Genomic DNA, 57,671 nt, shown 5'->3' on the forward strand with positions numbered 1-57,671 from the left:
AGTCCAGTTAAAATAAGATATCGGGAAATGGATTTCATCGTTTTTGTATAAAGATATTTAAAAACAACGATACTGACAATCGTTTCACAACCTGTTAAAATAATTTTAAGCTATTTTTCCGAATTCGCAAGCTTACCATTAGAATAATCATGAAGGTTAAAATAGCCGCAATTATACATATAAAATTTGTAGAAGTTTCAACTTCTAATGCAATCGGTGCAGCATCGCCATGCAATACAAATCCTGCCCAATAAAACGGTTTTTTGAAGTTAGCATCGTCCGTATTTTTAAGATATTTAATCTTCGCTTTGCGCAAAGCATTTGTTTTGCTGTCCCCTCTTTTTAAATACGTGTAAAAGTCAATCATGATGCCTTCCGTAACTTGATCGGGAACTTCCCATAAACTCGCCAATGTTGCAGGAACACCAGCCAATGTAAATGCTCTGTTTAGGGAAACCATGCCCGTAGCAGTTTGTAAGGTTCCTTTTCCTGTGTTGCAAGCACTCAAAACAGCCAAATCTGCGTTGAGATGCAAACCGTACAATTCTTCCACATACATTTTGGTGTCTTTACCATTATTGTTGAATACCAAGTGACTCAATTCGGGTATTTCATTATCAATAGTGGCGTGCATTGCCAAATGAATAATATTGGCTTTGCGCGAATGTTCAATGAAGTTATCTTTGGTGGCTAAGACAGATTCAAAAAGTGTCGATGGAAAAATAGCTGCCAACGATTTTGATTCACTTTCAGCACCAATTAAACGTGTGTTGGTATTGCGTAATGCGATTTCATCCGAATTTGAAACTTCCGTATCATAACTTGGCGTAAACACAATAATTTCATCATTTTTTTCTACTTGATTGCTGTAGGTTGTATGATTGACAAATACTAAATGTGTGGCATAATTAATTGTTGCTTCTTCAATTAAATATCGTTTTCGGTTGGTAATTAAGGTCTCAAAAGGCAAATAATGAAGTGCGTGATCGGGAATGATCGTAAAATCAGTAAACGATTTCGTTTCAAAAGGAAATAATGCGATGTGCAAGCCTTTAGCAACAAGTTCATTTTCTTCCTGATTGCTAAGTTGATTGTAATACTGTTGAACGGTTCCTAGTATTTTTTCGGAAGCTTCCAATTCGTAAAAACCTATATTGTTTTTGGTGATTTGAAACGCAAATAGTTGATTGTCCACTTTTTTATACTTCACAATTACTTTTGAAGCGGGCATTGCTTTTTGAATGGTTTCAATATCAAAGTTTTCAAAGGCAAACGTGGCAATCTCAGGAAACGTTTCTTTTAAATTTGCTAAAAGTTGCGTCAACTGTTTTTGATATTCAAAAATTGCGGTGGAATCTTTTCTGCGTTTTGCAGCAACCAATGCTTTGCGAATATTTTGTTCTTCTTGTAAAAGTGTGCTTGAAATATGCGCTTTATTCAACAAGCGACTTTGCAGAAATTTATTCCAAGCCAAGCGATTTTCAATCATTTCCATGTGATTGAGTAGTTTTTTCAGAGGCAACTCATGATGACTGTATCCTAATTTTTTCAACTTTAAAATTCCGCCAATGGCTTTGTGGTAATACCGTGTGAGTTTTTCATTAAAAAGTTCTTCGCGATAGCAATTTTCAAATTGTAACAAACCGAGTCGATACATGTCTGCGCCAAGCGAAAGTACTGTAGTATCATTCGGATATTTTTGAATGATTTCAGCTGCCATTTCTACCAACAAACCAGTTTCATTCAACTCGTAACTAGGCACAAAATTGGAATAGTCTTTTTTCAGTGCAGTTTCTCCTTTGTGAATGTGTGCAATAGATTTTTGCAGCGCAATAACGGCATCTTCTTTCCGATCTAACGCAAGTAGAATAGACGCTTTTTCCGCTTCAAAATAGGAGCGACGTGCATCATTTTCTGGCAAATCGTTCAATAAAGAAGTTAATAGGTAGAATGCTTTAATGTGCTTATTTTCAAAAGTAAATGCTTTTACCTTGTTAAATTTAAATTGATCTACATGCGCATTACGATATGATTTTGGCAAGTTTTGCAAAGCTTTGTCCAAATACGAATGTGCCAATTTGCAATCTACAGCAGTGACCGAATCTTTTCGCAAATAAAAATCACCCAACATATTCAGAGCGACAGCGTACATGCGTTTTTCAGGTGCGTTGAGTCGTTTTGTACGATTTATTTTTTTTAGTTGTTTCAAATTCGCTGCGGCGGAAGCAATATCTTTTTCCGTTACAACGGTTTTAGTATTTGCAATTTCAACCGCTTTATAGGCAAAAAGCACAGGTTTTGAAACTTCTTTCGGATCAACAATGATCTTGTTTTTATGTTTTTGATAGATGGATTTTGCTTTCGCGAGATGATTTTTTGCGTCTTCCATAAAACCCAAACTCGCGGCTGTACCTGCAATATCTGCGTATATGGAAATTAAGTAATCGTAATTTGGATTCGCAACGTTTTCCATCAACAAGGCCGCTTTTTTCGAACTTTCATACGCCGCAGGATAGTTTCCCAATTCATATTCTGAAAATGCGCGTTCGTAATGCAATTCCGCTTTATAATTCAGTCCAGCATCCGAAGTTGGACACAATGAAATGGCTTTGTTATAGGAAGTTATGGAACGATCAAATTGTTGCACATAATATTCAGAAGCGCCTTTGTAAAAGTACACTTGTGCGCTTTGTAAACTGTCTAATTGTGAAGTGTCGGTTTGTAAAAGTGCAATGGTTTTTTCAGCGGACGCTAACGAAGCTTTGTAATTTCCTTCGTTGTATATCGTTTCTGTGGTAGTAAGCAACGTTTGAGGTGTTTCTTGCGCAAGCATATATTGCCACGAAGAAAAAAGACATGAAATAATAATACAGCGTAAAATTGTGTTCACTTACTGGGTTATTTTTAGGGAATCTCCTCTAATTTACAGAATGTTAGGTAATAAATCCTATTAATTATACGAGATTGCACTTTTGGTGTGTGAATGGTGTCAATTTTTATATGAACGGTAAATGAATCAAGGATGAATGATTCACAACCGTCCATATAAGTAACAACAGGAAACGTAAAAATCCGACATTGTTAGTTTTTCAGTAGTTTGAACGTTTTTGATTGCGTATTCATCGTAATTTCCACTACATACATGCCCGCAGCAATGGCAGAAACATCAATAGATTTTTCTGCATTTTGTAAATTTCCTTGTTGAATGAGACTTCCCAATGTGTTGTAAATACGGTAATTGGAAGCGTTTGAAATGTTGGTAAAATGTATATGATGTGAAGCAGGATTTGGATACATAGCAATGGTTTCCGTTGTAAATGTTGCAGTACTCAACACGCTGGCATCTTCCAAACTTGTCAATTCATTTCCATTGCCTGATTTATTGCCGTCAAACCAAAGTTTATTTTGATACTTGACAAGCGAACTTGTGGAAATCAGTAAAATTTCTTCGGAGTTTCCTGTCAACGCTGTTGTTCCTGAAGGCGTTCCGTCGGTAACCCACAATTGTTGCGAATCAAAATAAAATAGTTTTCCTGCATAATTAATTGCTTTGGTAAATTCAATAGATTCGCCTGTATCTGTTGCACTCACCACTTTTACAGTGCCGCTTTCCGTTCCGTCAGTTTTCCACAATTCAAAATCGGAAGTCGTATTGTCAGAAGCTGTAAAATATAATTCGTTGTTGTAGCTGGTAAAGTTCGGAATGTTCAATCCGCTCGCAAGGTTATCAGTATCAATATCTTTTACTAAACTTGCGGTGGTTCCGTTGGTTTTCCACAATTCTGAACCTATAATTTGTCCAGAAGTTCCGCTGTAGCTTCGCGCTTTAAAATAGAGTTCGTTGTTAAAAATGATTAAATTTGATGGATTGCTTCCAAAGCCAAACGCAGGATTGAGATTGTTGGGAAAAATATCATGCTTTACCGTAGTTCCTGCAAAGGTTCCGTCGGAAACCCACAATTCGCGCCCTTCTGCATAACTATCGTCACCTGAAACAAAATACAATTGATTGTTAAACACCATCATTTCTGCAATATTTTTTAAACTACTGCGAACAAGTTCTGTATTTGCGGTGGTTCCGTCGGTTTTCCATAACTCGCCATTTCCGTTACGATTTACATAAAAATAAAGCAATCCGTTGTAGACAGTTCCCAGTATATTTTTTCCTGCGGTCGTCATAAAAGTGGGCGCACCATTTTGGGCGTCTTCAAAGTTTTTTATGGAAATGGTTCCTGTAGGTGTTCCGTCGGTTTTCCAAAGTTCAATGGAAGAATTGGTGCTTCCGCGGAAATACAATTCATTATTATATTCCACAAATAGTTGATTGTCATCATTGGTATTAAAGTCCAATCCGCTTGACGAACCTGTGCGCACATCTTTTAGTAAAATTGTGCCTGCATCGGTTCCGTCCGTTTTGTAGAGTTCTGTGCCAATGCCCGATACAAACGCGGTAAAGTATAATTCGCCGTTCATCACATAAAGTGATTCTGGAGAATAGCCTGCGCCGCTGTTTAAATTTCCAGCCACCAATTGCGTACCTGCGGCAGTTCCGTCACTTTTATATAATTTTTTAAACGATGGCGTAATGTCAATCGACTGAAAGTACAATTCGCCATTCATTTCCGTAATATATTTAGGAGAACTTCCATTGCTTCCTGACCAAATATCTATTTGCTCAAATGTATATTGCGCGTGTATTTGAAGTGTAGTGAGTGCTAAAAGTCCGAGTAGTATGTTTTTCATTTGTTGATTTTTTGAGAGATTATTTTCTTTTGGATTCGTTCACAGAAAACGTCACTTTTACAGTCGTTTCTAGCGTTTCTTCTGAACCATCATCGTTGCGAATTTTCATGCGAAGTGTATCTTCAAAATGACCAGAAACGGTTCTTCGCTTTTTAACGATGCCTTCTTTCCAAGCGGTAACTTTTGTGATGGTTGTTGGTGTACAACCGATAAAATCGCCATCAATTTTTTTGTACGTTTGACTGTTGATGAAATCTATAAAATTCAAGCTTCCACAACCCGAAGTACTTTTTTTTGGTTGATGCATTCCAACTATGGATTCGCCCATAAAATACCGATTGATGTAATGCATTTGAAAACCGTCTTGAGTTATCAATTTAGAAGCATTTACGTTGCTTGCGCCTTTAAAAAACTCAATATTGGCTTGACTTGCGTAGTTTCCCTTTTCGGGATAAAACGTGTGTGTTCCTTGTAATGGACCGTCGTTGAATGTAATTTTTACAAAATGTTCTTTACTTTGCGAAAAAGCAGTTGTAATAGCTAAGAAACATACAATTGCGATATAGTGTATCGTTTTCATATTACATGGATGTGTATTCGTTCGCGTTGATTTTTACCTTTGCGTTGGTATCCACGTTAATTACTTTTATTGAGCCGCTTTCGTTTGCCGCTTTGTACTTGAGTTCTAATACAAAACCTTCAAAAGGACCGTTTTTTTTCATACCGAGAATTGGCACAAATTTTCCGTGAATTGGAAAATTAGTTGCTACCCACGCATGCACATTTCCACCTTCATTTTTATATACATATTCTTCACAGGTGTAGCCAAGAATCGTTTTTGTGTTGCCTGTTTTTTCTAAATCGGTGTGTTGTGGTATTTTGTCTGAATAATCTAATTGTCCTAGTTCTTCTTGAGCTACTTTCTTTTTTATTTTCATGCCTGGCATGTCCATAAACATCGTACTTGAAGTTGGTGTGATTACGGCATAGATTTTTCCTCCGGAATTGTCGCCATCGTTGTTTATTTTCATACAGATGACTTCATCATTTTTACTGTCGAACAGAAAATCGAGTTGCGCTTTTTCGTTGCCTTCTGTTTGCATTTCTAGCGTGATGCGTTGGTTGAACGAGTACGAATTGCTCGTACTGATAGCAGTTTTCTTTTTTTGTGGATTTAATACGTTGTCAAGCATTTTATCGGCAGTTTTTTCTGTTTCTTCCAATGCTTTCTGTTCTAGCTTTTGTTCCACTTTATTTTCTACTTTGTTTTGAATGCGTTTTAGTAGTTGTGCATTGGTGATTTGTGAAGCCAAGAGAAAGCTCACACACATACTTAATTTAAAAATTGGTTTCATGATTATTACGTTTCGTTTCCTCTTTATATATTTACGATGAAAAAGGTTAACATGCAGCGAAATTTATTTTTATAAAGCGGAATAAGTTCCTATAAGTTCATCGCTGAGTTCCTTCTGCCGTAAGGCTTTACAAGAAAAAGTATAGTTTTTTTCTTTTTTTGGTTAACCTTTTTATTTGATTTTAGATTGAATGGAAAAGCAACAATTAGACGTACAATCGCGACTTCGCAAAGATGATAAAAAGGCATTGGAGGAAGTGTATGTGGCGTATAAAGAAGCCTTTGTGAATTACGGATTGCGATTCAATTTGGATAGAGAAGACCTAATTGATGTGTATCAAGATAGCGTGATTGCGATGTATCAAAATTTTACGACGAAGCAAACACATATTGAGAAAAGTTCGCTCAAAACCTATTTATTTAGTATTGGAAAGCATAAAATTTACGATCGGTTGAAAGAGCGCAAACAGTTTGTCGGCGCGGTTGTGGCAGCGGATGATTTTGAAGAAATAGATTTGAACGAAACTATTTTGACCAAAGAACAACGATTGTTGCAAAAGTATTTTACGCGTTTGGGAGAAAGTTGTCAGCAGATACTGAAACTGTTTTATTACCGCAGTTTGAGCATTAAAGAAATTGTACAACAAACTCAGTATAAAGATGAAAACACCGTGAAAAGTCACAAATCGCGGTGTTTAAAAAAGTTAATCGCATTGATAAAACAAGATTGATGGAACACGAAGAATTGATTCAGAAATACATACAAGATTCGCTCAGTGAAGCCGAAAAAACACAGTTTGAAGCGTTGTTGCAGGACGATCTTACGTTTGCTAAAAAAGTAGCCGAACATGAAAATATACACAAAGCCATCAAAGCAGCTGAAAAGCAACAATTAAAGTCACATTTGCAACAATTGGAAACGACACAAAGTGAACAGAAACCCTTGCGAACACCTTTTCAAAAGAATACGCGTTTGGCAATTGCCGTTGTGTTGTTGTTATTTTTTGGTTTGATGGGAAACTATATCATTCAACAAGCGAATGTCAACGAAAACTTGTATGCAACGTATTTTGAACCGTATCCAAATGCGTTGCAACCTGTAACACGCGGACAAAATGATTCGGATTTGTTGTCAATTGCTACGCAGGCATACGAAGCGAAAAACTATGAGAAAGCTATTGAAACTTTTGATTTGATTCAGGCAGGATTCGACAATCCAAGCACAGAGATTTCATTTTACAAAGCCATGAGTTTGTTGAATTTGGGTAACGAACAAGAATCGTTGGACATTCTTAGAGAAATTAAACATCGAAAAACCCGATTTACACCACAAATTTATTGGTATGGCGCGTTGATTCACGTGAAGTTTGAAGAAAATGAAAAAGCATTGAAAGCGTTGGAGTATATGGATGAGATTCAAACTACATTTAAGTCAAAGCAACGAGCTATTATTAAAGAAAAATTGTAGTTTTAGTCTGAGTTGAAAACTCAGATTAACGTTGCAAACTCGGACCAGCTATGGAAATTTGAACACATTTAGTGAATTTCAGTCGTAATCAGTTCAAGAATTAAGTTGAGTTCTTTGAGTAAAGGTTGGTAATGCACTTCGGAAGTAGCATGACTTACCAAGTAAAACATTAAAATATTATTTTCAAATGCTACCGATTTTAAGAGGTTCAAATTGCTGATGTAATTTTCCTTCTTTAAAAAGTTGGTTTCTGAAGTTGCTGTTGAAGAAAGTTGAAAGATAGTTTTGATGCTATTTTGATCGGTTCTGAACATGTCTAACACACGATTTCGTTGTGCGCCAAGTTCTTTTTCTTGTTTCGAAATGTCTTTTAAAATAGCTTCCCAATTCGTCAAAAGTTTGCGCAAGGTATTGTTGGAAATGTCTTTTAAACTACCCGAATTGATCATTTCATTCAATAAAGAAGTGTTGGCGTTAAAATAAATATCATACGAAAATGAATGAAACAATAGTTCTGAAAAATCTTTTTCGGAAAGACTATCCGTTGGGTTATTGGTATACTTTAGAATCTTTTTTGCGCCTTCATAATTTTGTTTATTTACCTCAATAAGTTTAATGAGTTTGCGTTTGCTCGTTTCAAATTCACCTTTCAAACCTTTTAGATACGCTTGTTCTTTTGCTTCTAAAATGCTGCGCTCTTGGCTATTGTTGATGGAAACTGCAATGAGAATTCCGATGACTACCAAAATGATTTCTCCAACGGCATAGATGAGATACTTTCCAATTTTATTTTTTGAAACGGAATTTAGTCTGAATTTTCTAAAAAAACGCGCCATGACTTACTTGTGTAAATGTTTCACTTTCGTGGAAACTAAAGGTATTACTATTGCATTGGATTTCAAAACAAATTGAAATTTACAATCCAACATTTACAATTCAACATTTAGCATTTAGCATTTAAAATAACGTTTCCACTTCAGAAAGTACTTTGTATACCAAATGCGTTGGCAAACCAACAACATTGGTGTACGAACCTTCTATTCGTGCCACTTTGGTATAGCCAATCCATTCTTGAATGCCGTACGCACCTGCTTTGTCAAAGGGTTTGAAGTTGTTGACATAAAACCAAATTTCTTCATCAGATATTTCTTCAAAAGTAACTGTAGTGACTTCATGTACTACTTTTTGAGAAGTCGCGGTTGTAAAACAAACCGACGTAATAACATCATGACTTTTTCCGCTCATGGCAGCAATCATATCAAACGCTTCTTGTGCATTTTGCGGTTTTGCTAACGACGTATTTTCATGCCAAACCACCGTATCTGAAGTGACTAAAATGTCATTGTTTTGTAATTCATCTTTAAAAACGGACGCTTTTAATTTAGCAAGATAATCCGATATTTCGTGATGCTGTAAATGTTCAGGATACACTTCTTCTACAGATTTTAGACGGATTTCAAAATCGAGACCTAAATCTTTAAAAAACTGTTGTCTTCGCGGTGAGCCCGAAGCTAAAATAAGATGGTATTTGGAAGAAAGTGTGTCTAGCATAATTGTGTTATCAGAATAGAATATATTCAAAAGTTTCTAAGGATGTAAAATAATAAACAACGGTTGAAAGAATACCAAATAACATAATGAGTTTTAAAAGAAAAGACAGCATTCTGTATTCTCGTTTGGTATCGGCTTGCCAAATTTTAATGATGAAATAGAGTAGTGGTAAAAGAATCGTCACTAAAATATAAATCGTAATCACAGTTTGTCCTTGAAGATATTCGCTGATAGTATACAGGATGAAAATAATTAATATTCCTGCCAGAATCGCCACAATTTTAGTCACTCTATTTCTACCTAAAATGATCGGTAATGTATTGATTCCTGCATTGTAATCACCATTTACATCTTCAATGTCTTTGACCATTTCTCGTATCAAATTGATCAAAAAAGCAAAACTTGCATATATATATATATGGCAATGAGTGAAACTGAATTGAAAAAGTGAATATGTTTGCCCCGAACTGAACACTCTGTCTTAAAAGCAATTAAAATCAATATGCTACTCGCGACTAAGATTGAAACGATAATATTCCCCAAAATGGGAATTCCTTTCAAATAAGAACTATATAAAAATAGTAACAAAGCAATTCCGAGAAAAATGAAAGAAACCTGCCAATTATTGATCATAAAACTCACATAACTTCCCAAACCAATTCCTGTAAGATTGATTGCAATATACAGCGGAAATGCTTTTTTCTTGGATATAAATGTGCCAATAAACTGTTTGTGCGGTTTGTTGATGCGATCGGTTTGTACGTCAAAAATATCGTTGATTATATTTCCGCCAGCAGCAATAAAAACAGTAGCGAATACCACCAAAGAAAATAATTCTATAGAGATGTAATGATCAGGAAAGGGTAGAATCCAAAAAAAATAAAAAAGAAATTGCGTTAATGCAATCATGACTAAGTTAGGGAAACGAATGAGTTGTAGAAACTTTGCCATCAATAGTAGTTTTAATCGTACTTCGCATCAAAATCCTGATCCCAATTGCCTTGTACTTTCATCACTTGACGGATGACGTCTCTTGCGGCGCCTTTTCCACCATCGACATGCGAAATGTACTTGCAAATTTCCAATACCTCGTAAGCTGCATCTTGCGGACAACAAGACAAACCAACTTGCTTTAACACAGGAATATCCGGAATGTCATCGCCCATGTACAACACATGTTCTAGTTTGACGTTTTTTTGTGTCAAATATGCTTCCAATTGCACTATTTTTTGATGCGCGCCTAAGAAAATATCTGTAATGCCCAACCCTTGCAAACGCTTGCGAACACCTTCATTGGTTCCGCCAGAAATAATACACACATTATAGCCTTTGTTGACAGCCGCTTTGAGCGCGTAACCGTCTTTTATGTTCATTTTACGAAGCATTTCGCCTGATGAGGTTACGGTAACAGTTCCGTCAGTGAGTACGCCGTCTACATCAAAAATAAGCGTGGTAATGTCGTTTAAGTATACTTTATAGCTTTTCTCTTCCATAGGTTTTTGCAATTGATTGCGTGAGCAATGTATATATTTCTTTGTGAATGTCTGTATCTAATTTTGCTAAATGATCGTTAATTGTTTTTTCGTCGCCGCGTTTTGCAGGTCCCGTTTGTGCCATGTACGGCGTCAACGTATTTATTTTATTAGCAGTTTCTTGAATCAGCGGATGTAAAATGTGAAAAGGAACATGATTCGCTTCGCAAATTTCATGGGCAATTCGGTACAAATGATTGCTAAAATTATTCACAAAAACCGCAGAAACATGCAAGGCGCGACGCTGTTCAGAGCTAATTTTATACGAAGGACTTCCAATAGCTGTCGCGATGGTTTGCAAAAGTGTAAAATCGGCTTTTTCTCGTGCTTCCAAACAGAGCGGAATTGTAGAAAAATCTACTTTTTTACCTTTCGTAAAGGTTTGTAACGGATAAAATACGCCGCGACGGTTTTTTTTGTGCAACACATGCATACTGGCACTTCCTGAAGTATGTACCACCAAACGATCGGTAAATGGTAACTTATTAGAAACACTCGCAATAGCGTCATCCGACACTGCGATTATATACACAGCTGCTTCTAGCAAAGTTTTTAAGCTAGTCGTAGTTGCTACATTTTTAAAATACTGCAATGCTTTTTCTGAACGATTGTACACCTGAACTACCTTAATTTCTTCTGTAGCTTCAAACACTCTATATAAATGTTGTGCAATATTTCCAGCACCTAAAATAACCACCTTGATCATGCGGTAAAAATAACAACACTTTGTGATTTTTGAAACTTTTATACAAAATCATTCTACAGAGTTATTCACAAGAAAAATGACAAACATGAGCAATATCATATTTTAAAAAAAGAATAGTGCGCACATTTGTAAGGAATAAAAACAACAACACCATGACCTTATATACAAGATATTACGAAGAATTTCAAGATAAATACACCATGTACATTCCGCTAACCATTATTTTACAAAGTTGTTTGGGCGGCATTGCAGCGATGTACATTTTAATGAACGGATTAGATACCATTTCCAGTTTAATACAGCTAGGTTTCTGTGTCATTGTGACTTCATTTTACAATGCTTCTATTTTGGCGCAATTGAAAGGAAAATGGGTTTTCAATACGCTGATACTAAGTTTAGTGATGAGTGTCGTATTTATCTTGGTCAACGCATTATAGTTTTTAATAACACTTCATTTTCTTAGTTAATTTACAACTAGAAATACGCCAAACTCGGTCATTATAGCGGATTGAGTTTGGCTATTTTTTTACAAATCGGAAGTAAAACAAAATTTAATTCCTACCTTCCCAAGAAGTTCATTATATGAAACACGATATTCGCAATAGAGTAGATGTATACGTATTGGTAGATACATTTTACAAAAAAATCCGAAAAGATGCAGTACTCGGTCCTATCTTCAATGGTCATATTACGGATTGGAGTGAGCATTTAATTCATTTGACCGACTTTTGGGAAAGCAATTTGTTTTTTGTGAATAAATACAAAGGAAATCCATTGGAGAAACATATTGAAGTTGATGCTGCCGTGTCACATAGTATTTCGGAAAAGCACTTTGGAATATGGCTCAATCACTGGATTCAAACCTTAGATGAACTCTATGAAGGCGACAAAGTCAACATTGCTAAAAACCGCGCTCGAAAAATGGGCACTTTCATTTATGTCAAATTATTTGAAGCCAGAAAAATCACTTAAAAAACACTTCCCTTAGAATATTTGTAAATAAGCGTAAATAGAATGTTAAATAGACACTAAATTGTGTAAAATGCCGTATTTTTGCATGCAGAAATTTTGATGTAAAAGAAAACGCAACACAATGGGTAATTTCTTAAAGAAAATTCTCTTCTCTACACGATTAATGGCTCTCCTTTTTTTCGCTTATGCGTTAGCCATGGGAATAGGAACTTTTGTTGAAAGTGAATACAGTACCACAACCGCTAAAATGTGGATATACAACGCCTGGTGGTTTGAATTAATCTTATTGATGTTCATGATTAATTTTTGTGGAAATATTTTTCGGTATCGCTTGCTTCGGAAGGAAAAATGGGCAACCTTACTAATTCACTTATCTTTTATTTTTATCATTCTAGGTGCGTTTGTCACACGATATATCAGTTATGAAGGTGTGATGCCTATTCGTGAAGGCGCGACAGAAAATACCTTTCTTTCCGAAAAAACATACATTAAAGCCTTGGTAGATGGCGAAATTAATGGACAACCGAGAAGGCGAACGTTAAAAGGTGATTATCTCATTTCTACAGAAGGAATTTCACCAACAACGTGGATGCAAGAAGGTTTTCCTTGGAATAAAGACTTTAACGGACAAGAATTTACCATTGATTACAAAGGATTCATCAAAGGTGCAGAAGAAGGAATTGTACCCGATGAAAATGGTATAGAATACTTGAAAATTGTAGAATCTGGTGGTGGAAATCGCCACAATCACTTTTTGGAAGCTGGAGCCAAAGCACAAAGCATTCACAATATTTTAATGACGTACAACAATCCTGTAGATGGCGCCATTAATATTATGAGTGATGAATATGGAAATTATACCATAAAAAGTCCGTTTGAAGGGGAAAATATGATCATGCAAACGCGTCAAACGAACAAGGTACTTAAAGACAGTTTGCAACGTTTTCAAATTCGTTCGCTATACAATTTAGCAGGTTTGCAATTTGTGATTCCAGAACCTGCCGTCAAAGGAAAAATTGGTGTCGTTGAAACGTCTGAAAAACTCAAAGATCAAGCAAATGCCGTTATTTTAGAAGTTTCCTCCAACGGAGAAACCGAAGAAATTCGTGTGATGGGTGGAAAAGGATACGACATGGCGCCTATAAAAACAACGATCGGCGGACTCGATTTTTGGCTGTCGTATGGCGCAGAAAAATTAAAACTTCCGTTCAGCATCAAACTGAACGATTTTATTGCAGAACGCTATCCAGGAACTGTCGGGCAAGGCGGTTACAAATCGTTTATGAGCAAAGTGACGCTGATAGAAAATAAAGAGCCCGTATATGATTATGATATTTATATGAATCACATTATGGATCATGGCGGTTACAGATTCTTCCAAGCACAGTTTGACAGAGATGAAAAAGGAACCATTCTTTCCGTAAGTCATGATTATTGGGGAACAAACATCACGTATTTGGGCTATTTCTTACTATACTTTGCGTTGATGGCCATTTTATTTGATAAAAACACACGTTTTGGCGATTTGAAAAAACAATTGGAAAAAATTAAAAATAGAAAAGCAAAACTGTTTACGGCAATCGCATTGCTATTCAGTTTGGGAACATTTGCACAAGAAACTTCGACACAAGTAGATTCTACACAAACAAAAACTACGAAGCAAGTAGAAAAAGGACATGAAGGTCACAATCATGCGCCAGGCGAAGGACATGATCATGAAATTGTAGAACGATCGGTTTCAGCGAAGCAAATAGATTCTATCATTGTGGCAAATGCAGTTCCACAAGCACATGCGGATAAATTTGCACGTTTGGTCATTCAAGATGAAGACGGACGTATGAAGCCAATGCACACATACGCTCGAGAGTTGATTCGTAAATTAAGCAAGTCAAACACGTATCAAGGTTTATCGGCAGAACAAGTATTGATCTCTATGTTACAATATCCACAAATGTGGTACAATGCGAACATCATCAGTATAAAAAGTAGAAAACACGACAGTATTCGTAAAATTATCGGTATTGAAAAAAGTGACAAGTATGCGTCGATGTTGGACTTTTTCACCCCAAGAAACGAATACAAACTGAATGCATATACAGAAGATGCGTACAAGACCAACACGCCGAATCAGTATCAAAAAGCCATTAAAGAATACGATTTAAAACTTGGTTTGCTTAGTAGAGCGATTCAAGGAGATATCATCAAAGTTTTTCCGCTTCCAGATCATGAAAATAACAAGTGGATTTCAGATAAAAATTATGCAGACAATCCAGGTGAAGGTTTTCAACCGAAAGATTCGCTGTATGAGAAATATGTGAAAAATGCCATAAAAGTCTATGCGATTCTCTTAAACGAAGCAAATAGAACGGGCGATTATACGGAAGCTGATAAAATGGTAGAAAGCTTGCGCAACCGTCAAAAAGAATTTGGAAGTGCTGTATTGCCTGCGGATGCACAAATAGAAACTGAAATAGTCTACAATAAGGTCAATATTTTTGAACGTCTAATGATGTATTATTTGTTTGTCGGTTTCTTAATGTTTGTCTTTATCATTGTACAAATTTTCAAAGACCGAAAAGGCATTCGTGCTGCGATCAATATTTCCAAATGGCTCGTAATCGGTCTGTTTGCCTTGCATACTGCGGGACTCATAGCACGTTGGTATCTTTCCGGACATGCGCCGTGGAGTGATGCGTACGAATCTATGATTTACGTAGCTTGGGCAACGATGTTGTTTGGATTGTTATTTGGACGAAAATCTGACTTAACCATTTCAGCCACCACTTTTGTCGTTGCCATGGTTTTATGGGGCGCACACATGAATTGGCTCGATCCAGATATTGCCAACTTACAACCTGTATTAGATAGTTATTGGTTGTTGATTCACGTTGCCGTGATTGTGGCAAGTTATGGACCGTTTGCCTTAGCGATGATTTTAGGGATCGTGTCGTTATTGCTCATTATTTTAACGAATACGGAGAACAAAAAACGCATGGAACTCAACTTAAAAGAAATCACGATCATCAATGAAATGGCGATTACCGTCGGTTTGGTTATGTTGACCATTGGAAACTTCCTTGGTGGAATGTGGGCAAATGAAAGTTGGGGACGTTATTGGGGCTGGGATCCAAAAGAAACGTGGGCGTTAATTAGCATTATGGTCTATGCATTTGTATTGCACATGCGTTTGGTACCAGGATTGCGCGGACGTTGGTTTTTCAATTGGATGGCAATTGCGGCATTCGGATCAATTTTATTTACCTATTTTGGGGTGAATTTCGTTTTGAGCGGATTGCACTCGTATGCCACAGGAGACGCCGTGTTAGGTCCAAAATTTGTGATCATTGCAACCATCGTTTGGTTAGCGTATGGTGCGTTGAGTTATTGGCGATACCAAATACATTATAAGCGCAAGAAATCTATTAATTAGTGTTTAGATTCTAGTATTGAGAATTGAGCTACTAGTATTGAGTTGTTTCTATGGTTCGTTTGCGGAGCGTGACAATCTGTTCGTTTCAAAAACAATTCGCGGTATGATTTTGACAGATTACCACGTCACTATCGTTCCTCGTAAAGACGTTTCAAAGGATTAATATTTGGTGTTTCCAAGCACTTCTCAATACAAAATTTCATACTAAAATTTCACACGAAGAGACGTTTTGTTATTTGAAGATGCCTATAATTAAAGAAGCTCTCCTCCGATACGTCTTTGCGAAAATTTTAAAAAAATTTGTGGCAATCTGTTTGTTTTAAAGTCAATTTGCGGTATGATTTTGACAGATTACCACGTCACTATCGTTCCTCGTAAAGACGTTTCAAAGCATTAATATTTGGTATTTCCAAGTACTTCTCGATACAAAATTTTATACTAAAATTTCACTCGAAGAGACGGTTTGTTATTTGAAGATATGGCGTTTCTAAGGACACAGCAATTCAACATTCAACATTTAAAATTTATCATTTCCAAGTACTTCTCGATACAAAATTTCATACTAAAATTTCACTCGAAGAGACGTTTTGTTATTTGAAGATAAGGCGTTTCTAAGGACACAGCAATTCAACATTCAACATTTAAAATTTATCATTTCCAAGCACTTCTCGATACAAAATTTTATACTAAAATTTCACTCGAAGAGACGTTTTGTTATTTGAAGACGTCTATAATTTAAGAAGCTCTCCTCCGATACGTCTTTGCGAAAATTTTGAAAAAATTTGTGGCAATCTGTTCGTTTTAAAAACAATTCGCGGTATGATTTTGACAGATTACCACGTCACTATCGTTCCTCGTAAAGACGTTTCAAAGGATTAATATTTGGTATTTCCAAGTACTTCTCGATACAAAATTTTATACTAAAATTTCACTCGAAGAGACGTTTTGTTATTTGAAGATGCCTATAATTTAAGAATCTCTCCTCCGATACGTCTTTGCGAAAATTTTGAAAAAATTTGTGGCAATCTGTTCGTTTTAAAAACAATTCGCTGTATGATTTTGACAGATTACCACGTCACTATTGTTCCTCGTAAAGACGTTTCAGAGGATTAATATTTGGTATTTCCAAGTACTTCTCGATACTAAATTCTTGCAGAATTTAACTCGAAGTGACGTTTTGTAACTCGATGAAAAAAAGGTTCATAGAACGAAGCAATTCAACATTCAACATTTAAAATTTAAAATTTATCATTTAGAGTTCCCTACTGTTCCAACCATTTTCGAAAATCAGAAGTTGTAGACGAACTTGTCATGACTTTTTCCTTAATACCAGATAACTGAATGAGCAAGCGGTTTTTGAAATGACTTTCAATGTTTTCAATGTATTCAATATGTGCGATTTGACTTCGGTTGATGCGGAAAAACTTCAAAGGATTGAGCATTTGTTGAATGGTTCCTAAATTATGAGAAATCGGATGTTTTTTGCCTTTCGAATCTATCGCCATACAAAAATCGCCCGAAGCTTCTATCAAACTAATATCACTCACATTTAACAACTGAATGCCTTTTGATTTTTTGATGACAAATCGTTTTTTGTAATTGGTTTCTTCTTGTTTCAACGCCGATTTCAGCATCGTAATTGTATCGTTATGAATCGGTTGGAAACTCTCTGATTTAAAGAACGACTGAAATTTATCCAACGCTTGCCGAATGTCTTCTTGCGTATACGGTTTTAAAATATAGGCGATTCCATTGGAGCGAAACGCTTCAAATAAATATTCGTCATGTGCCGAACAGAAAATGATGGGACAGTCAATTTTTACAGTATTGAATACATCAAACGAAATTCCGTCTAATAATTGAATGTCAGACAGAATAAAGTCATACGTTTCTTGTGCTAAAAAAGTACGTGCTTTTTCCGTAGAACGCGCCCAATCATACTGAAACGCTTGGGTAAAATAACTTTCCAAATTGGTCAATAGTTTTTCGTAAGCAGGAATTTCATCTTCTAAAATTAATATGCGCATTCAAATATGATTTAAGATTCTTCACTCAGTTTTATAATAGGAATTTTGACTACAAATTTTTCTATGGTATCCGTAATTTCTGGTTTTTGATCAGATAATAATTGATAACGATATTCCAAATTCTTTAAACCAGTTCCCAACGAATTTTCATTTGGTTTTAAGATACTTTTGGTATTCTGCACGGTTAACCAATCTGCATCAATAACGATTTTTGCTTTGATGACTTTTCCATGTTGTGAACGATTGTGTTTTGCAATATTTTCCAGCAAGGTTTGAATTGCGCCCGTAGGTACAAATTTATTTTCAATGGATACGTTTTTCGTAATTGTAAAATCGTAATCGTCGCCAAAACGCGTCTTAATCAAAAAGATATAATTTTCAGCCAATTCGAGTTCTTCGCTCAATTCCATGACTTCCGCATCTTTTGTTTGAATTAAATAGCGATAAATGAGCGACAAACGATTCAAATATTCTTTCGCTTTCTCCGTATCGCTGTCAATTAAGGCATCTAGCGTGTTCAAATTATTAAATAAAAAGTGCGGACTGATTTGCGAACGCAACAATTTCAATTCGTTTTCCTTTTGTTTTTCCTTAATATTCCCAAATAAAATTTGATTTTCGTAATATTTCTTCGCGAGTAGCAAGCCAAAAGGCAACCCAATACTTTGTGCTGAATCCGAAATATAATTAAGTACTTGCTGAAATCCGTATTCAAACTTTCCCCAATCGTGACCACCACTGTAATGTCCTATGACATCTTCCCAAAATCCTGCTAATATTAACACCAACAATGTCCAAAATGTAAACTGAAAATATTTTTTATTTTTCAAGATATAGCTGGGAAGTAACCAATATAAGAAGAGGTAAATGATCAAAATATCAACAATGACAAAAGACGGAATGTCTAAAAAGAATTCAATTAGTTCATGTTTTCGGTTGGCGTACTCATAGATTGCCATGAGTACAGATACACCATAATAAATGACGAGCAGCATGTAATCCGATCTGTTGAGTTTTACGTTCATTTTCTTTAGACGTTAGGTTTTTTGTGTTGGGTTTTGGTCTTTTTTTGCTTTTGCTATTTTGTACAATTACCTTTAAAATTTATCATTTTACATTTTGAGTTTCTTAGTACTTCTCGATACAATTTTTCTTTGAAAAATCACTCGAAGTGACGTTTTGTGATTCGATGGTGTTTTTTATAAAAAACCTTTGATTCGTCATTGCGATCTACAACTTGATTGGAGCGTGGCAATCTGTTCGTTTCATAAACAATTTGCTGTATGATTTCGACAGATTACCACGTCACTATCGTTCCTCGTAAAGACGTTTCATTGACATTCAATATTCAACATTTAAAATTTATCATTTTCAAGTACTTCTCGATACTAAATTCTTGCAGAATTTAACTCGAAGTGACGTTTTGTAATTCGATGGTGTTTTTTATAAAAAACCTTTGATTCGTCATTGCGATCTCCAACTTGATTGGAGCGTGGCAATCTGTTCGTTTCATAAACAATTTGCTGTATGATTTCGACAGATTACCACGTCACTATCGTTCCTCGTAAAGACGTTTCATTGACATTCAACATTCAACATTTATCATTTCAAATTCACTGTTGCGTTTTAATACGATCTACTTCGTCGCCAGCACTGTTTTTTCTGTTTTTCTTTTTGTTGTATTTTTTTCCAAAACTATAACTCAGTTGTAAAAATACATTTCTACGTGGAAAATCACTGATAATATTGGCATTTACATTGTCGTAATTGATAGCTCCGTTGAATTTACGGTCTAAAATTTCTTCCAATTCAACGCTGACTTTCAATTGATCGTTCATAAATTTTTTGCTAAATGCGATGTCCAATCCAGCAATCCACTCAAACTCTATTTGTCCTTCAAATCCGCCCGAAGTATAGTATCCAGAAACTTCGGATTGAATTCCCCAAGGTAATTTATATTCAGCACTAGTAAACCATGTCATGTTCCACTTTTTATTGTCTAATACTGGCGTGAGTTCTTCCGACATGAATCGGTTGTAATTTACAATCACTCCAGTATATCCTTCCAAACCTTTTACAAAACTCAACGGCGCAAACAAGCTAAAACTCCAGTTTTCATTTTTTGCCAAGTTAATTACGGAACGAGACGTTTCAGAAGTAGCATCATTTTGTGAAATCAATTCGAATAGTGTATCGTCTGTTTTATTGTAGCTTACGCTGAAAAACGGCTGATTCTCATACGTTAAATTGAAACGAAAACTATTCGTCAACGCAGGTCTTAGTGTAGGATTTCCTTGTTCAAAAGTAAACGGATCGTAGTAATATACAAACGGATTTAGGGTGGAATAGGACGGACGCTGAATTCGGTAACTGTATGCTACATTTGCCGCCAATTCTTCTGTAATATTTCGTGTAATGCTCAAACTTGGAAAGAATTTTGCAATTGTTCTATTCAAAGAAGTATTTAAGTTTTGTGAAGTTCCTATAGTTTCACTTTGTTCCCAACGCAATCCGCCAGAAAATGCCCAATCTTCCAACTTTACATTCACTTTTGCGTATGCCGCCATGATGTCTTCGTCAATTAAAAAGCGATTGGTTTGGTTTGGATTGTCAACAAATTCACCAGTATTTGTTTGCACTAACGATTGTAGATCGCTGTCAGAATCTACATTAGAATATTTCAATCCAGCATGCACCGAAATATTGTCATTTACGGTACGTTTGTAATCGGCTTGATACGCATAAATAGTATAATCGGCATCTTGAAAATACCGTTGATTGTCATAATTAACCATGCTTTGTCCTGTTTGAAACAGATTGTTTTCGTTGGTCGATTTGTAATCTACATAATTAAAATCGAGTGTCAATTTGTTTACTTCATCATCAAATTCATAATACGGATTGATCACGTATAATTCCCAGTCGCGCTCAAATCTATTGTCCGTTTCTAGCATGTCCAATGTTCCATTGCTGGTAATATTAGTGATGTTGTCCGTGACACGATTAGAAGCCGTTCTTGTGTGTCGAACGCTCATTCCCGCTGTATGTTTTTTATTGATGTAATAATCCAATCCAGCATTCAAGCGTAACGTATTTGGATCAAACGGTGAACGCGAAAACTGATCGTACACATCGTCTCCAACACGACGAATAATTTGTAAATCTTCTCGCCAAGAGCCACGTGAATAACTCGCGCCAGCTTGCCAATTGATTTTTCCTTTAAAACTGGCAATCGAAGCACTTTTTCGGAAGGTAAAATCATCCACATAACCGATCATACTTTTCAACGTTCCGTAGGTTCCTAATTTTACATTTTTCTTTAAAATAATATTGATCAACGCGCCAGCACCATCCGCATCGTATTCCGCACCAGGCTGTTGAATGAGTTCTACTTTTGCAATATTATCAGCAGGCATTTCGCGCAACAGCGTTTGCATGTCCATATAATTTGTTTGTTTTCCGTTGATAAGAATGCGAATATTGCTTTGTCCGGCATAACTCAAATTATTTCCTGTAACCAAAACACCTGGAATTTTTTTTACGATATCGCGCACATTGGAATTTACCATTTCAGAATTTTCCAGATTCACCACTAATTTCTCTGCATTTTGCGTGATGACAGGTTTTTTAGCAACAACCAGCACTTCATCTAAACTTTCAGGAATGTCTTCTTTTAGGATAAAATCGAATGTAACATTCTTTGTCGTATCAATATTCAGTACAATAGAGCGTTCGGTTTTGTAGCCAAACAAAGAAGCTTCTACGACATACGTTCCGTTTTTTACATTGGAAAATGTATACGTTCCGTTTTCTTCTACAATGACCGCTTTTAGTGCGGTATTGCTGTTGTTTTCATATAACACAACATTTGAAAATGATAACGGTTGTTTGGCGTTGTCCATCACGTTTCCAGTGATTGTACTTTGTGCCATCACGCTGTAGCTTCCTAATAATAAAATAATGTGTAGTAAAGTTTTTAACATAACTGTTTGTTTTTTGCTGTTCGTTTTTTTTGATGTACAAATATGTTTCAGAATCTATATATACAAAAGGAGATTCTGTCGAATTGGGATAAAAACAGGTTGAATTGGGGATGTTTTTCGGTTGAATTTATAAAGATGTGAAAGCATAAGAATGTAGGGTTTTCTCATGTTTTCTAGCTTTTAGGAATGATTTTACAATAATTCTATTAAAAAGCAATGCCAACCTCTTTTTAAGGTTAAAACGTCGTTTTTATGAAATATGTTAAAAAATAAAAAGTCAGAATTATCATAGAATTTTTGATTACATTTATTTGCGTCAGATTTTACACTGATACATTGTTTTATTTAGTGTAATTTGTTGTGCCAAAAATTAAGAACCTATAAATGATGTAATCATGAAAAAACAAATTTTAAGTATTGGAAAAGTATTAAGTAAAAAGGAGCAGAGCGCCATAAATGGTGGAATCGTTTTGCCAACACCAATCGATTTTCCATGTGAAGAACCAGTATTACCTGCGCCACCAATTGGATGTAACTATGTAAAGATTGGACCATGCAGATACAAACTAGTATGTTTTCAGGCTACTCCATACTAAGTTGAACAGAAAGAAGCTAACTAAGAAAGTGATCATGATAGATTAAAAGAAGCAATTTGTCAAATTATTTTCTAGAGCATAACTGATAATACCAAAAATTACAAACCTTTAAATTATTAATCTTTAAATCATTAAACCATGAAAAAACAAATTTTAAGCATTGGGAAAGTGCTAAGCAAAGAAGAACAAAAAGCTATTAATGGAGGTGCAATTTCGCTTCCATTTGATGAATGTCCAATAGTACTATTAGCGGCTCCGCCAATAGGTTGTCGCTATGTAACAGTTCCAACAAAACCATGTCCTACTTACAAGTTAGTTTGTGACGATTTTACAGCGTACTAAATCTAATTTAGAAACCTGAAATAAGCCTTCTCTAGCAATGGAGAAGGTTTTTTTAGGCTTATTCTTTTCGCAGCCAACCAACAATTTTATCATTTGTAATTTTCCAGCGGTTATTTTCTTGGAGTAAATCATACGTTTCACGAGAACTAGAAAATGGTCCTGCATTTTGTTGAATGATCGTCACTGTATTTTCGGTTACTTCCATCACAATGGCAACATGTCCAAACGAATTGTACCAAGAAGTTTGAAACACCAAAAGATCGTTTACTTTCGGTTTGGAGCTGCTTCCGTTGGTATATTGGAGTAAATTTCGTTGTGTATTTTTTTGCCCATCTTTTAGTTTTGGATTAAAAAAATCTTTAGCATGTCCGTAACTATCAGGCATTTTATGTTGTAAATGTTCATAGTAATAGCGTTTAACAAATTCAACACATTGATATTGCAATCCTAAATTATAACCATCTTTGGTTACGTTTCGTTTTTCTACATTACTTACAGCACCGTTGTAATATACAATTACGTTGTTGAAAGAGTCTAATTGTTCACCAATGCTTCTAAATGGATTTAGATTTACATATTGAGACAATTTCAACAATCCAACACATAATACAAGAAATACAAATATGTAGCGTAGTTTTCGTTTCATGCTTAAAAAATAGTGAATTTCCAATCTATGGAAAGTAATTACAAAAGGAATAAAATTAGAAACGATATCAAAATATAATACGCTATTTATCCAGATTTTAGGGTTGAGTTGTAACGCTAATAAGCGTATATTTGCAGTCTTATGCAAGCAAATAAACTTTCAGATTGGTTACCAACAACGAAACGCGAAGTAAAAATTCGAGGTTGGGAAGAATTAGATGTGATTCTATTTAGTGGAGACGCGTATGTAGATCATCCTTCATTTGGCCCAGCTGTCATTGGTCGTATTTTAGAAAGTTATGGCTTAAAAGTTGCCATTGTGCCGCAACCAAGTGTACACGATGATTTGCAGGATTTTACCAAACTAGGAATTCCAAAATTGTTTTTCGGAATTACAGGCGGTTGTATGGATCCGATGGTAAGCAATTATACAGCGAGCAAAAAACGCAGAGATAAAGATGCCTACACGCCCAATGGTGACAAAGGTTTCCGTCCAGATTATGCAACTTCTGTCTATTCAAACATACTAAAAGAAAAATTTCCAGATGTTCCTGTGTTAATCGGAGGAATTGAAGCTTCTTTACGCCGTGTAACACATTACGATTATTGGAGCGATAAACTGTTGCCCACTATTTTAGAAACCTCCAAAGCTGATATGTTGGTCTACGGAATGGGAGAACAACCGTTGCGCGAAGTGGTAAAACTATTGCAAAAAGGAGTGCCTTTTTCAAGTTTAAGAACCATACAACAAACCGCTTTTTTGGTAGATAAAAATGAGCGCATTCCTAAAAATAAAAATTGGGAAGATGTCGAAATTCATTCGCATGATGTTTGTTTAAAGAATAAGAAAAAATTTGCGTCTAACTTTAAAGTGATCGAGCAAGAATCAAACAAACTGAAAGCAAGACGAATTTTTCAAGGTGTAAACGATAAAACATTGGTGATAAATCCGCCATATCCTACGATGACCGAAAAGGAGATTGATGCTTCTTTCGATTTACCGTACACGCGTTTGCCACATCCAAAATACAACAAACGTGGACCGATTCCTGCGTTTGAAATGATAAAAACGTCCATCAACATTCATCGTGGTTGTTTTGGTGGTTGTAGTTTCTGCACCATTTCTGCACATCAAGGAAAATTTATTGCAAGTCGCAGCAAAGAATCTATATTAAGAGAAGTGGATAAAGTTGCCAATATGCCCGATTTTAAAGGCTATTTGTCAGATATTGGTGGCCCATCTGCGAATATGTATCAAATGAAAGGAAAAGTACAATCTATCTGCGATAAATGTGTCGCACCTTCTTGTATTTCGCCCGTAATTTGCAGCAATTTAGATACATCTCATAAACCATTAACTGAATTATATCAAGCAGTAGACAGTCATCCGAAAGTAAAAAAATCATTCATTGGAAGCGGAATTCGTCACGACATGTTAGTGCCAGAATTCAACAAAAATGCAGATCCAAAAGAATTGGATGATTACACCGAAGAAGTGATGACAAAACACGTTTCTGGACGTTTAAAAGTAGCACCAGAACACACGTCGGATCCTGTTTTGAAGTTGATGCGAAAACCATCTTTTGAATATTTCCATAAGTTTAAAGAACGTTTTGACAGAATCAACCTAAAGAAGAAATTAAAACTTCAGTTGATTCCGTATTTTATTTCAAATCATCCAGCTTGTGAAGTCGAAGACATGGCAAATTTGGCTGCCGAAACCAAAGATATGGGCTTTCAGTTAGAGCAAGTTCAAGGGTTTACACCAACGCCCATGACGGTTGCAACGGTTATTTATTACAGCGGATATCATCCGTATACGTTGAAGCCAACCAAAACGCCAAAATCTAGAAAAGAAAAAGAAGAACAACATCGTTTTTTCTTTTGGTATAAAAAGGAAAACAAAGGTTGGATTCGCAAGACACTTGGGAAACTCGGAAGAAAAGATTTGGTAGAAGCATTGGTGCCTGAAGAAGAAACGAATACGTGGAAAAGCATCAAACCTAAAAAAGTCAATAACACGTTTGACAATGCGATTCCTGCGCATCATGCGCGTTCTAAAAAGAAGCACAAATCCAGAAAAAAACGACGTTAAATCACAAGTTCATCTTGTTTGAAAACGAAGATCAGTCATGTCTACGCTTGAAATTATACACGAAAACAACGATTATATAGTTGTCAACAAAGCTGCGGGATTGATAAGTGAGCAAAGTCCGTACGAAGCAGTTACTGTTGAAAATCAGGTTTTTAATCATATTTTGCAACGCAAGCGAAAACCGTATGTGGGCGTTATTCATCGTTTGGATCGTGTGACGAGTGGCGTTCTAATTTTTGCCAAGAAAAAAAGTGTTTTGGTCATGTTCAATACATTATTCAGTAGTCGTAAAGTTCAAAAAACATACTTGGCAATTGTAAAAAACAAACCTGCAAAAAACAAAGGAAACTTAGTCAACTTTCTCAGAAAAAATACGAAAGAAAAAAGAGCGGAAATTGTTTCGTCTAAGTCAAAAGATACACAAAGTTGCATGCTTTCGTATGAAGTCATTGGCAAAAATGAGATTGGATATGTGTTAGCAATACAACCAAAAACGGGCAGATTTCATCAAATTCGTGCTCAATTGGCACACATCGGACTTCCTATTGTGGGCGATTCAAAATACGGATCGGATGTAAGTTATACGTCACTTTCTATTTGTCTCCATGCGTGGAAATTAACCTTTGAAGCATCGGATTCTAAAGAACTCATCACGTATGAAGCGCCGTTGCCTGCGCATGATTTTTGGGTGTTTGATACTGTTTAAAAGGATCAATCAATATTTCTCAACGATTTGTTAGCATTGCTTAAAAAAAGGAAAAGCATTCTCCGCGTAAGCGAATACTTTCGTATTTTTACAAAAAACTAAAAACCTCATGAGAATATTTATGTTACTACTTATAGTTTGTGCTGTAAGTTGTACTTCAAAACCGAAAGAAAAAGAAACAAAAGCTGCTACTACAGCAGAAGTTATTACAAAAACTACTACCGAGAAAACTATGGAAAAAGAAACAATTCATCAATTCACCGTCAAAGATATTTCTGGAAACGATTTTAAATTGGCCGATTTAAAAGGTAAAAAAGTAATGATCGTCAACACGGCTTCCGAATGTGGATTAACGCCACAATACGAGCAATTACAAGACGTATACGAAACCTTTAAAGACAAAAATTTCACAATCGTAGGTTTTCCTGCAAACAACTTTGGCGCACAAGAACCTGGAAGCGATCAACAAATTGCAACGTTTTGTAAAGTAAACTATGGTGTCACATTTCCGATGATGAGTAAAATTTCAGTAAAAGGAAGCGATATGCATGAAGTATATCAATTCTTAACGCAAAAATCACAAAACGGATTGCAGGATTCGGACGTAGCATGGAATTTTCAAAAGTATTTACTCAACGAAAAAGGAGAATTAGAAAAAGTAATTTCACCGCAAACCTTACCTAACGACGAAGCTGTTATTTCTTGGATTGAAGGGAAGTAATTTTATCAAGCCACAGCTCACAACGAGATGAGTTGTACATACACTAGATTGTAATTATACTCTAAAAGCAAAACTGTATTATAATTTCCTTACGTTGGGAAATACAAATACAGTTTTGCTTTTTGTTTTCCCGAAGTACGGAATTAAAGAAACGCTTTTGTTTTTTGTTTTCCGCAGTTGCGGAAATAAGCATACACTTTTGTTTTTAACTTTCCTCAAGTGAGGAACCTTGTAAACACTATAGTTTTTAGTGTTCCGCGTTTCAAAAAACCTTAAAACAACGATGAAATCAGTTTATTTTGAGTTGCAAAATTCAAAAAAATGGCGATATTTGTAGCCTTATGGAACTGTAGATCATTTATATTCGGAACCCGTCGATCACTTTTCGACTCTTTTTATGTAGCGCAACTTCATGTGACTACACTTTTCTAATATATATTTATACATCATGTCTCAGGACCAAACATTATCAATTAAAAAATTATATACTTCTTTTAAAGAAGCTTTAAAAGGCACACAAAACGATTTCACCACAGGAAGCATTCGCAAGGCAATATTTATGCTGTCCATTCCCATGATTCTGGAAATGTTGATGGAATCCATTTTTGCGATTGTCGATATCGCCTTCGTTTCACAAGTCAGCACGAATGCCGTCGCTACGATCGGACTCACAGAATCGGTCGTTACTTTAGTATACGCAGTGGCTATTGGTGTCAGTATGGCGGCAACTGCTTTGGTAGCGCGTAGAATTGGCGAAAAAGATCCAGAAGGTGCTTCCAAAGTGGCTGTACAAGCAATTTTTTTAGGAGTTTTTATCGCCAGTATCATCAGCGTGATCGGAATTATATTTCCCAAAGAAATTCTAGGTTTAATGGGTGGCGAAGTCGATCTGATAGCAGAAGGGTACGGGTATACGCAAATTCTGTTAGGTGGAAATATGACCATCATGTTGCTCTTTTTAATCAATGCCATTTTTAGAGGTGCAGGAAATGCTTCGGTTGCCATGAAAGCACTCATTTTATCAAATACACTCAATATTATCCTCGATCCATTATTTATTTTTGGTTTCGGACCAATTCCTGCATTTGGTGTAGAAGGTGCAGCCATTGCCACTACGATTGGTCGCGGAAGTGCCGTGATTTTTCAGTTGGGAATCTTATTTTATGGAGGAAGCGTCATTAAAATCAAGTGGAAAGATTTAATCTTACGCGCCACCATCATGATCCATCTTTTAAAAATATCACTGGGCGGAATCGGGCAATTTATCATTGGAACCTCTAGTTGGATTGTACTAATGCGCATCATGTCTGAATTTGGAAGCGATGTCTTAGCAGGATATACCATTGCCATTCGCGTCGTCATGTTTACCTTATTGCCCTGTTGGGGAATGAGCAATGCAGCGGCAACCTTGGTGGGACAAAATTTGGGAGCCAAACAACCGAAACGCGCAGAAACTTCTGTTTGGAAAACAGGAAAATACAATGCTTGGTTTATGGGCATTGTTTCCATTGTATATTTAGTATTTGCCAAAGAAATCATTGGTTTGTTTACCAAAGAAACTATTGTCATAGAAAACGGCGCTTTATGTTTACAAATTGTCGCGGCTGGATACATTTTTTATGGATACGCCATGGTCATCATTCAATCATTCAATGGGGCAGGAGATACCAAGACGCCAACCTATATCAACTTTTTCTGTTTTTGGGTGTTTCAGTTGCCATTTGCCTATTTAATGGCCATTTACTTTGACTTTGGACCTAAAGGTGTGTTTTGGGCAATTACTGCGGCGGAAGTTCTCATTGCCATTGTGGGAATGCTGATCTTTAAAAGAGGCGTATGGAAAGAAGTCAAAGTCTAGGTTTATATGTCGCAGTTTTGTAATTTAGACACCATTAAAATATCAAAATGAAAAAGCAGCATTTAGGACTGAATACCGTTTGTACACACACAGGAGAAGTAAAAGATACACAATTTAAAGGTGCGGTTTCACCATTATACATGAGCAGCTCGTATGCTTTTGAAGATATAGATGAAAAACGCTATCCGCGTTATTTTAATACGCCCAATCAGCAAGCATTATGTAAAAAAGTAGCAGCGTTAGAGCATACAGAAGCGGCACTTATTTTTGGCAGTGGCATGGCAGCGGTTAGTACGAGTTTACTCGCGTTTTTGCATAAAGGCGATCATGTTATCCTGCAAAATGCGTTGTACGGCGGCACAATGAATTTGGTATTGGAAGAATTTGACAAATATGGAATTGAATATTCCTTCACGAAAAGTTTAGACAGGAAAGATTTCAAAAAGGAAATTCGGAAAAATACAAAGGTAATTTATATTGAAACGCCTTCCAATCCGTTGTTGAAAGTGACGGATATTCGGAAAGTAGTGAAACTTGCCAAAAAGCACAATTTAATTACGATGATCGACAATACCTTTGCGAGTCCCGTAAATCAGTTGCCTGCGACTTTAGGAGTTGATATTATGATTCACAGCGCGACGAAGTATTTTGGTGGTCATAGTGATATTTTGGCGGGTGCTGTTGCCGCTTCCGCAGCACATATCAATCAAATTTTTCAACTGGCAAAAAACTTGGGTGGAAGTTTAAGTGACTTTACTGTTTGGATGTTGGAACGAAGCATGAAAACACTTGGAATTCGTGTGAAGGAACAGAATAAAAACGCACTAAAGTTGGCGAATTTCTTAGAACAGCATGAAGCCGTTGCAAACGTGTATTATCCAGGATTAAAATCGCACGAAGATCACAAATTGGCAAAATCGCAAATGTCAGGTTTTGGTGGTATGATGTCGTTTGAACTAAAGCCTGAATACAACGTTTCCAAATTTTTCAAGTCATTGAAATTGATCAAGCCTTCTATGAGTTTGGCGGGCGTGGAAAGCACTGTGTTGAGTCCGACACAAACCTCACATGCTTTGTTAACGCCAGAAGAACGTAAAAAACAAGGAATTGCGGACGGATTGATTCGTTTTTCTGTGGGAATTGAAGATCGGAAAGATATTATTGCAGATTTGAATCAAGCAGTGAAAAAGGCGAAAAAGAAGTAGAAATTTTATATGAAACTGCATTAAGGATAGAAGCATTTGTTTGAGCTCTTTTGTGTTGGATTCCTGCCTTAGCAGGAAAGCCATAAACAAAAAGCGAGTGCGGATAGCCTGGCCTCCGAGATAGCGGAGGAATGCCCAAATAAAAATTATAATGAAGTTAGATATATTAGCCATTGGCGCGCATCCTGACGATGTAGAATTGGGTTGTGGCGCTACGATTGCTAAAGAAATTTCCAAAGGAAAAACCGTTGGTATCCTCGATTTGACACGCGGTGAATTAGGCACACGTGGTTCAGCTGATTTACGTGATATAGAAGCTGCTAATGCTGCGAAAATATTAGGTGTTTCCGTTCGTGAAAATTTGGCTTTTGCCGATGGTTTTTTTCGAAATGATAAAGCACATCAGTTGGAAATTATTAAAATCATCCGAAAATACCAACCAGAAATTGTGTTGTGCAATGCAGTTGACGATCGCCATATTGATCACGGAAAGGGAAGTCAGCTTGTAAGTGATGCGTGTTTTTTGAGTGGTTTGCTAAAGATTGAAACTGAATTGGACGGCAAATTGCAAGAAAAATGGCGACCAGCGCATGTATATCATTACATTCAATGGAAAAACTTGGAACCAGATTTCGTAGTAGACGTATCAGGGTTTATAGACAAAAAGCACGATGCGGTGATGGCGTATAGTTCGCAATTTTACGATCCTAAGAGTCACGAAGCTGAAACGCCCATTACGAGTAAAAATTTTATAGATAGCATTACCTACAGAGCGCGTGATTTGGGAAGATTGATTGGCACTGAATTTGCAGAAGGTTATACTGTGGAGCGTTATGTGGCAGTAGACTCGTTGGATGATTTAATTTAAACACAAACTATATGGAACAAGAACATTTACACGATCCGTTGCGGTTTCAGTATGAATTGAGCATACGAACATTTTCGGTACGCACAAAGATACTTGCGATCGTATTAGTTTTGATTTTTATAGCGATTCCTTTATATGAGATAAGTCCTGAGACATTCAAGTTAAATCAGATTACTCAATATGTTCCATGTCCACAAGGTTTAAACTGTGGATGTTTTGGAGGATTATTTTTTTAAATTGAAGCATTATTACTTGATAAGAAATTATTTTCAATGCTAATCTTTTTAAAATCACACACATAAAAAACAAAGTAAAATAAGTTTTATAATTGCTTTGTATGAAATATAAAATAGTTTATATTTGCATCCGCAAAACAAATGGTGATTGTAGCTCAGTTGGTTAGAGCGCTGGATTGTGGTTCCAGAGGTCGCCGGTTCGAACCCGGTCTTTCACCCTTTTATAACCCGCTCATTTTGAGTGGGTTTTTTTGTTTTATAATCTTACTTATGCTTTTGAAATAATACTTAAAAAGGTACTTCTAAAATTATAATTTTCAAATTATTAAATTTAATTTGTTGATAAACAGTAATTAAAGTTTTTAGGCCTCTGGATAAAAAATGAAGTCAATCTTTTGATGATATCAAGCGAGTTGCCAACCTGCTACATGAACAATTTTTAAATTCCTGTTGAATCCGAAGTAGAATTTGAAAATATTTTAAATATATAGTTAACGTGGGATACACGTAGTTAAATATTATATTATTTTTAAAGTTAAAAACTTTTGAGTTTAAAAAAAGATTTTTGTTGAGATATTGAGAAAACAAAACCATCTTATTAAGTTCAATAAGATGGTTTTGCTAGCCAAATAGTAATTTAGGAAGTCTTATTAATAGTTACTTTTGGTATAATTGAGGTTTTATTTCACAATAAGTCTTCCTGATATTGGTAAATTTAGTTCAGATTCCAATCGATAAATATAGATTGTTGATTTTAATCCGCTGACATTACCTCTAATTTCATGTACGCCTTTAGGCATTTTTTTATCAAATAAAACTCTTACTTGCTGTCCTGTAATAATATCATACAGTGCTAGTTTGTAAAAGCCTGATTCTGCCAAAGTAACGTTAAACGTAACATCCCCATTTGTTGGGTTTGGATAGGGTATTGAAATGTTTGTGATTAATTCTTCTTCGTTATTTGTTACAGGAGCTTTTCTTTCAGTAGCCTCAGTAATAAATTCTGATGCATCAGTATTTGCACTTCTTTCAGTAATAACATTACAAATAGGATAATTAAATCTAGTTCTTTTAGTTACCATTGACATTGAATAATCATCTCCAGCTGGAGCAATTACAGAAAAGGGTCTTTTATTTGCATTTGAAGAAGGCATAATTACTATTGAATTATCTCCTTCAATAACACTATTTTTAGTTTCATTTTCCACTAATACACCTCCAAGTTCTAATTTTATAGGTGCTTTTAATTCAAGCTTTGAAAGGTTGCATAAAAATAAAACTTTATTATCTGTTGAAAGTTCTTTTTTAACATTAGCATCATCAAACTTCCAAAAACTCATTAAAGAAGAATTTACAGGCACATTATCTTCATCTAATTCAGCATTGGTTTCATTTGTAAAAATTCCAAAAAAGCCTAATGCTAACGAAATATCTAAATTTGAAAATGTTTCATAATTGATAATAGAGAAAAAAGTTCTGGAAGAGCGATTTGTAATATCTTCAGGGAAATATTCGGAAATAATTGGTGGGCCATCTTCATCAACAATAAAAAGGACTACATTGTTTTTTGTGCTTCCATTTATGCTAATTAATGACTGTGATAATTCGCTTTTGTCAATATAATCTATGACATTTTCGTCAAAAGTACTTACATTATTATCTATGAAATAGTCCATGAGTTTTGCATGATTTGAGACTTCATCCAAAATTTGATAGGTACCATCATGCGAAAATCTAATGTATCCATTAGTTCTATGTTTTGGCTCCTTATACTTTGTAATTTTGTTGTAAGACACTTCTAGCGTAATGTCTATAATTCCCGAATTTTGCAAAATAGTATTGATAATATTTGTTTGATTTTCTATTTGTTGTTTGATATTATTTACACTTGATGCCACATCGGCTGTATACATAATAGAGAGCTTAATTGTTTTCTCCTGACTGTATAATTGTCCAGATAGCATACATCCAAAAACCAACTGTAAAAAAATAAATTTTAATGTTTTCATAATTTTAATTTTTTAATGATTTGGGCATTGAATAAACGGTTGAGTTACGGCATTACCAGTATTTATTTGAAAATTCTTTTCGCCATCTGCACTCTGAATCACATTAATTTTAAAATATTCTTGGGTTTCATTCAGAATGTGGAAGTTTACATTTTGTAATACAACATTGGTTGACACATAATTAGTTTTCCAATTATTAATTTCTGTCGATCTATTGAGTTGTTTTCCATGATATATATTACCGTCATCCAAATAGGTAAAGTAAAAATCGGAAACTCCAGCAGTATGGTAGGCTGCTTCTACTGCTTGTGGTGTTGGATGTCCATGATTTCCTGTAGCGTTGTTTGAAATGATTCCGTATTTAGTATCAAACCACACATTACTAGTCATGGCTCCATGATGAGGAATTAAGGCAACACAGGCATGTGCATATTTTCCAGCTCCATTATTATCATCAATTAAACCTCCTAGTTGATGCAACCAATCATTTGGATAGGCGATGTAATATTTATGGTAAAACATACTTAACCCTTTTAGTGCTTTTTCTGCATCAGTTTCAGTTTCTAAATCGGCTAATGCTAATGGATTTTGCACAGGTAATCCGGCTTTGTCCATTTCTGTAACATTTAATCGTAGGATTCCTGTGTTTGATCCTGAAGCTGGTTGCGATACATTTACAGCTAAGTCTTGAGCTAGTTGTCCAGTTCCACTTCCCCAGTTTACAGGTAATCTTTTTGAAGGATTCGCTAGATTTGGCCAATAAAAAGCATTAGTACGCCCTATTTGATCTTTTTTTCCAGCTCCTTGAATATCTCCTTGTATCAGAAAGGTAAAATCTCCCCAAACAATAAGTGCAGCACCTGAGCGATTATTTTTGCTTAATTTATCACCACGCGGTAAACCATTTCGTAACTTCCCATTTACGGCTAATGTAACGAGCTTAATTTCATTACCAGCTCCACTAAGACTCAATTCAGTATTATTTTCCCAAGAATTAAAAGTTAATGTATTAGCAGATTCATAACTAGCAATTCTAGCTTTTAGAGAAGGAGGCACTTTATTTTGGTTATCGTCTTTTACACCATATACTTGTAATTTGTTACCTGTTGGGTTACTTGGTACTATGTTAAATTGACCAGAATTACCCACCTTACATCTTTGATCAAACAATCCTTCACTAGGCCAAAGACCACCATAGTGATCTCGGTCATAATGAGTAATGAAAACGTTATCAAGTTTAGAATCTGCATTATCTATAATTGTTTTGGCAATTAATTGACCGTCAGCTTTTAGTTTACCTGCGTCTATAAGTGTAGAGCTTATCACTGTATTGGTTAATATATTTTTAACAACCACCAAAGTGGCATGACCTTCTGAGACTTTTATTTGATAAATTTCAAGGTTTAAGTCCGATTCTGCAATTGAGTTATAATCTCCTTGGGTTTCTGTTAGCCTAGTTTCCGTAAAACAAATTTCTTCCGTAAAAGCTGTGCGTGCTTTTATATCCCATTTGAAACTTGAAATACTATACAAATTTGTTTCTACACTATTCTTAATTGTACCAAGAGCGTACATACCTTGAACAAATAATAACAATACAGCTGAAAAGTAAGCTATATTTTTAATATAATTATTTTGTTTCATTTGATTATTTTTTAGCTTGTAAAATAGTTTCTAGCTTTTTAAGACGTTCTTCTTGTGCCAATAGACGTTCTTCCAGTTTTTTTATCTGCTTTTCCTGATCAATAGTATATAATGTTAATTCTTCTATTTTTTCAAGTAGTGTAGCGTTTATATTGAATAAATCTAGTCCTTTTTCAGCAACTTCCTTTGTAGAAGGAACTGCAGGTAAATGTTTATTCTTTTTTATAAAAGCTTCTACTTCTGAAAGCGATAGTAAGTTGTAATTGGTTTCAAATACGTAGTCTGGCCAAGTATCAAAAGTAGCTGGGTTAGCGGCTACGGCAATTTTATCTGCTACTAATTTATTATTGAAAACAGCATGATGATACACATTTAGTGTATCGGATCTTGTTGTCCCTTCTTTACCAATATTTACAACTTTACTGAATACGTTTAACTCGTATTTTTCTTCTGATTCAGTACCAATATTTACGTTGTGTTTTAGATCAGATTGACCAGTAACTTGAAAATTAGCATGACCTGAATGTTTTAAATATTCCTTTTCGTGACCAACATATACCGTAGGTGTTTTATTCCTGTCAAAAATATGTCCTAGTCCATTTTCTTTACCTGTCATATCAACTTTGAATACCCACGAAGAATTTTCTAGATCAGAAATAGTCTCAGTTTCAAATTCGCTTATTGTAGTCCATTTTCTTACATAAAAGTTGCCATGTGTATTAAGACGAGTACTACCTTTATGACTTCCTATATTTACTTCTCTAAATTCAGGAGCTACTTTCACACCTAAAGCTTCTCCAGAATAACCTGTAAAAATGTGTGAACGAGGCTCAACTAAAAAGCTTCCATTAAATTTAGCTTCAGAATGGACAGTTAATTTAGTATTTGCAAAATCTAGTCCTCCAAACAGATCGTTGACTACTGAAACACTTGGAAAATTACTACTTAGGTTTCCTCCAATGTTAACATCACCAATTAGATGTGTTCCAAACGCACTATCTCCTTCACTTGTTAAGGGATTTCCAATTATATAAGTTCCTAGAAGAACTCCATCACCTTCTGCTGAGATAGTTCCTAAGAAGTTGGTTTCCCCAAGAAAACTTGCTGCTCCTTCTACACCAAAAGCACCATTTATATTAAAATAACTGGTATTATGAAATTTTGAGTTCTTTACGGAATCGTGATTTATTGGGTTTCCAATACTATCTTGAATTGTTGTATCACCACCCATAATATTTCCATTAATAATTACTTTTCCTTCCACATTTAAAGCAGAACCATCGTCAGCATTCGAAAATTGAGGGCTAATAGATACAGATTTCTTAAATACGGTTTCTAGAGGTTCAATAGAAATATTTGGTTGTAAAATAGACCCGCCAGCTTTTAAGCTTATGCCTTCTAGACTATACATCGTTGCAGGATTTAAAGTACTTGGATTATCATCTGTTACTGCGGGAGTCAAATTATCTATTTCTAACCCACCAATCTTTACTTTTCCTGAATTATAACTGATATCATTACTATCTAGATCTTTATTCCAAATAGCAATTGGGTTACCGTTTTGTAAAATTTCGTCAGCATTTATGGCTCCCAATACAGATAAATCCTGTATTTCAAATAAATTAACACTCAAGGTTCCATTAATGTCTACATCATTATTAAACGACGTGTATGTAGGAAAAAACTCCGTAGTTGTTATTCCTCCTGGTCTAATTAAAATTTCTTTTAAAGGAGCTGAGGCAATGTCCGTAAACCCATCGGATGTTTGGGAAAAGGCTATTTGTCCCACAACATCTTTGAAGTTTATATGACCAAAAGCAGCCACAGTTTCACTTTCTGGATAATTACCCATAAATGCAGAACCAGAAATGGATTCACTCTCTTCTCCAAGAGGATTAATGATATCCATTATAGATTGCCCATTAATTCTTAAGTCTTTAGCATCTACATATCCTTTACTTAAATCATCCGTATTAGTTAAATCTATATTTCCATCTAATACGTTTATATCTCCATTAGCAACATTTAAACCATTTTCAAAAACACCTGTGTTTCTTATTAAAGTTGTATTTTCTTTTACGCTTATACGTTCATTTCCTAGTACTCTTAAACTCAAACCCCAAGCTGGGTTTCCTGAATTTAATATTGTTCCACCATTAGCATTTTGCAGCAATGCTACTGCATTTTGTAAAGAAGATTGGTCTTTGTGTTTAAAGACGGCAAATTGCGAAACATCGCTAGAACCAGTACTAGATCCTATTTCTGCGTTTCCAAAAATACCTGTTGTTAATGCAGCAGTAAGTATTCCTGTTACTGTAAGATTGCCATTAACCGTTAAGTTATTCTCTCGGTTAAGAAGACTATTACCTATTTCTACATCTTTTTCAAATATTGTTTTAGTGTTTTGAAATCTTGCATTTAAACTTTCTCCTGCTTGTATTATAACATCTTCATAATTCCCTGAACTTATTTGTGTTAAACCACTAATAGACTGAGCTACTGCAGGATAATCTGGAATGTTTCCATAAATATAATCTTTATGTCCAAAAATAGCCAAGCCTGTGATACTAGGGTGTGTACCCACAAAAGCGTCGCCTAAATCTCCTGTTCCAGAACCTGAACCATCTATAATAGTACCATTGACAGTTAATGTACCAGTTATATTTGTATTACCATTGATATCAACAGGAACATCTACATCTAATAGGTCATAACCCAAATTCATTCTTGTAATATCTCCTGCTGTGGAAACATTAAAGTCTATACCGTTCTCATCATTAGAAGCTAAAATGGTTGCTCCTGTATAACTTTGTTTAAGCGCAAAAATAGTTTGATTACCACTATTGTTAATTCCATTATGCTTAACTCCTATGTAAGCAGCGTTATTAGGATCGTTACCAACATAAGCATTTCCTAGATTTGTAGTCCCAGAGTTTGAACCATCTATGATGGTACCGTTTACAGTAAGAGTTCCTTTAATATCAGTATTTCCATTTACAATAAGGTCTGTTGTCTTATTAACATCCATATTAGTTCCTAACTCTACTTTGTCTGGATAAATTATTAAACCTCTATAGCCTTCATTATTGTAGCCCATTATAAATTTACGACTTGAACCAATAAGTGTGTTGTACATATTAAATCTACCAGGATGTAAGGTACCTTCATTCATTGCACCATCAAAAACTAAGCCCGATTGTCCTCCTGGTGTCGTTATTGAAAGGGTTCTGTTATTAGAAGCCAAATTCGTAAAATTAAATGTCATCCTTGCTGAAGAGGTTATTAAATTATCATCAATACTCATTATGTAATTGGAAAAACCTCCTGTGTCTAAAGGTGTACCTCGATTATTCGATCTAAAGATTATTGGTCGTCCTGTTGCAGAATTAACATAAGTAGCTCCTACACTACTTTGTAAAATGGCATAACTATCATTATTGGTTATACTATTATGTCTAAATCCTGCATAATTTGTATTATATATCTCGCCAACATAAGCATTACCTAAATCTATAGTGCCAGAGCCATCTATTGTATTGCCATTCACAGTCAATGTCCCATTTATATTGGTATTACCAAATATATTTACTGGAACATTTATGTTAAATAGGTTGTCACTTAATACCATTTTTTGAGTATCTCCTATTCCAAAGTCAATATATCTTCCAACTCCAGCATTTAAAAATGTTTCTCCTGTTGCATTTTGAATTAATGCAAATTCACTATCTGGAAGTGTATTATATTTTAAACCAGCCCGAGCGGCATTAAAAATATTTCCTACATAAGCATTACCTATATCTACTGTACTAGAGCCGTCCAAAACAGTACCATCTGATAACTTAAAACTTTCTGCTACAACTTCGCCTATTACATCTAAATCTCCATCTGGAGATAATTTCATTTTTTCTACGTTTCCTACTTTAAAAGATAGGTCAGTACCCTCTCCTGTATTAAGGTGAGTTTTAAACGGTGAATTTTCCTGTTTTAAAGCATAGTTTGTTAATACTCCGCTTTTCCCATTTACCAACTCTGATCCTTCGTCTGCTACATTTTCATTAGCCAATAAAACAGCATCTGGAGTCCAATCTGTATTATCAAAAGGGAAATTTGTTGTAGCATCACTACTTGGCATGTTGCCTATAAATGCTTGATGTATTCTACTCATTCTATTATTATCTATATCAATATAATTGGCATCATTTGTGTCTATAACATTCGCAGCTCCTCCTGCACCTGCTACATTATCTGTAATTATAAGAGGATTATCTCCATATATCTTTACCTCTCTAAAGTTTTGCATATCCCCTGAAAAAGTAATTGTTACTTTATTAAAAAAATTATCTTGTGGAGGTGTTACAGTAATTATATTACCTACAGAATTCGCACTATCTAATGTTAATACTGTTGGTGTTATGGTGGGGTTTTCTGTATTTTCAAAAGTTACAGTAGATCCATCTATTCTATCTTGGCAACATCCATTTCTATTATAAAATTCAAAACTTACATTTTGATACACATAAATTTCTGTTGGCGTGTCATTATGATTAAGAGTGAAACTTACCCATTTTCCATCAGCATCTGTGGGATGTACTTGGAAATCTTGATTTAAGTTTAAATCTACTGCTCCTGAGAAATTAGGTGTTCCAATAAAAGACATACCTGGTGTAAAGCTCACCGTTGAACACGGAGCTAAATTATTACCATCAGCCGTACATGGCGGAGCATTTTCTGAATCGTTTACTAAATTATAACATGCAGGTGTTGATGACCTATTCGATACTTTATGGTTGGTACTGTTGTCAGAATAAAACTTGTCAGAAGGAAAGTGATCGGATTTTCCAATATCGTTAATTGCGTTTGTTGCTGTTGCCGAGTGCCCGTAGAAAACCATTGTTGTAAATAAAAAATAAATTAACAAATTCGTTTTCGCGTTAAGTTTTATAAAGTTCATAATAATGTAATTGGTTAAGTAGATTGATTTTTTATTTTAAGTAGTTGTATTCAAATAAATGGTTAAACTTAGTTATGTTTCCAAGTAAACTAAGTGTTACTTCAAATAAATATTAATAGTTCAAAATTATAAAGCCTTTTTTGCAAAGTATGATCACAATTTTTAAAATACTTATCAATAAAACCCTAAATAATATTTAGGTAAAATCATTTTTTTTAGATTTTCCCAAAAGTAACGACACACGTTTTTTCTGACGTTCTTTAATTAGATATTTTTATTCTCATTTAAGAAATTGGGTTCTGATTTAGAAGAAAAGTTATTTTATTCGACTCATTTTTTGTTAAATTGTCTGAAAAAAGAAATGCAGATATAAGCTTACCTATTTTTTAATTGTTTGAAAAATTAGGATCTCACTAAAGGCTAAGTCTTCAATTCCACAAAAAGATATTAGAAAAATTAATTTTTAAAGTCTAGCAATTTATATTACTATTTGAAATTTAAGTTGATTGATTGATAGTAACATTTAACTTCCCAAAAGCAAATGAAAATTTTTAAGATTAAGCATGTAACTTATTTTACAATTTTATTAACGAGTTGTGTTATTTATGGACAGAAATCTCAAAATAAAACGCCTGTAGAACAGAGTTATACAAATCAAATAGAAAATGAATATCTCTCACTCCTTCAAATAGAACATAGAATATCAAAAGATTCTTTTAAACTGAGAGTTGAAAAATTATTGAGTACTATCAATAATGAAAGAAGTCATAAATCCGATTCGCTCAAAGGTCAGCTATTAATGGATTTAAGTTATTACCATGCTAGAAACCAAACTTATGATTCTGTAAAATATTTTTTTAAACAGATTTCTGATCATGTAAAAAATTACTATGTTTTGGCAGATGCGCATGATATGATGTCAAAGGTATCTTTTAATGAAGAAGATTTTGAAGCATACTTATTTCATATTAATAAAGGACTTGCTTTTTCCAAAAAGTATACGAAATCAAGATTGAGTAAAATTATATCTCTGAACATTTTTACTTTTTATGTCCATTCTAAACGATATGATTTAGCTAAAGAAATTCTAAGAGAATTGAAAAAAAGTATTACAAAATCTACAAAATTTGATGTTAAATACCAAATAAATCGAACAGAAGCTACTCTTAAATTTGATGAGGGTAAATTTATGGAAGCTTTAGATATTCTTAAAAAGTATGAAAACAGTGAAATTACAAAAAGTGTGATATATGCTGATAATTTCTATATGGATCTTTCCAAAATTTATTCTAAATTAAAAAGGTATGATACTGCTTTCAATTACTTTAATAAAATCTCCAATACCAATCATCCCAGATATCTTGTTCAATTAGCTACTTTACATTACGAAAATAAAGATTATAATTTAGCCTTAAATTTTTTAAATAAAATTCCAAATACTTATTTGTTAAAGCACGATTATGAATACTTCGACGTAATGTATAAAGTCCATAAATCTTTGGGGAATATTGATATTTCATTAGAGTATCTTGAAAAATTAACTAATTTAAAAGAAGAACGTCAAAAGAAACTTACCGAACATCAATATGCTATCTTTAGTTATGAGTTAAAAAAGGATAAAGAAATAAATCGACTTAAAGCAGAAAAAAAAATTCAAGAAGCACTGAATGTTCAAAACGAAAAAAAGTTCAAATATCAACTATTTATTGGTTTAATATTAATTGCTTCTATTTTTACTATATTACTTTTAATATACAAAAAACGGCAAGAAAAAAAGCGCATTTTACTTGAACAACATACCGAAATTAACAAACTCAAAACTCAATATATAGAAAACATAACTCATGAAATTAAAACACCTGTAAGTGTCAATTTAGGATATTTGGAGCTTATAAAAAATAATGCGCTGGATACTAGAAAGATTATAGACTATGTTGATACTTCTATCAGAATTAATCATAAATTGTTATCGACTCTCAATGATTTATTAACTTTCATCAAATTAGATTCTACCAATACTTTAGCAAAGGATTTTATTAAAGAACAAAATCTGTTTAATTTTTTATTTACGGAAATTAAAAAATTTAAACATAGTTGTTATGCAAAAGATTTAACAATTAAACTTATTACTAATATCAAATCAGATTACATTTTTAAGTTTGATTATTCAAAACTTGAAAAAATACTTGACAATTTATTAACGAATGCTATCAAGTTCTCAAAAATTGAAAAAACCATTAGCGTAACTTTTTTACTGTGTCCAGATCATATTAAAATAGAAGTAATAGATGAAGGAATTGGTATCGATCAAAAATTACATGATAAAATTTTTGAACGATTTTATCAAATAGAACAAAATGAAAATAGCGGATTTGGCATTGGATTGTTTTTAGTCAAAAACATTATTGATACTTGGAATGGAAATATTAAAGTGGATAGTGAACCTGATAAAGGAACTACATTTACTACTATAATACCTGTTGCAAATATTGAACTAAAGGAGTCAAGAAATGAAATCACTGAAATTAATTACTTTCAGAAAAAAACTGATGAGATTAAAAATCCAGATGGGGATGTTACAAAAATTCTGATAGTTGAGAATCAATTGGAAATGATTAACTATTTAAGTCATATTTTCGCAATAGACTATTATTGTGATTTTGCGTATGACGGTAAACAAGCATACAAACTAATTAATAAAAGTAATTATAAACTTATCATTTCAGATTACAAAATGCCTAATATGGATGGACTTGAATTAAAGTCTGAATTAGATAAAAACCCAGAAACTAAAAAAATTCCATTTATCCTTATTAGCGCATCTGATATAGAAGATAAACTTGATCGTTTTAATAAACGCGAATCCTTTCTATTTCTTAAAAAACCATTTACTGAATTTCAATTGAAGCTCTTCATTAATACTCTTATTGGACAAAAAATCAATGCAAAAAATGTAACCTCAATTAATGAAACTACGTCAATTCTTAAAGATGATAGCATTACAACTTTTCTACAAAAAGTTAATACGTACATTCTCAAAAATTTAGATAATGATGAATTGAAAATAGGAGATATTGCTCAACATATTGGATATAGTCAAAAACAGTTCACAAATATTTTAAATGAATATACAAATTTAAACCCTACTAAAGTTGTCCTTGAAATTAGACTTCTAAAAGCCTATGAATTTATTAAAAGTAAACGTTACAAAACCATCTCAGAAGTCATGATTGCAATTGGTATAAATAGTCGCCCCTATTTTTACAAAGCTTTTGAGAAACGATTTGGCATAAAAGTTGGAAAAATATATAAAGAAAATAATTTCTGAAAATCATTTCCTAACTTCATGATCTGCAACACCAAATACGTCATTGAGATCGACTTGAGTGATACTAAGCTGTTGTAAGACATAATCCCAGTAGTAAAAAAGGGTTAAATTTCAAGATAATTACTGCGTAAGAAATTAAAAATATACTTTAATAAGGCACATTCAGAAAATAGGTAAAGCCATGTAAATACTAGTATTTCTTTGTAAATTAAAGAAACATAAAACCCCGAAAATGACCGATATGGTTCAAAAACGGGGTTTTCTTTTTTCTCTGGTCATGAAAATACAAAGAATTTCTGATTTACAGACCCGTTTATCTCTTTTTTCGATATTTGAAAATTATACATTGTTTTATGAGCGTTTTTTACAAAGTGATTTGGGTAAGATTAATACAGTCATTCCTTTGGATGATCTTGTGGCAACTTTAATATTAAGGAACACAAGTTGGGTAGAAATATGCTTTTCAGTCCTAAAGGTCGTCTAGCTTTAATGTTTTTAAAACATTATGCTTGTTGTAGTGATAGTCGACTTATAGAACAACTCAACAGTAATCTTGATTACCAATTTTTTTGCGATATCTCTTTAGGTTTTAATCGGTTGACAAATTCTAAAATCGTGAGTCAAATACGATGTGAACTAGCGATTTGTTTGGATATTTATTCAGTAGAGAAATGTTTATACGCACACTAGTCTGATTATATAGAGAATCCCGATCAGATTACTGTTGACGCTACTTGTTATGAGAGTGAACTGCGATATCCTACCAATCAAAAACTACTATGGGAAGCTGTTCATTGGATGTACAATCAACTCCGCAAAAATACCAAGATAGTAGGAGTAAAAATGATACGCAGTAAATATCGCAAATGGAAACTACGTTATCATGGCTATAGCAAGATGCGTCGTAAATCCAAGTCTAAACGAAAATCGCTGACACGGGCACTTTTATTGTTATTAAAGAAGTTTATTGACTTTGAAGCTCAGCTACGTAAGAAGTATAGGTTGCAAGCAAGTGTACAATACATACCGCTAATGCTTTAGAAATCGGTAGAAGAATCTACAAAAAACAACAAATAGCAGCATAAAATTCAAAAATAAAAAGAATAGGAGTAGGTCACACGTATGTTCATCTTGAGTAGATGAAATTAAATTTAGAATTAGCTCCACATAAAAAAAACCGTCAAATACTTTGTTTGACGGTTTTTTACCATTCAAAATGTAAAATGTTCAAAACAGCAAGCATCAATAATCGCGAAAGATACTTCCTTGTAAATCAAGCAAAATAATAGTACTTTGTAACGGTATTTCATAAAATCAATTTGTTATCAGTCCTCAAAAAATCATATCTATTTTTATTGTACTTTTTTTCTTTCAATCAAAAGCGCAAAGTCAAAATTTAGATTCATTGACCAATGTCTTAAAATCCAAAATGGACAAGCGTAAACTATTTGATCAACAAAAAGAAAAACGTATTCAAGACTTACTCGAAAAAGCTTCGCAAACTGAAATTTTAAAAGAAAAATATCTAATCTTTAATGAAGTAATAAACGAATATCAGTTCTACAGTTTTGACAAAGCATTACACTACATTGAACAAAATCTTGAAATTGCTGAAAATCTCAAAAACAATTTATATCTCAACAAAACCAAGCTCACGTTAAGCCTATTACTCATCGATTCTGGTCGCTACAAAGAATCCATTGATGCACTAAACGAAATCAAAAGAGACTCGTTACCAATATCATTAACAAACGACTACTACATTGCATACAAAGAAGGCTATGCGGGTTTATCATACAACACGTATGTAAAAAGAAGTAAAGCCATCTATTCTGAGCTATACACAGCATATCAAGATTCGTTATACTCTCGATTAGATCCAAACTCAGAAGAATCATTACGATTACAAGAAAAACAATTCAGAGACCAACGAAAACTAGACGAAGCGTTAAAAATAAATTCACAACGCCTTAAAGAAGTCAAAATGGGTTTCAGAGGATTCTCTCTCATCACTTTTGAACGTTCATTACTGTACGAATTAAAAAACGACAACAAAAAACAAAAAGAATACCTCATACTTTCTGCAATTTCAGACATTGAAGCATCTGTAAAAGACAATGCTTCCATAGGAACATTAGCTAAAATAATGTTTGCAGAAGGCGATATAGACCGCGCGCATCAATACGTAAACTTTTCCTTTGAAGATGCCGAATTCTACAACTCACAACTACGGTATGTAAACATCGCCAACAGTTTGCCAATGATCTCAAAAGCATACGAAGAACGAAGCGAAAAACAAAAAGCAAAACTGCAAGATTCACTTATATTCATCAGTGTTTTGGCAGGGTTCCTGCTCATTGCCATCTACTTAGTATTCAAACAAGTACGAAAAGTATCGGACGCCAGAAACAAACTAAAAAATGCCAACGAAAAACTAAAATACTTCAACGAAAAACTCAATGCTTCCAATGAAGACTTAAAACGCTTATACTTAGAACTTTCAGAATCAGACAAAGTCAAAGAACACTACATTGGTACATTTCTAAATCTATATTCCGAATACATTACAAAACTAGACGTATACCGTAAATTGGTGCGTAAATATGTCAATACCAATCAAATGAAATCCTTGCTTGAACTTTCAAAATCCAAGCAATTCATAGATGAAGAACTCGAAATATTCAACAAAAACTTTGACAATTCCTTTTTACATATCTATCCCAATTTTGTAAAACATGTAAACGAATTACTAAAACCCGAAGAACAAATAATCCTAAAAGAAAACAGTAAACTCAATACAGAATTGCGAATTCTAGCTTTGATCAAACTAGGAATCAACAACAGTTCGCGCATCGCCAAAATACTTAGGTATTCTGTAAACACGATATACAATTATCGCGCAAGCATAAAAAGTGCTTCTAAGGACAAAACAACCTTTGAAGAAATGATAAAAAACATTCAATAAAATTAAAAACTTCACTCTTTTGAATACATTTTTTTCGTATTTGTGGAAAATTCGCGACATAATTAAGAAATATAACGATAAAAAATCCACTTATTTATGGGATCTATGTTTTTTCAACTAATTAATAATCAATTACTTGAATTTTAAAACAATCCTTTCAAATCCACTTTTCACGCGTTGAGTGTTTTTAAACAGCTTCTTTCATAGTACATTGCTACAACGTTTTCGAGAACCCTAAAAACGAAGCAATCTTACAACAAAACAAGTATGCAAAAACTAAAATACATTGCGATATTCACCATATTTCTCATGCAAGGAATAGTAGTACACGCACAAAACAAGGTATCAGGTACAGTAACAGATACGAATGGTGTACCAATTCCGGGAGTTTCCGTAATTATAGAAGGTACTGATAAAGGCGACAGTACAGATTTTGACGGACTCTACAACATTACACACGAATTCTCTGAAAATTCAGTCCTAATATTTAGTTATGTCGGATTGAAAACAAAAAAAGTTCCCGTTAATAAACAAAGTACCATCAATGTGCAACTTGAAGATGACGTCAATGCGTTGGATGAAGTAGTCGTTGTCGGATACGGTTCACAGCTCAAAAAAGACATTACAGGATCAGTTTCCATCATTGATGGTGAAGCATTTGAATCGCGACCAAACACGCAAGTTGGTGCGTTGCTTCAAGGACAATCTGCCGGAGTACAAGTACTATCAAGCTCAGGAAAACCGTCAGAAGGTTTCAGTATTCGCATCCGTGGAACAAACTCCATAAACGCAGGGAGCGAACCTTTATATGTAGTAGATGGCGTGCCAACAACAGACACGCGTTCCATAAATCCAAGCGATATTGACACCATCACAGTATTAAAAGATGCTTCGTCAACAGCAATCTATGGTGCGCAAGGAGCCAACGGAGTTGTCATCATCACCACAAAACGCGGAACGACCTCAAAACCAAAAATAAGCTTAGACATTTACACAGGATTCTCCCAAGTTTGGAACACCTTACAAGTCCTAAATGGCGAACAATACCGTGATTTAATGACAGAACTCGGACTCAGTACAAACTGGGAAGACTTCACGGCTAGAACCGATTGGCAAGATGAAATATTCCAAAATGGTTTCTCCCAAAACTACCAACTATCAGTTTCAGGAAAATCTGAAAAAACAAACTACTTCATATCTGCGGGATATGTTGCTCAAGAAGGCGCTGTACGAAGTGCCGAATTAAACAGAACAAACTTCAAAATAAATCTCGATCAAGAAATAAACGATTGGCTCAAAGTGGGAACGCGCATCGCATATTCAACCTACCGAGATGTAGACATAAACGACAACAACAACGTAAATCAAGGTGGTGTTTTATTAGGTGCGCTCACAACACCATCCATTATTGGCGTGTTCAATGATGATGGAATGTTTGCAAGCAATCCGTTTCAAAACTGGGAAAATCCACTAGCAAGTACCGACGGTTTGGAACGCGAATTCAACAACCAACGTTTCTTGGGAAATCTTTATGCGGAAGCCAAATTTCTAAAAGACTTTACCTTCAGAATCAACTACGGAATCGACAACAGCAGCGGCGTATTCGATTCGTTCCTAGATCCATTCCGAACCGGATTTGGTGTCGCAATTGGCGGACAAGGAATCAACAACACCAACAAAACATCATACTACATTCTAGAAAACACGCTGAGCTACAAAAAAACACTCGGAAAGCACAACATTGAAGGTTTAGTTGGTTCTGTAAATCAAAAATTTCGCTTTGAAGACAGTTCCATTCAAACCAGAAACTTCGCCAGTGATGCAGTTACTACACCAAATGGCGGGTCGGAATTATTTGCAGCAACCGCTTTCAAATCAGAACGTGCAAACTCCTCATTTCTAAGTAGAATCAACTACAGTTATGACGACAAATACCTTATAACGGCCAACTTTAGAGCAGACGGTTCAAGCGCATTTGGTACCAATCAACGTTGGGGATACTTTCCATCGTTCTCACTTGGATGGCGCGTTTCCAACGAAAAATTCATTCCCGAAGATTCGTTTATCAGTGACTTAAAAATTAGAGCAGGTTGGGGAATTGTTGGAAACGATCAAATAGCAAACTACGCCTATCTCGGACGCATTGGAAATGGCGCAAACTATCCGTTTGGTGGCGCGGTACAACCTGGAACATTTCCAGCTTCCATTGAAAACTTAGAACTCAAATGGGAAGAATCGGAGCAAACCAACATCGGAATTGATGTTTCATTGTTTGACAACAGAATTAGCTTTACAGCAGACGCATACATCAAAAATACGAGAGATTTATTACTAAATGCGCCATTGCCAACGTCTACAGGATTTGATAGTGCCATCCAAAATGTGGGCGAATTGCAAAACAAAGGACTAGAATTTTCACTAAACAGCATCAATATCAAAACCGACAATCTATCGTGGAATACAGGCTTCAACATCTCTTTCAACGAAAATGAAGTCATTGACTTAGTAGGACAAGAAATACTACAAGGCGGAATTGCTGGCGGTAGAGGAGAAGCAAGCATTGTACGCGAAGGCGAAGCGCTCGGTTCCTTATACGGATACATTTTTGGTGGAGTTGATCCAACAACAGGAAATGCTTTTTACATTGACAGAAATGGCGAATCTACCTTTACGCCAAGTCCAGAAGACAGAACCATAATTGGTGATGCAAATCCTGATTTCTTCTACGGAATCACCAATACGATCAATTACAAAGGATTTGGAGTATTTGTATTCTTGCAAGGCTCGCAAGGAAATGATTTACTCAATGCAACACGCATAGAAACCGAAGGAATGATTGATCCTAAAAATCAATCGGTTGCGGTGTTAAATCGTTGGCGACAACCTGGCGATATCACAAACATTCCGCGTGCAAGCTTTGGAAACAGTGACAACTCACGCGTGTCAACACGTTTCATTGAAGATGCTTCATATCTTCGTTTCAAAGCGATTACGCTGAGTTACAATTTCTCTGAAAAAATACTAGAAACGCTTAATGTCAGTAGTTTAAAAATATACGCTACCGGCGAAAATATCTTTACCATAACCGACTATTCAGGATTTGATCCAGAAGTAAACGCTTTCGGCGGAAGCAATACCATTCGCGGAATTGACTTCGGAACCTATCCGCAAACTCGAAATCTCATATTTGGACTAAATGTTACATTTTAAAAAAAGCAACAGCATGAAACACTATAAAAAACTCATATATCTCTTCATCGGCATTGCAACCATTTCGTGTAATGACTATTTAGACTTAGATCCAATCTCCGAAGAAACCAGCGGAAATGCATACGAAAGTGCAAGCCAAATAGAAGCGGCTTTGGTGGGCGCATACGAATCGTTTCAATCTTCCGAATACTATGTGTGGGACAACATTCTATTTCAAGATGTACGTTCGGATAACTGTTACGCAGGTGGCGACAATCCAGAAATATTTCAAATAGATTTCATTGACATTGAACCAACACACTCACGGTTATTTACACACTGGTCCAATCTCTACAACGCCATTTCAAAAGCAAATTTAGTGCTAGAACGCGTCGATGATATCAACGATCCATTACTCACAGACGAACGCAGAAACCAAATAAAGGGCGAAGCGTATTTCTTGCGATCGTATCATTATTTCACGTTAGTAAAACTTTGGGGCAGTGTTCCGTTAATTCTTAACACGATTACGTCAACCGATAGCGAAAGTGTCAATGTGCCACGCGCAAGTATTGAAGAAGTATATGCGCAAATTACCACAGACTTAGAAACTGCCGCAAACTTATTACCAGATATTTACGGAATTGACGCAAGTATCAACAAAGCTAGAGCAACCGCAGGCGCAGCACACGCACTTGCTGCAAAAGCCTATGCACAACAACCAAACGCAGATTATGCAGCAGTACTAAACCATATAGAAGCCGTAGAAAGCAGCACAGCCAACTACCAACTCATTCCGTACAGCCAGCTATTTGATGGTAACAATTACAACAATGCCGAATCCATCATAGAAGTGCAATACTTAGGAGGAAACGAAGGAAACTTTGGTCCACAATTGCTATTGCCGCCATCTGTAAGTGGAGATACATGGCGAAAATTTGTCACGCCATCAGTCGATTTAGTCAATGCGTTTGATGAACAAGGCGATACAGTACGAAAAAATGCTGCCATTCTCTTTGAGGAAGTTCAATGGGTAGACGAATTTTGGGGAAACACGCAAGGAAGTTCCATTCCGTTCAGTTTCAAGTGGAAAAACGCAAATGGTTTTGCTAGTGCTGATAACACGTATTTACTGCGTTATGGCGATATAGTTTTGCTCAAGGCGGAAGCGTACAATGAACTTACGCAACTTGGAAATGCCATCATTGAAGTCAACAAAATTCGCAACCGAGCAGGTTTGCCAGAGCTAACAACAGCACAAAGCAATTCGCAAGAAGCGCTCAGAAACACCATACTCAAAGAACGCCGACTCGAACTATTTCAAGAAGGACAACGTTGGGACGATTTAGCGCGTTACAACCAATTAGTTGCTACGATGAACAATCTCATCGAAATAGATCTCAGAAATGGAAGCCCAGTCAATTACAACATGACAGAAGCTAAAAAAATACTACCAATTCCGCAGCAGGAACTTGACAGAAATCCTGCTTTAGTTCAAAATCCGTTATAAAATATTTGTTATGAAAAAGAAATACATACAATTACTCACACTTTGCTTTGCAGCATTCATTACGATGGTTTCTTGTGAAACAGAAGAAAACTTACAACCTGAAGGCGAATGGACATTGAGCGCACCAATCATCATTGCGCCAACAGCAACCACAAGCATTATTTTAGATGAAACAACACCAAACGAAACCATTACGTTCAGTTGGGAATCGGCAGAATCATCTGCAGGTTATGCAGTTACGTACGAAGTATTAATTGATACCTTAGGTACAACCGATTTTAGTACGCCAATCTTAACAACAGCATCGTCCAACAACGGAACGGAAAACTCAGTGTCAATTACCTATGAAGCAATCAATGAAGCATTAGCGTTTGCAGGTTATCCAGCAAATTCAGAAGCCAATGTTGCCTTTGCGGTAAAAGCGAACAGTTTAAGCAAAAGCAATACGGCAGCAGGAAGCATGAAGGTAGTTCGGTTTGAAAATGAAATCATTCCAACGCGACTCTACATTTCAGGGACAGCTACTGAAAACAACAACAATCTAGCGGAAGCCATTCTCATGAGACGTTTAACAGACGAAAACGGACTCAACGCAAACATTCATGAAGTATACACAAGCTTAATTGGAGGCGAAACGTACAAATTTTACAGCGAACGCAGTTTACCAGCATTAGTATACGGCGGAAGCGAAGGCAACCTAGAAGTCTTTGGTGACGGAATTGTAGCAGAAGATGACGGACAATATCGAATCCGAATCAACTTGGACACGAATACGTATGAACTCTTTCAAATCAGTTATTGGGGAATGGTTGGAACGCCCGTAAGTGGTGGTTGGGGTGGCGACGAACCGTTATACTATCAAGGAAACGGAATTTGGCAAGCATCTATCGACTTAGAAAACACAGGTGGATTTGTCTTTAGAGCCAATGGCGATTGGGGATATTTGCTAAAAAGAGTCGTAGGAACGCCAAATACATTGGTGTTGGAAAATGATGCAACAACTCAAGGTGTAACTATTGAAGACATTCCAAACGATCAAACAGGATTGTACATTGTAACCTTAGACCTTTCGGCAGAAAATTACAACTATTCTTTTGAAGAAGACAACACGGTCATTGAACCAATTGCCACGCCAAGTCAGCTATTTCTATTTGAAAATGGCACCATGATTCAAGAATTCTCCAAAGATGGCGATGTATTTAGCACAACCGATTTCATTCCGATGCAAGCAAGCAACACATACACGCTAAACAGCGCTATGGATGGTTCGGGAATTTCATATTCCGTCAACGGAAATTTGGCACAAAGCATCAATCCTGACGGCGACAGTGTTTCCGATACGCTCACACTCTTAGAAAACAACAACACATTTACCTTAGATAATGACAGAGCACTGCGTTTCAATATTGACTTTAGCGTACCACAACTCAGTTGGACGTATTACAATTTCAAGCTATTTCACTGGCAAATTTGGGATGACAGAGTGGAAAGTCAAATGACATATTCACATCCAAATACATTCTCAATAACGGTAAATCTTACCGCAGGATACGACAGCAAATTTATAAGTCCGTGGGATTTTGATTTAGGTAGCGACAATCCATCGGCGTTGACAGGAAACCTAATCAACGGTGGCGGATCTAATCTGTTGAACATCAGTACGGACGGTTCGTATATAGTGACTATTTCGCTTGCAAACGATTACCAATCAGGAACCTACGAATTTGTTCAATAAAAAAACAAGACTAGAAAATGAAATTATACATTCCAAATAGCATGAAATTTTTACTAATGTGCATATCTTTCTATTTCGTTTCCGCATGCAGCGATGATGAAATGCCTGAATACGATCCGCCAGCACAAGCGGAAGTCAATGTCGATTTTTACATGACAACGCCAGACAAATCGAGCTTACTTACATTGCAAAGCAGTAACATATTTCCGCAGTCGGACAACAACAACAATCCCACGATTTCCATCAGTGAAAACGAAACATTTCAACAAATGGATGGTTTTGGGTTTACGCTCACAGGCGGAAGTGCGCAACTCATCAACAACATGTCTTCGGGCGCAAGAAGCAATTTGCTCAACGAACTTTTCGGAAATGGCACAGACGATGTGGCAACTTCTTATTTAAGAATCAGTATTGGGGCTTCCGATTTAGACGCGAATGTATTTAGTTACAACGATGTGGCTGCGGGACAAACGGACGTGAATTTGAACAACTTTTCCATCAATCCAGACATGGCAAACTTAATTCCCGTATTGCAAGAAATCTTGGCCATCAATCCAAACATAAAAATATTGGCAACACCTTGGTCTGCGCCAGTTTGGATGAAAACCAATGAAAATTCTGTGGGTGGCGAATTGCGATCCGAATATTACGGAACGTACGCAAATTACTTCGTAAAATACATTCAAGCCATGGAAGCGCAAGGAATTACAATCGATGCGATAACGGTTCAAAACGAACCTGAAAATCCGTTCAACAACCCTAGCATGGTCATGACTGCCGCACAGCAAATTGATTTTATCGGAAATCATTTAGGTATCGCTTTCGCGAATGCAAACATTCCCACAAAAATCATTGCATTTGATCACAATCCAGACAATACAAACTATCCAATTGCGGTGTTAAATAACGCTGCGGCCAACAGTTATATTGACGGTTCGGCCTTTCACTTATATGCGGGACAAATCAACAATTTAAGTTTGGTACACAACGCGCATCCTGACAAAAACATCTATTTCACGGAACAATGGATAGAATCGCCAGGTAATTTTCAAGAAGACATTCGTTGGCATTTTAGAGAACTTATGATTGGCGCACCGAGAAATTGGAGCAAAAATGTATTGCAATGGAACTTGGCCGCAAATCCAAATAACGGTCCGTTTACCGATGGCGGTTGTACGTCTTGTTTGGGCGCTGTAACAATTGATGGAAACGATGTCACACGAAATTCTGCGTATTATATTGTAGCGCAAGTGGCAAAATTTGTGCCTGTCAATTCCACACGAATTGGTTCTAATTATTTGACCGATCTTCCAAATGTGGCATACAAAACACCGAATGGAAATATTGTAGTCATCGTTTTAAACAATACAGACACACAGAAAAATTTTAACATCAATGTACAAGCCGAACCTATTTCTACTGTATTGCCTGCGGGATCAGTAGGAACCTACGTTTGGTAAGTAAAACCTACACAAAAATGAACATAAAAAATACGATAATTGTCGTAGCAGCATTGCTACTGGCTTCATGCGCTAGTGACGTATCTGAACCTAAAAAAAAGGAACCATCAGCAACAAAAACTTCCAAAAATCCTGTATTTACACCCACAAAAGCAGTAGTGTATACAACCGCTGAAAAATCAACATTGCGCTTGGCAAATCAAGGGGAATTTAGTTTTACTAATACGAAGCAACCACTAGAAACAGAAGTTGCCGTTTTTGTAAATCCTGCAAAGCAGTTTCAAACCTTTTTGGGAATTGGTGGCGCTATTACAGACGCTTCTGCGGAAGTGTTTTCCAAACTACCAAAAGACAAACAAGAAGAACTCTTAAACGCATACTATTCCGAAAACGGCATCAATTACAACATCATTAGAACGAGTATTCACAGCAGTGATTTTGGTTTGGGAAGTTTTACCTATATCAAAGAAAAAGACGAAACGCTTGAAACGTTTTCCATTGCAAAAGACAAAGAAAAGCGCATTCCGATGATTAAAAGAGCCACGGCACTTATTAAAGACGATTTGGTTTTTTATGCAAGTCCGTGGAGTCCGCCAGCATTTATGAAAACCAACAATCACATGCTAAAAGGAGGGAAGTTATTGCCAAAATACTATCAAACGTGGGCAGATTATTTTGTGAAATTCATCAAAGCGTATGAAGCGGAAGGCATCCCAGTTTGGGGCGTTACCATCCAAAATGAACCGATGGCAACACAACGTTGGGAATCGTGTATTTATTCAGCAGAAGAAGAACGCGACTTTCTAAAAAACAACTTAGGACCTACATTTGAAAAAAATGGTTTTGGCGATAAAAATATTGTGGTTTGGGATCATAACCGAGATTTAATTTCGCACAGAGCCAATACTATTTTTGAAGATGCTGAAGCTGCAAAATACGCTTGGGGAATTGGTTTTCACTGGTACGAAACGTGGACAGGCGGCGCACCAAAATATGAAAACTTAGGAAATATCAACGCTTCTTTTCCTACCAAAAATTTACTCTTTACAGAAGGTTGTCAAGAAAAATTTGACGAAAAGGCATACCAACGTTGGTCAAATGCAGAACGGTATGGAAACTCTATGATCAACGATTTTAACAACGGAACTGTCGGTTGGACCGATTGGAATATTTTGTTAGATCATACAGGCGGACCAAATCATGTGCAGAACTTTTGCTTTGCGCCAATTCACGCCGATACGCGAACCAACGAACTCATTTACACACCTTCGTATTACTATATTGGACATTTTTCAAAATTCATCCAACCAAATGCAAAACGAGTTAGTACAACCACGAGTAGAAGTACGTTGGAAAGTACCTCATTTCAAAATACAGACGGAAGCATCATAACTGTTGTGATGAATAAAACCGATCAAAAAATCAATTATAAACTCATTGTAGGCGATCAAGAGCTGAAACTTTCTATTGATGCGCATGCCATTCAATCTTTAATCTATTAATCTAAAAAAAACACAATTATGAAGAAAAACTACATACAAAAAATACTCATGTTAACCATTGCCTTTGCTTTTAGTACCACAGCTTTTGCGCAAATTATTACAGATGGAACGTATAAAATTTTCAATACAGTAAATAATGAAGTGATGAGTATCAATATGATTCCGCCGGGCGATCCAGGAAATCCAGACAATTTAATTGTAGGAAGAGCACAAATGGCGGCGAACAACTCGAGCGATAATTTTCAACTTTGGACATTTACGCATCAAGGAAGTGATATTTACACCATTGAAAATATGGGAGACGCTAGTTTTTTAGGCATAAAAGATGGCTGGTGTGGACAATTCGGCGATGTACAAGTTGGATTTAACAATATGAGCGATTGGATATTTTTTAAAGTATCAGCTACAGGAACGCCTAATAATTATGTGCTTGAAATTGCGTTTGATGCTGCGTGTAATTTTGGTTCTACCAATGTGCCAATCAAAGCATTTGATATTGATGGCGGAAATGCAGGTGGAAAATTACAAACATTCGATGTTGACAATACCAATGCGAATCAGCAATTTCAAATTGTCACTGCAGCAAGTTTAAGCGTGAATGAAATTGCAAAAAACAGCTTTACCACAATTTACAATCAATTGGAACGTTCAGTGGTGCTTAACAGCGAACTTTCATTCAATACCACCACAAAAATTACAGTTCTTGACATGAATGGAAGAACGATTCAAACCTTAGAAAAAGCAGCTACACGTAATTTACAAATTGATTTTAGTACAAGCACAAACGGCTTGTATTTCATTCAGATTGAAAGTGGCACTATTCGCGATGTAAAAAAGGTAATTGTTTACTAAATGTTACATGTTGGATGTTGAATTTTAAATGTTGAATTATTTAAACCCAACACAAAAACCAAACCCACCAAAACCAAAAAATTATGAAAACCAAAAAAAGTATCATTCACAGTTGGCTGTTGCTACTGTGTGTCAGTTTGATGGCAAGTTTTGCTCATGCACAATTGACAGTTTCGGCAACAGGAAGTAAAATTTTAGAAAATGGAAATCCGATCACGCTTCGTGGCGTCAATTTTGGAAATTGGCTCCTTTGGGAAGGTTACATGATGGATTTAGATGTTGACGGCATTAAATCGCATTCGCAAATTAGAGCAGGTTTGAAAGATTTGCTTGGGAATAGCGAATTTTTGATCAGTAATTTTGAAACGAATTGGCGAAATAAGTACATAACCAATGACGATTTCGCGAAAGCAAAAGAAAAAGGATTTAACGTTATTCGTGTGCCATTTCATTACAATATGTTTTGGAATGATGCCACAGGAACTACAAAAAACGACGGATTTGTTTGGCTCGATAAAGCATTGAGTTGGGCAAATAATAATAATATTTATGTGATTTTTTGCATGCACGCTGCGCCAGGATATCAAAATCCGGATCACCATTCAGACAATCCTGGGACAACTGTCGATTTTTGGAATGCCAATTGGAATAACGTAAATATTGCGAAAGCAGTTTGGAAACATATTGCCAATCGGTATGCAAATCGAGCAGGAAATCAATGGCTTGCAGGATATGATTTGCTCAACGAACCTGTGTTAGACAGTAATAAGTACAGACTTAAAAAAGCGTACAAAGAAATGACTGCTGCGATTCGAGAGAAAGATGCCAATCACTTAATTTTTGCAGAAGGAAATTATTACGGAAGCGATTTTTACGATATGTTGGAACGTTGGGACAGCAACTTGGTATTTTCCAATCATTATTATGGACTACAAAATGAATCGAATCCAAATCCAGATTTAAACACGATAAAAACGCAAGGAGAAAACTTGAATATTCCACTTTTTACAGGAGAATTTGGTGAAAATACAAATACTTGGGTAAAAGCGGCACGCACCGATTACGATTCGCAAAACGTGAGTTGGGCATTTTGGGCGTGGAAGCGTGAAAATACGCCAAGAGCAGTTTATTCCTTTACGAGTCCGTCTAAATGGACAAACAAGATTGCACCGTATTTACGTGGAGTTTCTGGCATTTCAAGACCTTCCATTAATGAAACATACAACACGTTGAGTCAGTTGGCAAATAAAGTAAAACTTTCCAATTCGACGTTTGTAAGCACATTGCATCAATTGTTGATTCCTTCAAAACCAATAGGATCGTATGTTTGGTTGAAAAACAACAACAAATACGTTACTTCTAACAATGGTTCAGGTCCGATGACAGCGAACCGAACCAGTGTTGGTGGTTGGGAAAAATTCCAAGTTGTCAATGCTGGAGGTACTAAAATTGCGCTCAAAGGAAATAATAATAAGTATGTAAATTCTC

The 57,671-nt window shown here is 35.4% G+C and carries 42 protein-coding genes and 1 tRNA gene (2 of these 43 running past the window's edge); 25 read left to right on the plus strand and 18 right to left on the minus strand.

Annotation, left to right across the window (positions count from 1 at the left end):
* From KORDIASMS9_RS13950 to KORDIASMS9_RS13970, 5 genes are all read right to left on the minus strand, one after another.
* On the minus strand, positions 1 to 38 hold the start of the coding sequence (locus KORDIASMS9_RS13950; RefSeq protein WP_114903427.1) for a septum formation inhibitor Maf. Its footprint begins 904 nt before the window's first position; 38 of the gene's 942 nt are visible here — the first part of the coding sequence; its start codon is at positions 36 to 38; its stop codon lies beyond the left edge, outside the window.
* A gap of 56 nt (positions 39 to 94) precedes the next feature.
* Positions 95 to 2,890 (minus strand): CHAT domain-containing tetratricopeptide repeat protein, encoded by a 2,796-nt coding sequence (locus tag KORDIASMS9_RS13955; protein ID WP_205317992.1) that lies wholly within the window; start codon positions 2,888 to 2,890, stop codon positions 95 to 97.
* Positions 2,891 to 3,081: 191 nt separating this feature from the next.
* Positions 3,082 to 4,743 (minus strand): T9SS type A sorting domain-containing protein, encoded by a 1,662-nt coding sequence (locus KORDIASMS9_RS13960; RefSeq protein ID WP_114903429.1) that lies wholly within the window; start codon positions 4,741 to 4,743, stop codon positions 3,082 to 3,084.
* A 19-nt stretch (positions 4,744 to 4,762) separates the two neighbouring features.
* Positions 4,763 to 5,323: a hypothetical protein gene (locus tag KORDIASMS9_RS13965; protein WP_114903430.1), complete on the minus strand. Its 561-nt coding sequence runs from the start codon at positions 5,321 to 5,323 to the stop codon at positions 4,763 to 4,765.
* A gap of 1 nt (position 5,324) precedes the next feature.
* The gene (locus KORDIASMS9_RS13970; RefSeq protein WP_114903431.1) at positions 5,325 to 6,098 is read right to left on the minus strand and encodes a DUF4412 domain-containing protein; all 774 of its coding nucleotides are present in this window, start codon (positions 6,096 to 6,098) and stop codon (positions 5,325 to 5,327) included.
* Positions 6,099 to 6,288: 190 nt separating this feature from the next.
* Between KORDIASMS9_RS13970 and KORDIASMS9_RS13975 the strand changes: the two genes are divergently transcribed.
* Both KORDIASMS9_RS13975 and KORDIASMS9_RS13980 read left to right on the plus strand, forming a co-directional pair.
* A complete protein-coding gene (locus tag KORDIASMS9_RS13975; RefSeq protein ID WP_114903432.1) occupies positions 6,289 to 6,828 on the plus strand; it encodes an RNA polymerase sigma factor in 540 nt (179 codons plus the stop codon).
* On the plus strand, positions 6,828 to 7,565 hold the full coding sequence (locus tag KORDIASMS9_RS13980) for a hypothetical protein (RefSeq protein WP_114903433.1): 738 nt from the start codon (positions 6,828 to 6,830) through the stop codon (positions 7,563 to 7,565). Before KORDIASMS9_RS13975 ends, KORDIASMS9_RS13980 begins: the two co-directional genes overlap by 1 nt.
* 68 nt (positions 7,566 to 7,633) lie before the next feature.
* Here KORDIASMS9_RS13980 and KORDIASMS9_RS13985 read toward each other — a convergent pair whose 3' ends face one another.
* From KORDIASMS9_RS13985 to KORDIASMS9_RS14010, 6 genes are all read right to left on the minus strand, one after another.
* The gene (locus tag KORDIASMS9_RS13985; protein WP_114903434.1) at positions 7,634 to 8,401 is read right to left on the minus strand and encodes a DUF6090 family protein; all 768 of its coding nucleotides are present in this window, start codon (positions 8,399 to 8,401) and stop codon (positions 7,634 to 7,636) included.
* Between the two features lie 121 nt (positions 8,402 to 8,522).
* Entirely contained in the window at positions 8,523 to 9,116 is a 594-nt protein-coding gene (locus KORDIASMS9_RS13990) for a Maf-like protein (protein WP_114903435.1), read from the minus strand.
* Between the two features lie 10 nt (positions 9,117 to 9,126).
* Complete coding sequence (locus tag KORDIASMS9_RS13995) at positions 9,127 to 9,486, minus strand: UbiA family prenyltransferase (protein WP_240321053.1); 360 nt, start codon at positions 9,484 to 9,486, stop codon at positions 9,127 to 9,129.
* Positions 9,487 to 9,503: 17 nt separating this feature from the next.
* Positions 9,504 to 10,067, minus strand: a complete 564-nt coding sequence (locus KORDIASMS9_RS14000) for a UbiA family prenyltransferase (RefSeq protein ID WP_114903437.1) — start codon at positions 10,065 to 10,067, stop codon at positions 9,504 to 9,506.
* 11 nt (positions 10,068 to 10,078) lie between these two features.
* Positions 10,079 to 10,609, minus strand: coding sequence for an HAD family hydrolase (locus tag KORDIASMS9_RS14005; protein ID WP_114903438.1), 531 nt, complete (start codon positions 10,607 to 10,609; stop codon positions 10,079 to 10,081).
* Complete coding sequence (locus KORDIASMS9_RS14010; RefSeq protein ID WP_114903439.1) at positions 10,590 to 11,354, minus strand: Rossmann-like and DUF2520 domain-containing protein; 765 nt, start codon at positions 11,352 to 11,354, stop codon at positions 10,590 to 10,592. Before KORDIASMS9_RS14010 ends, KORDIASMS9_RS14005 begins: the two co-directional genes overlap by 20 nt.
* 152 nt (positions 11,355 to 11,506) lie before the next feature.
* Between KORDIASMS9_RS14010 and KORDIASMS9_RS14015 the strand changes: the two genes are divergently transcribed.
* The 3 genes from KORDIASMS9_RS14015 (at position 11,507) to ccsA (ending at position 15,756) form a co-directional block, all read left to right on the plus strand.
* Positions 11,507 to 11,791 carry a hypothetical protein gene (locus KORDIASMS9_RS14015; RefSeq protein WP_114903440.1) on the plus strand — a complete coding sequence of 95 codons (285 nt, stop codon included), beginning with the start codon at positions 11,507 to 11,509 and terminating at the stop codon, positions 11,789 to 11,791.
* Between the two features lie 145 nt (positions 11,792 to 11,936).
* Entirely contained in the window at positions 11,937 to 12,326 is a 390-nt protein-coding gene (locus tag KORDIASMS9_RS14020) for a group III truncated hemoglobin (RefSeq protein WP_114903441.1), read from the plus strand.
* 121 nt (positions 12,327 to 12,447) lie between these two features.
* A complete protein-coding gene (gene ccsA, locus KORDIASMS9_RS14025) occupies positions 12,448 to 15,756 on the plus strand; it encodes a cytochrome c biogenesis protein CcsA (RefSeq protein ID WP_205317993.1) in 3,309 nt (1,102 codons plus the stop codon).
* Between the two features lie 1,262 nt (positions 15,757 to 17,018).
* On the opposite strand, the gene KORDIASMS9_RS14030 is transcribed toward ccsA, so the two are convergent.
* The 3 genes from KORDIASMS9_RS14030 to KORDIASMS9_RS14040 form a co-directional block, all read right to left on the minus strand.
* Positions 17,019 to 17,783 carry a LytTR family DNA-binding domain-containing protein gene (locus KORDIASMS9_RS14030; protein WP_114903443.1) on the minus strand — a complete coding sequence of 255 codons (765 nt, stop codon included), beginning with the start codon at positions 17,781 to 17,783 and terminating at the stop codon, positions 17,019 to 17,021.
* Positions 17,784 to 17,794: 11 nt separating this feature from the next.
* Positions 17,795 to 18,808 (minus strand): sensor histidine kinase, encoded by a 1,014-nt coding sequence (locus KORDIASMS9_RS14035; protein ID WP_114903444.1) that lies wholly within the window; start codon positions 18,806 to 18,808, stop codon positions 17,795 to 17,797.
* Between the two features lie 588 nt (positions 18,809 to 19,396).
* Complete coding sequence (locus KORDIASMS9_RS14040) at positions 19,397 to 21,766, minus strand: outer membrane beta-barrel protein (protein ID WP_114903445.1); 2,370 nt, start codon at positions 21,764 to 21,766, stop codon at positions 19,397 to 19,399.
* A gap of 395 nt (positions 21,767 to 22,161) precedes the next feature.
* On the opposite strand from KORDIASMS9_RS14040, the gene KORDIASMS9_RS14045 reads away from it, so the two are divergent.
* Both KORDIASMS9_RS14045 and KORDIASMS9_RS14050 read left to right on the plus strand, forming a co-directional pair.
* On the plus strand, positions 22,162 to 22,362 hold the full coding sequence (locus KORDIASMS9_RS14045; protein WP_114903446.1) for a hypothetical protein: 201 nt from the start codon (positions 22,162 to 22,164) through the stop codon (positions 22,360 to 22,362).
* A gap of 138 nt (positions 22,363 to 22,500) precedes the next feature.
* Entirely contained in the window at positions 22,501 to 22,704 is a 204-nt protein-coding gene (locus tag KORDIASMS9_RS14050; protein ID WP_114903447.1) for a hypothetical protein, read from the plus strand.
* A gap of 58 nt (positions 22,705 to 22,762) precedes the next feature.
* On the opposite strand, the gene KORDIASMS9_RS14055 is transcribed toward KORDIASMS9_RS14050, so the two are convergent.
* Positions 22,763 to 23,350 carry a CHAP domain-containing protein gene (locus tag KORDIASMS9_RS14055; RefSeq protein ID WP_114903448.1) on the minus strand — a complete coding sequence of 196 codons (588 nt, stop codon included), beginning with the start codon at positions 23,348 to 23,350 and terminating at the stop codon, positions 22,763 to 22,765.
* A 141-nt stretch (positions 23,351 to 23,491) separates the two neighbouring features.
* On the opposite strand from KORDIASMS9_RS14055, the gene KORDIASMS9_RS14060 reads away from it, so the two are divergent.
* The 8 genes from KORDIASMS9_RS14060 (at position 23,492) to KORDIASMS9_RS14090 (ending at position 31,257) form a co-directional block, all read left to right on the plus strand.
* On the plus strand, positions 23,492 to 25,444 hold the full coding sequence (locus KORDIASMS9_RS14060) for a YgiQ family radical SAM protein (protein WP_114903449.1): 1,953 nt from the start codon (positions 23,492 to 23,494) through the stop codon (positions 25,442 to 25,444).
* Between the two features lie 37 nt (positions 25,445 to 25,481).
* Positions 25,482 to 26,150: an RluA family pseudouridine synthase gene (locus KORDIASMS9_RS14065; protein WP_114903450.1), complete on the plus strand. Its 669-nt coding sequence runs from the start codon at positions 25,482 to 25,484 to the stop codon at positions 26,148 to 26,150.
* A 109-nt stretch (positions 26,151 to 26,259) separates the two neighbouring features.
* Positions 26,260 to 26,871, plus strand: a complete 612-nt coding sequence (locus tag KORDIASMS9_RS14070) for a glutathione peroxidase (RefSeq protein WP_114903451.1) — start codon at positions 26,260 to 26,262, stop codon at positions 26,869 to 26,871.
* Between the two features lie 448 nt (positions 26,872 to 27,319).
* On the plus strand, positions 27,320 to 28,729 hold the full coding sequence (locus KORDIASMS9_RS14075; RefSeq protein ID WP_114903452.1) for an MATE family efflux transporter: 1,410 nt from the start codon (positions 27,320 to 27,322) through the stop codon (positions 28,727 to 28,729).
* A 47-nt stretch (positions 28,730 to 28,776) separates the two neighbouring features.
* A complete protein-coding gene (locus tag KORDIASMS9_RS14080; RefSeq protein ID WP_114903453.1) occupies positions 28,777 to 29,934 on the plus strand; it encodes a PLP-dependent aspartate aminotransferase family protein in 1,158 nt (385 codons plus the stop codon).
* A 151-nt stretch (positions 29,935 to 30,085) separates the two neighbouring features.
* The gene (bshB1, locus tag KORDIASMS9_RS14085) at positions 30,086 to 30,802 is read left to right on the plus strand and encodes a bacillithiol biosynthesis deacetylase BshB1 (RefSeq protein ID WP_114903454.1); all 717 of its coding nucleotides are present in this window, start codon (positions 30,086 to 30,088) and stop codon (positions 30,800 to 30,802) included.
* Between the two features lie 11 nt (positions 30,803 to 30,813).
* Positions 30,814 to 31,038: a hypothetical protein gene (locus KORDIASMS9_RS23345; RefSeq protein ID WP_162819960.1), complete on the plus strand. Its 225-nt coding sequence runs from the start codon at positions 30,814 to 30,816 to the stop codon at positions 31,036 to 31,038.
* 143 nt (positions 31,039 to 31,181) lie between these two features.
* Positions 31,182 to 31,257 (plus strand) — tRNA-His (locus KORDIASMS9_RS14090).
* A 461-nt stretch (positions 31,258 to 31,718) separates the two neighbouring features.
* On the opposite strand, the gene KORDIASMS9_RS14095 is transcribed toward KORDIASMS9_RS14090, so the two are convergent.
* From KORDIASMS9_RS14095 to KORDIASMS9_RS14105, 3 genes are all read right to left on the minus strand, one after another.
* Entirely contained in the window at positions 31,719 to 33,047 is a 1,329-nt protein-coding gene (locus tag KORDIASMS9_RS14095; RefSeq protein ID WP_114903455.1) for a T9SS type A sorting domain-containing protein, read from the minus strand.
* Positions 33,048 to 33,059: 12 nt separating this feature from the next.
* Complete coding sequence (locus tag KORDIASMS9_RS14100) at positions 33,060 to 34,580, minus strand: hypothetical protein (protein ID WP_162819961.1); 1,521 nt, start codon at positions 34,578 to 34,580, stop codon at positions 33,060 to 33,062.
* 115 nt (positions 34,581 to 34,695) lie between these two features.
* A complete protein-coding gene (locus KORDIASMS9_RS14105; RefSeq protein ID WP_162819962.1) occupies positions 34,696 to 39,642 on the minus strand; it encodes a hypothetical protein in 4,947 nt (1,648 codons plus the stop codon).
* A gap of 541 nt (positions 39,643 to 40,183) precedes the next feature.
* Here KORDIASMS9_RS14105 and KORDIASMS9_RS14110 point away from each other — a divergent pair.
* The 10 genes from KORDIASMS9_RS14110 to KORDIASMS9_RS14155 form a co-directional block, all read left to right on the plus strand.
* The gene (locus KORDIASMS9_RS14110; protein ID WP_114903458.1) at positions 40,184 to 42,970 is read left to right on the plus strand and encodes an ATP-binding protein; all 2,787 of its coding nucleotides are present in this window, start codon (positions 40,184 to 40,186) and stop codon (positions 42,968 to 42,970) included.
* Positions 42,971 to 43,426: 456 nt separating this feature from the next.
* On the plus strand, positions 43,427 to 43,660 hold the full coding sequence (locus KORDIASMS9_RS24010; RefSeq protein ID WP_371412775.1) for a transposase: 234 nt from the start codon (positions 43,427 to 43,429) through the stop codon (positions 43,658 to 43,660).
* A 739-nt stretch (positions 43,661 to 44,399) separates the two neighbouring features.
* Positions 44,400 to 45,935, plus strand: a complete 1,536-nt coding sequence (locus KORDIASMS9_RS14120) for a DUF6377 domain-containing protein (protein ID WP_162819963.1) — start codon at positions 44,400 to 44,402, stop codon at positions 45,933 to 45,935.
* Between the two features lie 267 nt (positions 45,936 to 46,202).
* Positions 46,203 to 49,145: a TonB-dependent receptor gene (locus KORDIASMS9_RS14125; protein ID WP_114903461.1), complete on the plus strand. Its 2,943-nt coding sequence runs from the start codon at positions 46,203 to 46,205 to the stop codon at positions 49,143 to 49,145.
* A gap of 13 nt (positions 49,146 to 49,158) precedes the next feature.
* The gene (locus KORDIASMS9_RS14130) at positions 49,159 to 50,634 is read left to right on the plus strand and encodes a RagB/SusD family nutrient uptake outer membrane protein (RefSeq protein WP_114905253.1); all 1,476 of its coding nucleotides are present in this window, start codon (positions 49,159 to 49,161) and stop codon (positions 50,632 to 50,634) included.
* A 10-nt stretch (positions 50,635 to 50,644) separates the two neighbouring features.
* Complete coding sequence (locus tag KORDIASMS9_RS14135; RefSeq protein ID WP_114903462.1) at positions 50,645 to 52,369, plus strand: SusE domain-containing protein; 1,725 nt, start codon at positions 50,645 to 50,647, stop codon at positions 52,367 to 52,369.
* Positions 52,370 to 52,386: 17 nt separating this feature from the next.
* Positions 52,387 to 53,829, plus strand: a complete 1,443-nt coding sequence (locus KORDIASMS9_RS14140; protein WP_114903463.1) for a glycoside hydrolase family 30 beta sandwich domain-containing protein — start codon at positions 52,387 to 52,389, stop codon at positions 53,827 to 53,829.
* 17 nt (positions 53,830 to 53,846) lie between these two features.
* Positions 53,847 to 55,331: a glycoside hydrolase family 30 beta sandwich domain-containing protein gene (locus KORDIASMS9_RS14145; protein ID WP_114905254.1), complete on the plus strand. Its 1,485-nt coding sequence runs from the start codon at positions 53,847 to 53,849 to the stop codon at positions 55,329 to 55,331.
* Between the two features lie 18 nt (positions 55,332 to 55,349).
* Positions 55,350 to 56,183 carry a T9SS type A sorting domain-containing protein gene (locus tag KORDIASMS9_RS14150; RefSeq protein WP_114903464.1) on the plus strand — a complete coding sequence of 278 codons (834 nt, stop codon included), beginning with the start codon at positions 55,350 to 55,352 and terminating at the stop codon, positions 56,181 to 56,183.
* Between the two features lie 83 nt (positions 56,184 to 56,266).
* On the plus strand, positions 56,267 to 57,671 hold the 5' portion of the coding sequence (locus KORDIASMS9_RS14155) for a cellulase family glycosylhydrolase (RefSeq protein WP_114903465.1). It continues 497 nt past the right edge of the window; only the first 1,405 of its 1,902 coding nucleotides appear in the window; the start codon lies at positions 56,267 to 56,269; its stop codon lies off the right edge, out of view.

This window comes from Kordia sp. SMS9 (genome assembly GCF_003352465.1).
Classification (GTDB): Bacteria; Bacteroidota; Bacteroidia; order Flavobacteriales; family Flavobacteriaceae; genus Kordia.

What these genes read in the sequence shown, in the direction of transcription:
- KORDIASMS9_RS13980 (WP_114903433.1), top strand. Translation starts at nt 6,828, where the DNA reads ATGGAACACGAAGAATTGATTCAGAAATACATACAAGATTCGCTCAGT.
- KORDIASMS9_RS24010 (WP_371412775.1), top strand. Translation starts at nt 43,427, where the DNA reads ATGCTTTTCAGTCCTAAAGGTCGTCTAGCTTTAATGTTTTTAAAACAT.
- KORDIASMS9_RS14095 (WP_114903455.1), bottom strand. Translation starts at nt 33,047, where the DNA reads ATGAAAACATTAAAATTTATTTTTTTACAGTTGGTTTTTGGATGTATG.
- KORDIASMS9_RS14105 (WP_162819962.1), bottom strand. Translation starts at nt 39,642, where the DNA reads ATGAACTTTATAAAACTTAACGCGAAAACGAATTTGTTAATTTATTTT.
- KORDIASMS9_RS14050 (WP_114903447.1), top strand. Translation starts at nt 22,501, where the DNA reads ATGAAAAAACAAATTTTAAGCATTGGGAAAGTGCTAAGCAAAGAAGAA.
- ccsA (WP_205317993.1), top strand. Translation starts at nt 12,448, where the DNA reads ATGGGTAATTTCTTAAAGAAAATTCTCTTCTCTACACGATTAATGGCT.
- KORDIASMS9_RS14080 (WP_114903453.1), top strand. Translation starts at nt 28,777, where the DNA reads ATGAAAAAGCAGCATTTAGGACTGAATACCGTTTGTACACACACAGGA.
- KORDIASMS9_RS13990 (WP_114903435.1), bottom strand. Translation starts at nt 9,116, where the DNA reads ATGCTAGACACACTTTCTTCCAAATACCATCTTATTTTAGCTTCGGGC.
- KORDIASMS9_RS14110 (WP_114903458.1), top strand. Translation starts at nt 40,184, where the DNA reads ATGAAAATTTTTAAGATTAAGCATGTAACTTATTTTACAATTTTATTA.
- KORDIASMS9_RS14075 (WP_114903452.1), top strand. Translation starts at nt 27,320, where the DNA reads ATGTCTCAGGACCAAACATTATCAATTAAAAAATTATATACTTCTTTT.
- KORDIASMS9_RS14135 (WP_114903462.1), top strand. Translation starts at nt 50,645, where the DNA reads ATGAAAAAGAAATACATACAATTACTCACACTTTGCTTTGCAGCATTC.
- KORDIASMS9_RS14035 (WP_114903444.1), bottom strand. Translation starts at nt 18,808, where the DNA reads ATGAACGTAAAACTCAACAGATCGGATTACATGCTGCTCGTCATTTAT.
- KORDIASMS9_RS14140 (WP_114903463.1), top strand. Translation starts at nt 52,387, where the DNA reads ATGAAATTATACATTCCAAATAGCATGAAATTTTTACTAATGTGCATA.
- KORDIASMS9_RS23345 (WP_162819960.1), top strand. Translation starts at nt 30,814, where the DNA reads ATGGAACAAGAACATTTACACGATCCGTTGCGGTTTCAGTATGAATTG.
- KORDIASMS9_RS14125 (WP_114903461.1), top strand. Translation starts at nt 46,203, where the DNA reads ATGCAAAAACTAAAATACATTGCGATATTCACCATATTTCTCATGCAA.
- KORDIASMS9_RS14020 (WP_114903441.1), top strand. Translation starts at nt 11,937, where the DNA reads ATGAAACACGATATTCGCAATAGAGTAGATGTATACGTATTGGTAGAT.
- KORDIASMS9_RS14120 (WP_162819963.1), top strand. Translation starts at nt 44,400, where the DNA reads ATGGACAAGCGTAAACTATTTGATCAACAAAAAGAAAAACGTATTCAA.
- KORDIASMS9_RS13970 (WP_114903431.1), bottom strand. Translation starts at nt 6,098, where the DNA reads ATGAAACCAATTTTTAAATTAAGTATGTGTGTGAGCTTTCTCTTGGCT.
- bshB1 (WP_114903454.1), top strand. Translation starts at nt 30,086, where the DNA reads ATGAAGTTAGATATATTAGCCATTGGCGCGCATCCTGACGATGTAGAA.
- KORDIASMS9_RS14010 (WP_114903439.1), bottom strand. Translation starts at nt 11,354, where the DNA reads ATGATCAAGGTGGTTATTTTAGGTGCTGGAAATATTGCACAACATTTA.
- KORDIASMS9_RS14055 (WP_114903448.1), bottom strand. Translation starts at nt 23,350, where the DNA reads ATGAAACGAAAACTACGCTACATATTTGTATTTCTTGTATTATGTGTT.
- KORDIASMS9_RS14145 (WP_114905254.1), top strand. Translation starts at nt 53,847, where the DNA reads ATGAACATAAAAAATACGATAATTGTCGTAGCAGCATTGCTACTGGCT.
- KORDIASMS9_RS13975 (WP_114903432.1), top strand. Translation starts at nt 6,289, where the DNA reads ATGGAAAAGCAACAATTAGACGTACAATCGCGACTTCGCAAAGATGAT.
- KORDIASMS9_RS13985 (WP_114903434.1), bottom strand. Translation starts at nt 8,401, where the DNA reads ATGGCGCGTTTTTTTAGAAAATTCAGACTAAATTCCGTTTCAAAAAAT.
- KORDIASMS9_RS14015 (WP_114903440.1), top strand. Translation starts at nt 11,507, where the DNA reads ATGACCTTATATACAAGATATTACGAAGAATTTCAAGATAAATACACC.
- KORDIASMS9_RS14040 (WP_114903445.1), bottom strand. Translation starts at nt 21,766, where the DNA reads ATGTTAAAAACTTTACTACACATTATTTTATTATTAGGAAGCTACAGC.
- KORDIASMS9_RS14150 (WP_114903464.1), top strand. Translation starts at nt 55,350, where the DNA reads ATGAAGAAAAACTACATACAAAAAATACTCATGTTAACCATTGCCTTT.
- KORDIASMS9_RS13960 (WP_114903429.1), bottom strand. Translation starts at nt 4,743, where the DNA reads ATGAAAAACATACTACTCGGACTTTTAGCACTCACTACACTTCAAATA.
- KORDIASMS9_RS14000 (WP_114903437.1), bottom strand. Translation starts at nt 10,067, where the DNA reads ATGGCAAAGTTTCTACAACTCATTCGTTTCCCTAACTTAGTCATGATT.
- KORDIASMS9_RS14060 (WP_114903449.1), top strand. Translation starts at nt 23,492, where the DNA reads ATGCAAGCAAATAAACTTTCAGATTGGTTACCAACAACGAAACGCGAA.
- KORDIASMS9_RS14045 (WP_114903446.1), top strand. Translation starts at nt 22,162, where the DNA reads ATGAAAAAACAAATTTTAAGTATTGGAAAAGTATTAAGTAAAAAGGAG.
- KORDIASMS9_RS14130 (WP_114905253.1), top strand. Translation starts at nt 49,159, where the DNA reads ATGAAACACTATAAAAAACTCATATATCTCTTCATCGGCATTGCAACC.
- KORDIASMS9_RS14005 (WP_114903438.1), bottom strand. Translation starts at nt 10,609, where the DNA reads ATGGAAGAGAAAAGCTATAAAGTATACTTAAACGACATTACCACGCTT.
- KORDIASMS9_RS13995 (WP_240321053.1), bottom strand. Translation starts at nt 9,486, where the DNA reads ATGGTCAAAGACATTGAAGATGTAAATGGTGATTACAATGCAGGAATC.
- KORDIASMS9_RS14030 (WP_114903443.1), bottom strand. Translation starts at nt 17,783, where the DNA reads ATGCGCATATTAATTTTAGAAGATGAAATTCCTGCTTACGAAAAACTA.
- KORDIASMS9_RS14070 (WP_114903451.1), top strand. Translation starts at nt 26,260, where the DNA reads ATGAGAATATTTATGTTACTACTTATAGTTTGTGCTGTAAGTTGTACT.
- KORDIASMS9_RS14065 (WP_114903450.1), top strand. Translation starts at nt 25,482, where the DNA reads ATGTCTACGCTTGAAATTATACACGAAAACAACGATTATATAGTTGTC.
- KORDIASMS9_RS13965 (WP_114903430.1), bottom strand. Translation starts at nt 5,323, where the DNA reads ATGAAAACGATACACTATATCGCAATTGTATGTTTCTTAGCTATTACA.